Annotated in this window: 54 protein-coding genes and 5 pseudogenes (1 of these 59 running past the window's edge); 45 read left to right on the top strand and 14 right to left on the bottom strand. The window is 61.4% G+C overall.

Translation table 11 applies throughout. From position 1 onward, the window contains the following. The 19 genes and pseudogenes from JCM21793_RS01595 to JCM21793_RS01515 form a co-directional block, all read left to right on the top strand. Nucleotides 1–10, top strand: the 3' portion of a protein-coding gene (locus tag JCM21793_RS01595; protein ID WP_025029260.1) for an ABC transporter permease. The gene continues 1,733 nt to the left of window position 1, outside the view; the window shows 10 of its 1,743 coding nt (coding positions 1,734–1,743); its start codon lies off the left edge, out of view; its stop codon occupies nt 8–10. Further along, a pseudogene (locus JCM21793_RS29945) lies at nt 3–442 on the top strand (ABC transporter ATP-binding protein); the annotation flags it as partial. The gene JCM21793_RS01595 and the pseudogene JCM21793_RS29945, both read left to right, overlap by 8 nt. A gap of 18 nt (nt 443–460) precedes the next feature. Then, nucleotides 461–1,081 (top strand): ABC transporter ATP-binding protein, encoded by a 621-nt coding sequence (locus JCM21793_RS29935; RefSeq protein ID WP_244439624.1) that lies wholly within the window; start codon nt 461–463, stop codon nt 1,079–1,081. Between the two features lie 33 nt (nt 1,082–1,114). Continuing rightward, a complete protein-coding gene (locus JCM21793_RS01585; RefSeq protein ID WP_007009455.1) occupies nt 1,115–1,750 on the top strand; it encodes a GntR family transcriptional regulator in 636 nt (211 codons plus the stop codon). Between the two features lie 105 nt (nt 1,751–1,855). Beyond that, nucleotides 1,856–2,754: pseudogene (locus JCM21793_RS23490) on the top strand (proline iminopeptidase-family hydrolase). A gap of 14 nt (nt 2,755–2,768) precedes the next feature. Beyond that, a complete protein-coding gene (locus JCM21793_RS01575; protein WP_025029259.1) occupies nt 2,769–3,614 on the top strand; it encodes a carbon-nitrogen hydrolase family protein in 846 nt (281 codons plus the stop codon). A 106-nt stretch (nt 3,615–3,720) separates the two neighbouring features. Next, the gene (locus tag JCM21793_RS01570; RefSeq protein ID WP_244439612.1) at nt 3,721–4,488 is read left to right on the top strand and encodes a helix-turn-helix transcriptional regulator; all 768 of its coding nucleotides are present in this window, start codon (nt 3,721–3,723) and stop codon (nt 4,486–4,488) included. 55 nt (nt 4,489–4,543) lie between these two features. Further along, nucleotides 4,544–5,482: an ABC transporter permease gene (locus JCM21793_RS01565; protein ID WP_202901386.1), complete on the top strand. Its 939-nt coding sequence runs from the start codon at nt 4,544–4,546 to the stop codon at nt 5,480–5,482. Next, nucleotides 5,482–6,318, top strand: a complete 837-nt coding sequence (locus JCM21793_RS01560; protein ID WP_025029256.1) for an ABC transporter permease — start codon at nt 5,482–5,484, stop codon at nt 6,316–6,318. The genes JCM21793_RS01565 and JCM21793_RS01560 overlap by 1 nt, the downstream gene beginning before the upstream one ends. A gap of 24 nt (nt 6,319–6,342) precedes the next feature. After that, complete coding sequence (locus JCM21793_RS01555) at nt 6,343–7,911, top strand: ABC transporter substrate-binding protein (protein WP_025029255.1); 1,569 nt, start codon at nt 6,343–6,345, stop codon at nt 7,909–7,911. A gap of 86 nt (nt 7,912–7,997) precedes the next feature. Next, nucleotides 7,998–9,578 (top strand): ABC transporter ATP-binding protein, encoded by a 1,581-nt coding sequence (locus JCM21793_RS01550; protein WP_025029254.1) that lies wholly within the window; start codon nt 7,998–8,000, stop codon nt 9,576–9,578. Nucleotides 9,579–9,928: 350 nt separating this feature from the next. Continuing rightward, a complete protein-coding gene (locus tag JCM21793_RS01545; RefSeq protein WP_025029253.1) occupies nt 9,929–10,687 on the top strand; it encodes a gamma-glutamyl-gamma-aminobutyrate hydrolase family protein in 759 nt (252 codons plus the stop codon). A gap of 111 nt (nt 10,688–10,798) precedes the next feature. Next, nucleotides 10,799–11,275 (top strand): DUF3830 family protein, encoded by a 477-nt coding sequence (locus tag JCM21793_RS01540; protein ID WP_007009463.1) that lies wholly within the window; start codon nt 10,799–10,801, stop codon nt 11,273–11,275. 78 nt (nt 11,276–11,353) lie between these two features. Then, nucleotides 11,354–12,388 (top strand): ABC transporter substrate-binding protein, encoded by a 1,035-nt coding sequence (locus tag JCM21793_RS01535; protein ID WP_025029252.1) that lies wholly within the window; start codon nt 11,354–11,356, stop codon nt 12,386–12,388. Between the two features lie 120 nt (nt 12,389–12,508). Beyond that, nucleotides 12,509–13,330, top strand: a complete 822-nt coding sequence (locus tag JCM21793_RS01530) for an ABC transporter permease (protein WP_007009465.1) — start codon at nt 12,509–12,511, stop codon at nt 13,328–13,330. Then, nucleotides 13,323–14,126 (top strand): ABC transporter permease, encoded by an 804-nt coding sequence (locus JCM21793_RS01525; protein ID WP_025029251.1) that lies wholly within the window; start codon nt 13,323–13,325, stop codon nt 14,124–14,126. Before JCM21793_RS01530 ends, JCM21793_RS01525 begins: the two co-directional genes overlap by 8 nt. Nucleotides 14,127–14,129: 3 nt before the next feature. After that, nucleotides 14,130–14,366, top strand: coding sequence for an ATP-binding cassette domain-containing protein (locus JCM21793_RS30825; RefSeq protein WP_280113466.1), 237 nt, complete (start codon nt 14,130–14,132; stop codon nt 14,364–14,366). 46 nt (nt 14,367–14,412) lie between these two features. After that, a complete protein-coding gene (locus JCM21793_RS29925; protein WP_280113465.1) occupies nt 14,413–15,180 on the top strand; it encodes an ABC transporter ATP-binding protein in 768 nt (255 codons plus the stop codon). Between the two features lie 78 nt (nt 15,181–15,258). After that, the gene (locus JCM21793_RS01515; protein WP_025029250.1) at nt 15,259–16,689 is read left to right on the top strand and encodes an aminobutyraldehyde dehydrogenase; all 1,431 of its coding nucleotides are present in this window, start codon (nt 15,259–15,261) and stop codon (nt 16,687–16,689) included. Between the two features lie 68 nt (nt 16,690–16,757). On the opposite strand, the gene JCM21793_RS01510 is transcribed toward JCM21793_RS01515, so the two are convergent. From JCM21793_RS01510 to JCM21793_RS01490, 5 genes and pseudogenes are all read right to left on the bottom strand, one after another. Further along, nucleotides 16,758–17,678 carry a LysR family transcriptional regulator gene (locus JCM21793_RS01510; protein WP_007007803.1) on the bottom strand — a complete coding sequence of 307 codons (921 nt, stop codon included), beginning with the start codon at nt 17,676–17,678 and terminating at the stop codon, nt 16,758–16,760. A 176-nt stretch (nt 17,679–17,854) separates the two neighbouring features. Beyond that, a pseudogene (locus JCM21793_RS23480) lies at nt 17,855–18,819 on the bottom strand (AbrB family transcriptional regulator). A 97-nt stretch (nt 18,820–18,916) separates the two neighbouring features. Continuing rightward, complete coding sequence (locus tag JCM21793_RS01500; protein ID WP_025029249.1) at nt 18,917–20,431, bottom strand: tripartite tricarboxylate transporter permease; 1,515 nt, start codon at nt 20,429–20,431, stop codon at nt 18,917–18,919. Between the two features lies 1 nt (nt 20,432). Further along, a complete protein-coding gene (locus JCM21793_RS01495; protein ID WP_025029248.1) occupies nt 20,433–20,867 on the bottom strand; it encodes a tripartite tricarboxylate transporter TctB family protein in 435 nt (144 codons plus the stop codon). Between the two features lie 61 nt (nt 20,868–20,928). Then, nucleotides 20,929–21,918 (bottom strand): Bug family tripartite tricarboxylate transporter substrate binding protein, encoded by a 990-nt coding sequence (locus tag JCM21793_RS01490; protein WP_081784614.1) that lies wholly within the window; start codon nt 21,916–21,918, stop codon nt 20,929–20,931. 191 nt (nt 21,919–22,109) lie between these two features. Here JCM21793_RS01490 and JCM21793_RS01485 point away from each other — a divergent pair, with 191 nt between their 5' ends. The 3 genes from JCM21793_RS01485 to JCM21793_RS01475 are packed head-to-tail and all read left to right on the top strand — an operon-like array spanning nt 22,110 to nt 24,851. Beyond that, the gene (locus tag JCM21793_RS01485; RefSeq protein WP_100213146.1) at nt 22,110–22,796 is read left to right on the top strand and encodes a GntR family transcriptional regulator; all 687 of its coding nucleotides are present in this window, start codon (nt 22,110–22,112) and stop codon (nt 22,794–22,796) included. Beyond that, the gene (locus JCM21793_RS01480) at nt 22,793–23,929 is read left to right on the top strand and encodes a PrpF domain-containing protein (RefSeq protein WP_025029246.1); all 1,137 of its coding nucleotides are present in this window, start codon (nt 22,793–22,795) and stop codon (nt 23,927–23,929) included. Before JCM21793_RS01485 ends, JCM21793_RS01480 begins: the two co-directional genes overlap by 4 nt. A 49-nt stretch (nt 23,930–23,978) precedes the next feature. Continuing rightward, on the top strand, nt 23,979–24,851 hold the full coding sequence (locus tag JCM21793_RS01475; RefSeq protein WP_025029245.1) for an isocitrate lyase/PEP mutase family protein: 873 nt from the start codon (nt 23,979–23,981) through the stop codon (nt 24,849–24,851). A gap of 196 nt (nt 24,852–25,047) precedes the next feature. On the opposite strand, the gene JCM21793_RS01470 is transcribed toward JCM21793_RS01475, so the two are convergent. After that, the gene (locus tag JCM21793_RS01470; protein WP_025029244.1) at nt 25,048–25,776 is read right to left on the bottom strand and encodes a GntR family transcriptional regulator; all 729 of its coding nucleotides are present in this window, start codon (nt 25,774–25,776) and stop codon (nt 25,048–25,050) included. 158 nt (nt 25,777–25,934) lie between these two features. Here JCM21793_RS01470 and JCM21793_RS01465 point away from each other — a divergent pair, with 158 nt between their 5' ends. From JCM21793_RS01465 to JCM21793_RS01400, 14 genes and pseudogenes are all read left to right on the top strand, one after another. After that, nucleotides 25,935–26,510: a TRAP transporter small permease gene (locus tag JCM21793_RS01465; protein ID WP_051556091.1), complete on the top strand. Its 576-nt coding sequence runs from the start codon at nt 25,935–25,937 to the stop codon at nt 26,508–26,510. Then, nucleotides 26,507–27,778, top strand: coding sequence for a TRAP transporter large permease (locus tag JCM21793_RS01460; RefSeq protein ID WP_025029242.1), 1,272 nt, complete (start codon nt 26,507–26,509; stop codon nt 27,776–27,778). The genes JCM21793_RS01465 and JCM21793_RS01460 overlap by 4 nt, the downstream gene beginning before the upstream one ends. Continuing rightward, nucleotides 27,778–28,752 (top strand): 3-hydroxyacyl-CoA dehydrogenase family protein, encoded by a 975-nt coding sequence (locus JCM21793_RS01455; protein ID WP_025029241.1) that lies wholly within the window; start codon nt 27,778–27,780, stop codon nt 28,750–28,752. The genes JCM21793_RS01460 and JCM21793_RS01455 overlap by 1 nt, the downstream gene beginning before the upstream one ends. Then, nucleotides 28,746–29,714, top strand: a complete 969-nt coding sequence (locus tag JCM21793_RS01450) for a TRAP transporter substrate-binding protein (protein WP_025029240.1) — start codon at nt 28,746–28,748, stop codon at nt 29,712–29,714. The genes JCM21793_RS01455 and JCM21793_RS01450 overlap by 7 nt, the downstream gene beginning before the upstream one ends. A 61-nt stretch (nt 29,715–29,775) precedes the next feature. Then, nucleotides 29,776–30,630 carry a VOC family protein gene (locus tag JCM21793_RS01445; RefSeq protein ID WP_025029239.1) on the top strand — a complete coding sequence of 285 codons (855 nt, stop codon included), beginning with the start codon at nt 29,776–29,778 and terminating at the stop codon, nt 30,628–30,630. A gap of 17 nt (nt 30,631–30,647) precedes the next feature. Continuing rightward, nucleotides 30,648–31,505, top strand: coding sequence for a VOC family protein (locus JCM21793_RS01440; protein ID WP_025029238.1), 858 nt, complete (start codon nt 30,648–30,650; stop codon nt 31,503–31,505). A gap of 3 nt (nt 31,506–31,508) precedes the next feature. Then, entirely contained in the window at nt 31,509–32,192 is a 684-nt protein-coding gene (locus tag JCM21793_RS01435; protein WP_081784613.1) for a class II aldolase/adducin family protein, read from the top strand. Nucleotides 32,193–32,217: 25 nt separating this feature from the next. Then, a pseudogene (locus tag JCM21793_RS23475) lies at nt 32,218–33,671 on the top strand (2-hydroxymuconic semialdehyde dehydrogenase). A gap of 73 nt (nt 33,672–33,744) precedes the next feature. After that, nucleotides 33,745–34,527, top strand: a complete 783-nt coding sequence (hpaH, locus tag JCM21793_RS01425) for a 2-oxo-hept-4-ene-1,7-dioate hydratase (RefSeq protein ID WP_025029236.1) — start codon at nt 33,745–33,747, stop codon at nt 34,525–34,527. 8 nt (nt 34,528–34,535) lie between these two features. After that, nucleotides 34,536–35,296, top strand: a pseudogene (locus tag JCM21793_RS23470) (HpcH/HpaI aldolase family protein). A gap of 181 nt (nt 35,297–35,477) precedes the next feature. Beyond that, on the top strand, nt 35,478–35,843 hold the full coding sequence (locus tag JCM21793_RS01415) for an ArsC family reductase (protein WP_025029235.1): 366 nt from the start codon (nt 35,478–35,480) through the stop codon (nt 35,841–35,843). Nucleotides 35,844–35,960: 117 nt separating this feature from the next. Then, entirely contained in the window at nt 35,961–37,514 is a 1,554-nt protein-coding gene (locus tag JCM21793_RS01410; protein ID WP_244439610.1) for a phospholipase D family protein, read from the top strand. 41 nt (nt 37,515–37,555) lie between these two features. Continuing rightward, entirely contained in the window at nt 37,556–38,068 is a 513-nt protein-coding gene (locus JCM21793_RS01405; RefSeq protein ID WP_025029233.1) for an HdeD family acid-resistance protein, read from the top strand. Then, nucleotides 38,052–39,134, top strand: a complete 1,083-nt coding sequence (locus tag JCM21793_RS01400) for an AI-2E family transporter (RefSeq protein ID WP_025029232.1) — start codon at nt 38,052–38,054, stop codon at nt 39,132–39,134. Before JCM21793_RS01405 ends, JCM21793_RS01400 begins: the two co-directional genes overlap by 17 nt. An 84-nt stretch (nt 39,135–39,218) precedes the next feature. Here JCM21793_RS01400 and JCM21793_RS01395 read toward each other — a convergent pair whose 3' ends face one another. The 6 genes from JCM21793_RS01395 to JCM21793_RS23465 all read right to left on the bottom strand — a co-directional run bounded on the left by JCM21793_RS01395 (nt 39,219) and on the right by JCM21793_RS23465 (nt 44,480). Continuing rightward, nucleotides 39,219–39,461, bottom strand: a complete 243-nt coding sequence (locus JCM21793_RS01395) for a hypothetical protein (protein ID WP_025029231.1) — start codon at nt 39,459–39,461, stop codon at nt 39,219–39,221. Between the two features lie 208 nt (nt 39,462–39,669). Next, nucleotides 39,670–40,527: a pantoate--beta-alanine ligase gene (gene panC, locus JCM21793_RS01390; RefSeq protein WP_025029230.1), complete on the bottom strand. Its 858-nt coding sequence runs from the start codon at nt 40,525–40,527 to the stop codon at nt 39,670–39,672. After that, entirely contained in the window at nt 40,524–41,375 is an 852-nt protein-coding gene (panB, locus tag JCM21793_RS01385) for a 3-methyl-2-oxobutanoate hydroxymethyltransferase (protein WP_051556090.1), read from the bottom strand. The genes panC and panB overlap by 4 nt, the downstream gene beginning before the upstream one ends. A gap of 100 nt (nt 41,376–41,475) precedes the next feature. Beyond that, a complete protein-coding gene (locus JCM21793_RS01380) occupies nt 41,476–42,465 on the bottom strand; it encodes a hypothetical protein (RefSeq protein ID WP_025029228.1) in 990 nt (329 codons plus the stop codon). Nucleotides 42,466–42,934: 469 nt separating this feature from the next. Then, nucleotides 42,935–43,312 carry a hypothetical protein gene (locus tag JCM21793_RS01375; RefSeq protein ID WP_025029227.1) on the bottom strand — a complete coding sequence of 126 codons (378 nt, stop codon included), beginning with the start codon at nt 43,310–43,312 and terminating at the stop codon, nt 42,935–42,937. A 7-nt stretch (nt 43,313–43,319) separates the two neighbouring features. Further along, complete coding sequence (locus JCM21793_RS23465) at nt 43,320–44,480, bottom strand: glycosyltransferase (protein WP_306306718.1); 1,161 nt, start codon at nt 44,478–44,480, stop codon at nt 43,320–43,322. Between the two features lie 359 nt (nt 44,481–44,839). Between JCM21793_RS23465 and JCM21793_RS23460 the strand changes: the two genes are divergently transcribed. The 6 genes from JCM21793_RS23460 (at nt 44,840) to JCM21793_RS01340 (ending at nt 51,763) form a co-directional block, all read left to right on the top strand. Then, nucleotides 44,840–46,183, top strand: coding sequence for a polysaccharide biosynthesis/export family protein (locus JCM21793_RS23460; protein WP_081784617.1), 1,344 nt, complete (start codon nt 44,840–44,842; stop codon nt 46,181–46,183). Between the two features lie 215 nt (nt 46,184–46,398). Continuing rightward, nucleotides 46,399–48,666: a GumC family protein gene (locus JCM21793_RS01355; protein WP_025029224.1), complete on the top strand. Its 2,268-nt coding sequence runs from the start codon at nt 46,399–46,401 to the stop codon at nt 48,664–48,666. Beyond that, nucleotides 48,656–49,711 carry a glycosyltransferase family 2 protein gene (locus JCM21793_RS23455; RefSeq protein ID WP_244439609.1) on the top strand — a complete coding sequence of 352 codons (1,056 nt, stop codon included), beginning with the start codon at nt 48,656–48,658 and terminating at the stop codon, nt 49,709–49,711. The genes JCM21793_RS01355 and JCM21793_RS23455 overlap by 11 nt, the downstream gene beginning before the upstream one ends. Nucleotides 49,712–49,939: 228 nt before the next feature. Next, nucleotides 49,940–50,461, top strand: coding sequence for a glycosyltransferase family protein (locus JCM21793_RS29920; protein ID WP_244439608.1), 522 nt, complete (start codon nt 49,940–49,942; stop codon nt 50,459–50,461). Next, nucleotides 50,449–50,931, top strand: a complete 483-nt coding sequence (locus tag JCM21793_RS29915) for a glycosyltransferase (protein WP_306306722.1) — start codon at nt 50,449–50,451, stop codon at nt 50,929–50,931. Before JCM21793_RS29920 ends, JCM21793_RS29915 begins: the two co-directional genes overlap by 13 nt. A 154-nt stretch (nt 50,932–51,085) precedes the next feature. Further along, nucleotides 51,086–51,763 (top strand): sugar transferase, encoded by a 678-nt coding sequence (locus JCM21793_RS01340; RefSeq protein WP_025029223.1) that lies wholly within the window; start codon nt 51,086–51,088, stop codon nt 51,761–51,763. A gap of 48 nt (nt 51,764–51,811) precedes the next feature. On the opposite strand, the gene JCM21793_RS29075 is transcribed toward JCM21793_RS01340, so the two are convergent. Next, nucleotides 51,812–51,961, bottom strand: coding sequence for a hypothetical protein (locus tag JCM21793_RS29075; protein ID WP_155983355.1), 150 nt, complete (start codon nt 51,959–51,961; stop codon nt 51,812–51,814). Between the two features lie 262 nt (nt 51,962–52,223). Between JCM21793_RS29075 and JCM21793_RS01330 the strand changes: the two genes are divergently transcribed. After that, a complete protein-coding gene (locus JCM21793_RS01330; RefSeq protein WP_244423403.1) occupies nt 52,224–53,681 on the top strand; it encodes an oligosaccharide flippase family protein in 1,458 nt (485 codons plus the stop codon). An 18-nt stretch (nt 53,682–53,699) separates the two neighbouring features. On the opposite strand, the gene JCM21793_RS01325 is transcribed toward JCM21793_RS01330, so the two are convergent. Continuing rightward, entirely contained in the window at nt 53,700–55,355 is a 1,656-nt protein-coding gene (locus JCM21793_RS01325) for a GMC oxidoreductase (protein ID WP_025029221.1), read from the bottom strand. A 291-nt stretch (nt 55,356–55,646) separates the two neighbouring features. On the opposite strand from JCM21793_RS01325, the gene JCM21793_RS01320 reads away from it, so the two are divergent. Together JCM21793_RS01320 and JCM21793_RS01315 are read left to right on the top strand one after the other, a co-directional pair. Then, a complete protein-coding gene (locus tag JCM21793_RS01320) occupies nt 55,647–56,825 on the top strand; it encodes a DegT/DnrJ/EryC1/StrS family aminotransferase (protein WP_025029220.1) in 1,179 nt (392 codons plus the stop codon). Next, the coding region (locus tag JCM21793_RS01315; protein WP_025029219.1) for a 4'-phosphopantetheinyl transferase family protein at nt 56,815–57,470 on the top strand (656 nt) is incomplete at its 3' end. The genes JCM21793_RS01320 and JCM21793_RS01315, both read left to right, overlap by 11 nt.

Here is a 57,470-nt window from a genome sequence, read left to right as displayed (position 1 = left end):
CTATGAATAAGCTCGTTCTGGAAAATCTCAAAAAGAGCTATGGCGACGTTCACGCCGTAAACAACATCTCGCTGACGGTGGAGCAGGGTGAGTTCCTTACGCTTCTCGGGCCGAGCGGCTGCGGAAAGTCGACCACGCTTGCAGCGATTGCCGGTCTCGACCGGCCAACATCCGGTGTCATCCGCTTTGGCGACCACGTGCTTTTCGATGAGGCGAACGGTCAGTTTGCGCCGCCTGAGAAACGCGGCTTTGGGGTGGTGTTCCAGTCCTATGCGCTGTGGCCGCACCTGACGGTCGAGCGCAATGTCTCCATGCCTCTGGAGCTGCGCAAGGTGAACCGGCAGAACGCGCGCGACGCGTCGACGAGGCGCTGGATCTGGTCGGGCTTTCAGGCTACGGCAAGCGCTATCCGGGTGAATTGTCGGGAGGCCAGCAACAGCGTGTTGCGCTGGCGCGTGCGGTGGTGTTCCGGCCGCCGCTCCTGCTGCTTGACGAACCGCTCTCCAACCTCGATGCGCAGCTGCGCCAGAGTGCACGGGTGTGGCTGAAGGAAATTCAGCGCGAGCTTGGTCTGACCGCCATCTATGTGACCCACGATCAGGAAGAAGCGCTGGCAATGAGTGATCGCATCGCCGTCATGCGTGCGGGCAAGGTCGTTCAGCTTGGAACGCCGCAGGAAATTTACGAGCGTCCGCAGCATCCCTTTGCAGCAACCTTTATTGGCAGTGCCAATCTTATCGAAGGCATCGTTGAGGAAAGCGCCCGCAGGGGCGACACGGTCGTCACACGCCTGCGTCTGGCGGATGGTCAGAAGCTCGACGGTCACAGCGCGGTGCCGATGGCCGCCGGGGCCAAAGCCAGGCTGGCGGTACGTGGCGAGCGTATGCGGGTTGCAAAAGGAAGCGATGCGAACACGCTGGACGCCAACTTCACCACCGCCAGCTATCTGGGCAATCACTATGAGCAGAAGCTAACCCTGGCGGGGCAGGAAATTCGCATGCTTGTGAATGTTCCTGTGCCTGAAAGGGCGGGGAAAATACACATTGCGGAGGGAGATGCCCTTGTCTTTGCCGCAGAGTAGTGGGAACCCTCGAAAGGTTTGGGGAAGGCAGCGATGAGCAAGAGGGAGATCAGAAACGGGCTGAGCGAGCGCCTGCGCGCCGATATCGCGGCTGGTTTCTATCGGCCGGGCGAATGGCTGCGGCTCGTCGATCTTGAAGAACGCTATGGGGTAGGGCGGTTTGACGTGCGTCAGGCGCTCGCCCGGCTTGCATCGGGGCATATGGTCAGCCATGTACCCAATCGCGGCTATCGCGTGGCCGAAACCGATCGCAGGCAGCGCGATGAACTTACAGATGCGCGGCTGATGCTGGAGGTGCCGGCAGCGCTGCTGGTGATCGAGCAGGCGAGCGAAGAGGATGTGGCAAACATAGAAGCCGCTGCGCTCGCTTTCGATGATGCGCTCGAGGCCGTTCCCTATCCTGAAGCACAGAAGCTGAACCACGCTTTTCACCACGCCTTCTACGCCTGCTGTGGCAATCGCACGCTGATCGATCTCATCCATGAACTGCGCGAGCGCAATCTGCCTGGTGAGTGGAACCAGTGGGCAATGCCGGCAAAGGCGAGGTCCAGCAGTCTGGACCATCTCGAAATGGTTGAGGCGCTGAAGACGCATGACCGCGAGCGCATGACAGAAGTCGTTACCCGTCATCTGACACGCTGGCGCGAGGCGCCTTCAGAGCAGCGATGACGGCGCAGCTCCGCGCCCGTTATCCTTCTCTCCTGCTATTTATTACAGATTGCGCCGCTGCGGATGGCGGTGAAGGCTCTGCTAAAATCCCAAAGGAGTTTTCACATGCCAGCAGTCGATGTGGTTGAAGATTTTGCGTCCTTCCGAGAGTACAAGACCTGGTATCGGGTCATCGGAGATCTGAAATCCGTAAAGGTGCCGCTTGTGGCTGTTCACGGCGGCCCCGGGTGCACGCATGACTATCTTGAGAGCATCTCAGATATCGCAGCCACAGGCCGCGCAGTCGTTTTTTACGATCAGATCGGAAACGGGCGTTCGACGCATCTCCCGGAGGCCGGTCCCGATTTCTGGACCGTCGACCTGTTTCTTGAAGAGCTCGACAATCTGCTCGATCATCTGGCATTCGTCAGCGCTACAATCTTCTGGGCCAGTCCTGGGGCGGCATGCTTGGATCCGAGCACGCCGTGCGCCAGCCGGAAGGGCTGAACGGTCTCATCATCGCCAACTCACCCAGCTCCATGAAAGCATGGGTGGAGGGCTGTCTTGAGTTGCGCAAGAAACTGCCGCAGGAAACGCAGGATGCCCTGTCCCGTCACGAAGCGGACGGTACCTATGATCATCCCGACTATCAGGCGGCGTCGCAGGTTTTCTACGAGCGCCATGTCTGCCGTCTGCAGCCCATGCCGGATTTCGTAAAGCGCACCTTCGACTGGATCGACCGTGACCCGACCGTCTACCACACGATGAACGGTCCTACGGAGTTTCATGTGGTCGGTACGCTGAAGGACTGGACAGTGGTGGAACGTCTGCATCGGGTGCAGGCGCCGACGCTGGTTATCTCGGGAGCGTATGACGAGGCCTCACCTGCAACTGTGGGCGAGTTCGCTGACCGTATTCCGGGAGCTCGCTGGGAGATGTTCGAGGCGTCGAGCCACATGCCGCATGTCGAGGAACGCGGTTCTTACATGGCTGTCGTCGCCGATTTTCTGGCGCGGCTTGATTGAGAGGGAGGGGACCTGTGAGCAAGCTTCACGTTGCTGCGATCCAGTTGAACACGACGGGTGATGTGCAGGCCAACAATGCCCAGATCGAAGAGATGGTTCGTCAGGTGGCAGGTGAGGGCGTGTCCTTCGTCAGCCTTCCGGAGGCAGCCAACATACTTCTGCGCGACAATCTGCGTTACCCTTCGGTGTGTGTGCCCGAGGCGGAAGATACGACACTGGCGCTCTGTCGCCGCCTTGCCCGGGAACTCGGCATCTGGATACATGCCGGCTCGCTCCTCGTGCGTCATGAGAACGGGCAGCGAATCTGGAACAGAGCCTATCTCATCGCTCCATCGGGCGATGTTGTGGCAACCTACGACAAGCTGCACACATTCGACGTAAAGCTGGGGGGCGCGGCCGATTTCCAGGAATCCGCCGCCGTTGCCCCTGGTGAGGGTGGCGCCGTGGTCGTCGACATGGGCGATTTCCGGCTCGGTCTGTCGATCTGCTACGACATTCGCTTTTCCTATCTGTTCGATGCGCTGGCCGGGGTCGGTGCGAATGTGATGATGATCCCGGCTTCATTCTCCACGGCGACGGGGCCGCTGCACTGGGAAGCCCTGCTGAAAGCTCGTGCGATTGAAACCGGCTCCTATGTGATTGCTGCAGCGCAATGTGGTGAACGGGAGGGGGTGCGGGTTTACGGTCAATCCCGGATCATCTCGCCATTCGGCGAAGTCATCGCTGCGGCGGGCGACGATCCGTGTGTCATCATGGCTGAAGTCGACAGCGCGGTTGTTGCAGCGACCCGTCACCGCTTGCCAACGCTGTTGCAGCGCCGCGAAATCGGGACGCCCCGGGTCATCATGGCTCGGCCGTAGCGGTGCGCCGTATTCGGGATAATCGGGCTTGCCTCTACAAAAATCAGCGCTTAGCCTTTACGAGTGCTGGCCTGGGATGCCCGACAGATCCGAATAGATGAAGGTGATGAACACAAAGCCGAAAACGCCATCGAACGCTGAACTGGATCGAAAGCTCGATCGGGCTGCCCGCTCGGTGGCGAAGTTCGGAATGCAGGCATTGATTTATGACTTTTCTCCCGTGCCCTTCACACCTGAGGGGGAGTTGATCACTCCCACTGTCCTTGCCTCCCGGAACATTCCTGGAGAAATGGAGAGACTCTGGTGTAGCGGCGGCTTCTACCAGCTTGATCCGGTGCAGAAGATTGCGTTGGGTCGCGCACGCCCCGTCTACTGGTCCTATCATGCAGATGAGTCTTCGGAACTGAGCGAGCGCGGAAACATTCCCGCAGAGGTGGCCAGTTTCCTGCGCGAACGCAAGCTGGCGCGCGGTATCACCGTGGCCGTGCGCGGGGGCACGCGCGGCCTTGCGACGGTAACGGGCATCTGGAACGAACGCCCGCCGGAGAGGCGTCTCGACAATGAATTGGCCGCTGCATTCACGCTCATGGCGCATGAATTGCAGGACGAGATCATGGCTTCGATCAACGACGAAGCGATGATGACGACCGCGGTGCGCCTGACGCCGCGCGAGATGGAATGCCTGCGCCTTTGTGCGGAAGGCCGTCCCGACAAGCAGGTCGCCCATGCGCTCGACCGCTCGCTTTCGACCGTTATCATGCACATGCAGTCGGCGATGAAGAAGCTCGGCGCCCGCAATCGTGCCCAGACCCTCGCCCGCGCGGCCCATTACGGCCTGCTCGATCCGGTCCCCTCCTGCCGGCCGAACCTATAAGTTCTTCCAGCTAGGCTGTCTTCCGATCCCTTCCTAGGCTCCTTGAAGGAGAAGGATGAGGAGGGAGACTTTGGGACGACGCTTTTGGCTAAAGCGGCTATTGCGAACGCTGATCACGCTGTGGGCGGTGGTCACGTTCACATTCGTCGTTCTGCGCACATCCGGTGATCCGGTTGTCGCGCTGCTAAGCCCTGACGCCCTGCCGGCCGAGATCGAACAGTTTCGTCAGAAATGGAATCTCGATCGTTCGCTTTTCGAGCAATACCTCGCTTACATGCTCAATCTTTTCTCCGGAGATTTCGGGCATTCCTATCAGGATGGGCGTGCCGTCACGACGATAATAGCCGAGCGCCTGCCGAACACGCTGCAACTGGGCGCGGTCGCCTATCTCTGGGCGCTGGCCATCGGCATTCCCGCAGGCATTCTCGCCGCGCTGAAGCGCGACAGCCTGCTCGACCGGGGCGTCATGACCTTTGCCGTCGTGGGTTTCGCGCTGCCAAACTATTTCCTCGGCATTCTGATGATCCTGTTTTTCTCGTTCCATCTGCGCTGGCTTCCGAGCGCGGGAGCGGGCAGTGCGCTTCATCTCATCATGCCAGGCCTGACGCTGGGGTTCTACGTTGCGGGAACGCTCGCGCGGTTCACCCGCTCGGCCATGCTGGAGGTTCTGGAGCGCCCTTATATGCGCACGATCCGGGCCAAGGGCGCGCCCTTTCTTTACGGTGTGCTGCGCCATGCGCTGCCCAATGCGGCGATCCCGATCGTCACCATTCTAGGCCTCAATCTTGGGGCGCTGGTGGGTGGCACGGTGGTGGTAGAGGCGGTGTTCGGCTGGCCGGGCATCGGGCGCCTTCTGGTGCAGACGGTCGCCTCGCGTGATCTGGCGGTGGTGCAGGGGCTCGTCCTGATGATGGCCGCATTCATGGTTCTCGCAAACCTGTTGGCCGATCTCACCTATTCCCTGATCGATCCGCGAATTCGGGTGAGCAAATGATGCGCCATATTCCAACGATCGCATGGCTGTCGATCGCGACACTCCTCTGCGCCCTTCTTTTCGCACTGTTTGGCGGCTGGCTTTCGGACCATGCCGCCACCCAGCAAAACCTGCTTGCACGCATGCGGCCGCCGCTGCTCTTCGGAGGCGACTTCGAGTTTCCGCTGGGCACCGACAGGCTGGGCCGCGACCTGCTCGCGCGCATGGCCGAAGGGCTGCGCATATCTCTTCTGATTGCGCTTCTCGGTTCCGTTCTGGGTGCGCTCTTCGGCTGCACGCTCGGCTTTGTCGCCGCGCATTTCAGAGGCTGGGTCGAAGAGACGATCATGATGGTCGTGGACATTCAGGCGTCCCTGCCATTCATCCTGATCGCCCTGACGCTGCTCGCCTTCTTCGGCAATTCGTTCGGGCTCTTGATCTTTCTCATGGCGATGTTCGGCTGGGACTCTTACGCCCGCCTTTCGCGTGGTGTGGTCCTGTCTGCCAAGAGCCAGCCCTGGGCGGAAGCGGTCCGCACGCTCGGTGTGCCGCCAGTGGCGCTTTACCTGCGGCATGTGCTGCCCAATGTGGCGGGCATTCTCATCGTCCAGCTTACGTTGAACTTTCCGCAGATCATCCTGCTTGAGAGCGCCCTCAGCTTTCTCGGTCTCGGCATTCAGCCACCCATGACCAGCCTTGGTCAGATCATGGGAGACGGGCGCGATTACCTGTCCACGTCTTGGTGGATATCCGTGTTGCCGGGCCTGACGATCTTTCTCGTTTCTCTGGCGATGTGCGTGCTTGGGGACTGGCTGCGCGATCGTCTCGATCCGGCACTGCAACGTGTGCGGCAATAACACAAAACCAATGGGAGAACCGACATGAACAGACGTGAATTCGGAAAACTGATCGCCGGCACAAGCCTTATGGCGGGCATGATGCCAGGCCTTGCTCTGGCATCGGACACCACCGAGCTGAACGTTGCCGTCGAAGCGCTCTGGCACAACATCGCGCCGATCAACGGAATATCGAACGCTTCGATCCGCATCTTCCCGAACATCTATGACCGGCTTGTCGAGATCGACTATCTCAACGACCCGTCGGGCCAGACGCTGATACCGCGCCTTGCAACCGGCTGGGAGCGTGACGGGAAGGTCTGGACGATCACCTTGCGCGAGGGCGTGAAATTCCACAACGGCGAGACGATGACCGCCGAAGACGTTGCCTTCACCCTTTCTGCCGAACGCCTTTGGGGCGACGAGCCCTATGAGCCGCGTGGCCGCACCTATACCGCAGGCTTCGTGCGGGTCGAGGCCACGGGGCCGCTGACCGTCGAGATCGAAACGGCGGATGAGGACATCAACATTCCCGGAAAGCTCTCGGGCTTCATCGGCTATGTGGTTCCCAAGGCTTACTATCTTGAAACCGGCGTGGAAGGTTTCGGCCAGGCCCCCGTCGGGACCGGCCCTTACAGGGTGGTGAACTATCGCGGCAACGAGGCGGCCAGACTGGAAGCGTTTGCCGATCACTGGGACGGCGCGCCGCCGGTTGAGCGGCTGAACTTCCTGCTGGTTCCGGAATATGCGGGGCGTCTGGCGGGGCTTGCGACCGGCGAGTTCGACATCATCGCATCCATACCGATCGATCAGGAAAACCAGATCGAGACGATGGAAGGCGCGATGCTGATCCGCAAGCAGGTCAACAACTACACCGCCGTGCTTTTCAACACGCGCAACGACCCCGAAGGCAATCCGCTGCAAGATCAGAACCTGCGTTATGCGATGATCCAGGCGATCGACATGGACGCCATCGTGCAGGCGCTCTTCAGTGGCAATACCTTCTTCCCCGCTGTGCCGTTCAATTTCCCGGAATACGGCAATTTCTACGATGCGGCGGCAAAGCCCCGCCTGCCATACGATCTGGAGGCGGCGCGCGCGCTGGTCGCAAAGTCGGGATACAAGGGCGAAACGCTTATCTGGCACATCACGCGCGGTTTCTGGACGAACTACGATGCCGCAGCCGAGATCATGGTGGAGATGTGGCGGGAAGCCGGGATCAATGTCGAGGCGCAGTTTCTCGACAATTTCCAGCTTGCCTATGAGCGGCCGTTTCACATGCTCGCCGTTTCCGGCGGAACCAGCTTCATTCCCGGCGATCCCTATCAGCCGCTCTGGCTCGACTGGAGCCCGACCGGCGTTATCTCGTCGGCTTCGTGGAAGACGTGGGATCCAACGGAACGGTTCGTCGAGATCGGCACGGCCTATGCCAAGTCCACCGACCCGGATAAGCGAAAGGCGCTGTTCCTTGAACTTTCCGAAGAGTGGCAGCGCGTGACTCCGGGGCAGTATATGTGGAAGTCGCTCGCCAACTGGGCGGTTCGTGACGGCATTTCCTTCGTGCCGGTGCCGGAGTTCGAAATGCGGCTGCACGCCGGTTACCTGAAGCTCTGACGCTCAAATACACCCGGCTCATCCGATCGGCGGAGAGTCCGGGCGATCCCGCGTTCACGCATTCGACAGGCATCTGAGGAAACATCATGGCCCGATCCGCACCGCTGCTTTCCGTCGAGAATCTATCGATTGCACTGCCGGGCGTCGCCGACCGCACGCATGCTGTTGCCGGTGTTTCGTTCTCCGTGGCACCAGGTGAAATCCTGTGTATCGTTGGCGAGTCCGGCTCCGGCAAATCGGTCATGTCGCTGGCCATTATGGGCCTGCTTTCGCGCGGCCTTTCGGTGGAGGGTGGGAAGATCCTGTTTGAAGGGCAGGATTTGCTCACCATGCCGTCAAAGGCCCGCCGCGATCTGGCCGGGCGGCGCATCGCCATGGTGTTTCAGGAGCCGATCGCCTCGCTCAACCCGTTTTATCGGGTCGGCGAGCAGGTGGCGGAAGTGTTTCGGCTGCACACCGACATGTCGAACGCGCAAATCCGCGAGCGTGTGCTCGAACTTTTCTCCGAGGTTCTTCTGCCGGAACCCGAACTGATTTATCAGCGGTATCCGCATCAGCTTTCCGGCGGGCAGTGCCAGCGCGTGATGATCGCCATGGCGCTGGCGCTGGAACCCGCCGTTCTGATAGCCGATGAACCCACCACCGCGCTCGATGTGACGACGCAGGCGCAGATACTGGACCTGATCCGGGATTTGCGCGACCGGCACGGCACGGCGGTCGTGTTCATCACCCACGATTTCGGTGTCGTCGAGGAAATTGCCGACCGGGTTGCCGTCATGCAGTCGGGGCATCTTGTCGAAGAGGGCACGAAAGAGCGCATCATGAATGCGCCGGCGCATCCATACACCCGCGCCCTGCTTGCTGCGGTTCCAAGGCTGGCACCCCGCGATGTTCAGGCGAACGAAAAACCGCCCTTTCTCGTTGCGGAAAATCTGCAAAAGAGATGGCCTGAGCGCGAGATTCCGGCGCTCGAAGATGTGTCGCTGTCCATCCGACCCGGTGAGACCATCGGCCTCGTGGGCGAGTCCGGTTCCGGTAAATCGACGCTCGCGCGCGCGATCATACGCCTTGGAACCGTCGATGGCGGCAGCATCAAGCTGAACGGCGAAGATCTGGTCGGCAAGGAAGGTGCCCCCTTGCGTGCGCTTCGCCGGCATATCCAGATGGTGTTTCAGGATCCCTATTCCGCACTCGACCCACGCCAGAAAATCGGCTCTGCATTGACGGAGGGTCCGATGGCCAATGGCCTCTCCCGCCGGGAAGCCGAAGAGCGTGTGCGCGAGTTGATCTCTGCCGTCGGGTTGCAGCCCTCGGCGCTGGATCGGTTTCCCCATGAGTTCTCCGGCGGCCAGCGTCAGCGCATCTGCATAGCACGGGCGCTTGCCCTTCGCCCCGATCTGCTTATTGCCGACGAGGCGCTTTCAGCACTTGACGTGACGATGCAGGCGCAGGTGCTTGAGCTTCTGGGTGACATGCAGGCGCGTCTGGGTTTTGCGATGCTCTTCATCACCCACGATTTGCGCATTGCCAGTTCGCTCTGCGACCGCATTTGCGTGATGCAGCGCGGCCGCATCATCGAGGAGGCGGAGCCGCGTGAGCTGTTCACCCATTCCCGGCACCCCTACACGCAGGCGCTCTTGCAGGCGATTCCGGGTGGCAGCGTGTAGGTGGCGAGAGGCCGGTCGACGGCAACGCCCCGAGGCTTGAGCTTTTCAACCATCTTCCTGACCGGCTCGAATTCGGCGCGCCGTTCCTAGGCTCTTTCATCATCTCGGACAACCTGACCGTTCGCGTGCGGTGCAGCGGCCACAGGTGAACCGCAGAACTGGGTCACCCCGCCTGAAGACTGTGCTGTTGGGCCAGTCTCTTTCCCGGCGTGCCGCATTTTCGTGGCATTGTGCCAGACACTACAGCGTCCTTCATGCGTCCCTCTGGGCGCGTGAAGGACACTGCATCTCTTTGCCGGTCCGCATAATGCTCTATATGCCTCAGGCCTGAACTCAAAAGGAACACGAAAATGCCCGCACTGCCCGTCGTTGGCGTCATTGCCTGCAGGCGCTCCGTGGAAGGAGAGGACGCCCAGATCGTCAAGGAACGCTACCTGGATGCAGTCCGCCAGAACGCCGATGCGCTGCCTCTCATCGTGCCGAACAATCTTGACGCAGACGATGTAATCAACCTCCTGCCGCGGATGGATGCGCTGCTTCTGACGGGTAGCAATTCCAACATAGCCCCCTCGCGCTACGGCTCAACGCAAGCACAGCGCGGAATGCTCGACGTGACGCGCGACAACGCTACCGCCCGGCTCATTGACGCGGCGGTCGAACGCGGGACGCCGCTCTTCGGAATCTGCCGCGGCCTTCAGGAGATCAATGTCGCATTCGGCGGATCGCTCGCCGATGAACGCGACATCGGCACACAGGAATTCTCCCATCATGCTCCAGACGACGCTTCTCTCGATGCCATGTTTGCCTACGCGCACGGGGCGACAGTCGTGCCGGGTGCCGCTTTCGAAAAGTTGCTGGGCGTGTCAGGCCCGATCGCGGTCAACAGCGTCCATTATCAGCGGATCGACCGGCTGGGTCACGGGCTTGCCGCCACGGTTCACGCCGATGACGGGGTGATCGAAGCGGTCGCGGCCTCGGGAACAAGAGCTCCGGTTTTTGCCGTGCAGTGGCATCCGGAATGGCCGGTGAATCAGCATCAGCACGACATCGCCTTCTGGCGCTATGTTGGTGAGCAGGCACGCCTTGGGGCGAGATCAAACGGAGCGTGACGAAACGAAGTCAGGGCAATAGAATTTTTTTATAGACCGAATTCCGCATTGCGATTGGACACAACCCACTACTTGCCTTGAAATATAGGCTTCTCTAATGGGTTTAGGTTCATGACTGACAAGAATATCTATCTGAAGTTCGTCGAAGCGGACGTGAAAGGCATCATTTCTCTTTATTGGGATACCGCACCGAAAACCTGTGAGGCGATCTGGGGCGCCCTGGAGAAGCCGATTCAGGTTCCCGCCAGCCATGCCATCTTCTCTGGCCCTGAGATCATGATGGGTCTGCCGGAAGAGGCCCGCAACTTCGATCCCACAAGCCTGCCGCCGGAAAACCAGACGGTTCTCCCGCAGCCCGGTGATATGCTCTGGTTCTACCAGCCGAAGAACTTCTTCAAGATTGACCCCGACGAGTTCTGGGAGATCGGTATGTTCTACGGCGAGGGCGGCCGCACATTCGGCCCCACGGGCTGGATTTCCTGCACCTACTTCGGAAACATGTCCGAAGGGCTCGATGCGATTGCCGAGCAGTGCCGCCTGATCCGCAGGGAAGGCATTAAGACGGTCGAGATCGGCCGCAACGTTTGACGATCCGGCGGCCCGCCCATCTCGATGCGGGCCGTCCAGCCTCCAGATATCAAATATAAAGAAAGCAAGGGAACAGCCATGAAGACGATTTCGAAATTCACCGTTGCCGGCGTTAGCGCACTGATGGCCGGCACCGCACTTGCACAGGCCGAAACGATCACGATCAACTCTTTCGGCGGGGCTTATGAAGAAGCGCACCGCGAGTGCATTCTGACGCCGTTCGAGGAGAAGACCGGCGCTGAAGTGCGAGTTGTCACGGCGTACTCCGCTGATGCGTTCGCCCAGTTGCGGGCTCAGAAGGATGCGCCGCAGTTCGATGTCATCCATTTTTCCGGTGGTCAGGAAATCGTGGCTGCGCAGGAAGGTCTCCTCTCGCCGATCGACGAAGCCAAACTGTCCAATGCCGGCGATGTTTATGATTTTGCCCGGGCCAATCTTGCCAAGGGCGAAGGCCCCGCCTATTCGATTGCGGCGATCGGTCTCCTCTACAACAATGAAGCGGCCGACCCGAAGCCCACCGCCTGGAAGGATCTCGCCAACGAGGCCTATGCTGATCACATCGTCCTGACCGACATTTCCAACGGCTATGGAATGCTCGGCTTCCTGATGATCAATCAGGTCAACGGTGGCGATCTCGACAACATCCAGCCGGGCCTTGATGCGGTAAGCAAACTTCTCGACAACGGCGCGATCGTTGTTTCCACCTCGCCGGAGATCCAGCAGGAATTCGCGCAGAACGATGCATGGATTGCCGCCTACGCGTCCGACTACGCCTACACGCTGCGAAAGGCCGGTCTGCCGACGGCTTTCACCCAGGGTGCTGAAGGAACACCGGCCAGCCTCATCACGGCCAATCTCGTGGCCGGCAGGCCGAACCAGGATCTCGCTCTCCAGCTGATCGACATGTCGATCTCGCCTGAGGCGCAGTCCTGCTTCGCAGAGAAGCTTCGTTATTCGCCCACCAATGCGAAGACCGAGCTCGCCGACGAAGTTGCCGCCGACGTTGCCTATGGCGAGGAAGGGGTGAAAGGCCTCATCCGCTTCGACCCGGTCAAGATCGAGGCCAACCGCTCGGCCTGGGTCGATGCGTGGAACCGCACCATCGCCCGATAGGTCCAGACCTGATTGCGGCATCGCGAGTGATTTGCGATGCCGCGCCCTGCGCGTGCGCCTGCGCGCAGTCGCCCGTTCCGGGGCAATGCAAGCTTAAAAAGAGACGACACAAGGATCGCCATGACAGACCGCGCGGAAAACTCGCTTCTGATCCTGCCGGGCCTCCTGCTTCTGGTGCTCGCCTTCTTCGTGCCGATTGCACAGATGCTGATGCTGTCTGTCTCGGGCGAGAACGGGCTGACGCTGGCCCATTTCACGCGCTTCCTGAGCGATCCCTATTATCTCAATGTGCTGTGGCGCACCGTGCGTCTGTCGGCGATCATCACGCTCATCTGCGCGCTGATCGGTTTCCCGATGGCCTATATCATGGCCCATGTCAGCCCGCGTCTGAGGCTCTGGCTGGTCATCATGGTGATCCTGCCGCTGATGACCTCCGTGGTCGTGCGTACCTTCGGCTGGATGGTGCTTCTGAGCCGCAGCGGCCTCGTGCCCGAGGTCCTGCGTGATCTCGGCCTCGTCGGGCGCAATTTCAGCCTGATGCAGACCGAGACCGCCATCGTCATCGGCATGGTCCAGGTGCTTCTGCCCTTCATGACCCTGTCGATCCTTGGCGTCATCACCCGCATCGACAGCCGACTCGAAGAGGCGGCGCGCACCATGGGCTGTACCTTTCTGCAGACGCTGCGCACGGTCGTGCTGCCGCTGTCCGTGCCGGGCATCGTCGCCGGCTCGCTGCTGGTCTTCACGCTTTCGGCAAGCTCGTTCGTCACGCCGAACCTTCTGGGCGGCGCCCGCATTCAGGTTCTGGCCGCGTCCATCTACCGTTCGGTCACGCAGACGCTCGACTGGCCCTTCGCCGCAGCCCAGGCTGTCATCCTGTTCCTGGGCATCATCGTTCTCCTGATGCCCTACGCCAGACTTTCGGGGCGCTCCAATGGTTAGAGCCGTTTCCACTCCGCTGCGCATCGGCGCTGTCGCCTTCGTCGTCCTGACGGGCATCTTCCTCCTCGCGCCGCTGGTCGTGATCGTCGGCGTGTCCGTTTCGGAAAGCCAGTTCATCTCGTTCCCGCCAACGGGCTTCTCGCTGCGCTGGTACGAGGCGGTTCTGTCGTCCGACGCCTATCTCAATGCGGCCTGGATCAGCATCCAGGTGGCGCTTCTGGTCACCGTCACCTCCTGTTTCGTCGGCGGTGCGGCGGCCATAGCGCTCCACCGGCGCAAGCTGCCCTTCTCGGGCCTGCTTTCGACGCTGTTCCTGTCGCCGCTGGTTCTGCCCACCATCATCTACGCCATCGGAATGCTGATGCTATGGAGCGCAATCTTCGGGCCGGTCTCCGTGGTCACCCTGTGGGTCAGCCACACGATCATCACCACACCTTATGTGATCCGCACCACGCTGGCGGTCCTTTCGGAATCTGACCCCTTCCTTGAGGAAGCGGCGCAGACCATGGGCGCGAGCCGCTTTCAGCGGCTGCGGCTGGTGGTTCTTCCGCAGTGCCTTCCCGGCCTTGCGGCGGGCACCTTCTTCGCCTTCAACATCTCCTTCGATGAGGCCGTTCTGGCGCTATTCCTGCGCAAGCCCGGCATGACCACGCTGCCCGTGCAGATCTACGGCCAGCTCGAATTCAGCCCCGACCCGTCGGTGGCTGCCGTTTCCTCCATCATGATCGGCCTGACCGTCCTTCTGATCTTCGTGATCGACCGGATGCTTGGCCTGCACCGTTTCGCGAGCACCTGATCCATGGCTGAAGTCCGTCTCAACGCCATCAAGAAAGCCTTCGGTCCCGTCGAGGTTCTTCACGGCATCTCCATCGATATCGCATCCGGCGAGTTCGTCAGCCTTCTGGGCTCTTCCGGCTGCGGCAAGACCACGCTTCTGCGCATCGTTGCGGGTCTCGAAAGCGTCACCTCCGGCTCCGTCGAGATCGGCGGGCGCAACGTCACCGACCTGCCGCCCGAGAAGCGCGACATCGCATGATGTTCCAGTCCTATGCGCTTCTGCCGCATCTGAGCGTTGCGAGAATGTGCGCTTCCCGCTGCGCATGCGCCGCATCGGCACGCTCGACGAGCAGCGCGACAAGGTGCGCGATGCGCTCGAGACCGTGCAACTCGGCCATCTGGCCGACCGCCAGCCCAACCAGCTTTCCGGCGGCCAGCAGCAGCGCGTGGCGCTTGCCCGCGCCATCGTTTCGCGTCCGCAGATACTGCTTCTCGACGAGCCGCTGTCCAATCTCGACGCGCGGCTTCGCGAAGACATGCAGGTCGAGCTCATCGAGATCCACAAGCGTCTTGGCCTCACCACCCTGTTCGTCACGCACGATCAGGAAGAAGCGCTCAGCCTTTCGGACCGCATCATTCTTTTGAACAAGGGCAAGATCGAGCAGGAGGGGGCTCCCCGCGAGATCTACGCCCAACCTGCCACCGGTTACGCTTCGAGCTTCCTCGGTGCGGCCAACCTCGTGTCGGCCAACATCACCGAAGAAGCTGGCGGGCCGGTGGCAACACTTGCCGACGGGCAGACCCTGCCGGTCGGCAAGGACGAGACGCGTCGTGGCCCGGCGGTCGTCGCACTGCGTCAGGAAGATGTGGCCATCAAGCCGAAGGGCGAGGGCGTCATCGAGGGCAAGGTGCGCACCCGCGTCTATCTTGGCGCGCGCAATCGCTACGTGATCCAGATCGGCAAGGAAGAAATCCGCGTTCTGGCCCCGCACGATCTCGATTTCGAGCGTGGCGAGACGGTTGGCCTCGCCATCGATCCGGCGCGCCTGCGCGTTCTGTCCGAAGGGGAATAGCGGCTTCGGCCGCGTTCTGCCGGACGCATTCCCATACAGTTTTGAAAACCGATCGCCCTTGAGCGAATGGAGACACGCATGAGCAGCCTTGAAACACGTCTTTTCATTGATGGTGAGTTCGTCGCCGGTGAGGGCGCGGCGGAACCCGCATTCGATCCCGCACGCGGGACCGAGCTCGCCCGTGTCGCCTCGGCCAGCGAAGGCCAGATCGACACCGCCGTGCAGTCCGCCTATCGCGCGTTCCAGCGCTGGCGCCGCACGACGCCGAAGGAACGCAGCCGAATGCTGTGGGCTGTCGCCGACAAGATCGAGGAAAACGCAGCCCGTCTCGCCGAGGTTGAATCGCTGAATGCCGGCAAGCCGCGACGCTTCGTCGAAGCCGGTGAGCTTGCCAATGTGGCCGACGTCTTCCGCTTCTACGCGACCGCCGTGCGCAACATGCCGGGCGTCGCCGCAGACGGCTACCGCGCCCACACCATGACGAGTATGCTGCGTCGTGATCCGCTTGGCGTCATCGCGTCCATCGCGCCGTGGAACTATCCGCTGCTCATGGCCGCGTGGAAGCTTGCCCCGGCCATCGGCGCGGGCAACACCGTGGTCATCAAGCCATCGGAAAACACGCCGCTCAGCCTTCTGCGTCTGGCCGCCATCCTCAACGAGGTCCTGCCTGCCGGCGTCGTCAATGTCATCTGCGGCAACGGCCCGGATGTCGGCCAGCCGCTCATCACCCATCCGCTCGTGCGCATGATCTCGCTGACCGGCGACGTGCGCACCGGCCGCGCCATCCTCAAGGCGGCTGCCGGAGAGCAGATCAAGCGCACCCATCTCGAGCTCGGCGGCAAGGCCCCGGTCATCGTGATGAAGGACGCCGATCTCGACAGCGTTGTCGATACGATGCGCGAGGCCAGCTTCTACAATGCCGGTCAGGATTGCACCGCAGCCTGCCGCGTCTTCGCCGACAAGGCGATTGCCGATGAACTGACGGACAAGCTCTCCGCCATGATCGGCAGCCTCGTTTACGGCGCGCCGGAGCGTGAGGATGTGGAATTCGGTCCGCTGATCAGCGCCGCCCAGCAGGAGCGCGTTGCCGGCTTCATCGAGCGCGCCCGCGCATCGGGTGCAGACATCGTCGCTGGCGGCAACAAGCCGGATGGTGCTGGCTTCTTCCACGAGCCGACGCTGGTGCGTGCGCCCATCGGCGCCGAGATCGTCCAGAAAGAGGTGTTCGGCCCCGTCGTCACGCTCACCGAGTTCGATGAACCCGACACGGCGCTCAGCTGGGCGAACGCTTCGGAATACGGCCTTGCCTCGTCGGTCTGGTCGCGTGACACCAGCGCTGCGCTGCGTCTTGCCAACGATCTCGAATACGGCGTCACCTGGGTCAACACCCATGGCGTCTTCGCCACCGAGATGCCGCATGGCGGCATGAAGAACTCCGGCTATGGCTCGGATCTCTCTATGCAGTCGCTACTGGAATACACGCAGGCCCGCCACATCATGGTGGCCTGAACCACAACGGCAAGGATATGAAAAAGCCCGGCAGAGATGCCGGGCTTTTTTTGTGTTCCCTGCCGGGATCAGTCGATCCAGGCCATGTCGGGTTCCACGCTGGCGCAGAACCGCGCGGCGCTGATGCGCGCCTGGCTGATGACCTTGCGGATGAAGTCTTGATGGGTCGAGGCCTGATAGCTGGCCACGATGTGCATGGGCGGAAAACGCTTCGACACCTGCACCTGATGCAGGAGCCCCATGCTCAACTCACGCCTTATGGTCACGGCGGGGATCGCGCCCACGCCGAACCCGTCAATGATCAGGTTGATGATCGCGTAGAGGGAGTTGCAGCTTGTCAGCTTCGAGGCCAGCGCCTGCTCGTCGTGAAAATAGGGCGCGATCATCTGGTAGGGCGGCGAATTTTTTGGAAAGCTGATGATCGGCAGGCTCGCCAGTTCCGCCACGCTGTAGGTTCTGTCCGGGTCGATCAGCTTGGGTGAGCCAGCCCACACCATCTGCAGCACGCAGGAGGTGAAGCTGCGGAAACCGTCGTCCAGCACCGGGTGCAGCGAGAAGATCACGTCGAACTCGCCCTTGGTCATGCCCTGGATGAGATGTTTCGTGCCGTCGACAGTCAGCTCAATCTTCAGGTTCGGAAAGCTGCGGTGCAGCGAGTCGATCAGATGCGGCATCCAGGTGGATGAAACGGAATCGATCGCCCCGATCCGCAGCGGCTCCAGCGCCGGCACGGCGTCCCCCTGAAGCGTGCCCCGCAACTGGTCGATATCGCCGAGGATCGCCTCAAAGCTCTGCAGCACGCGCTCGCCATCGGCGGTCAGCGCAAAGCTACCATCGCCGCGGTTGATCAACCGGCTTTCCAGTTCGGCTTCAATGGCCGCAAGCCGGCTCGAAATCGCCGGCTGTGTCGTGTTCAGCTCTTCCGCCGTGCGGCCGAAATGCCGGTTGCGGGCGAGTGCCACGAATGTCTTGATATCGAGAATGCGCATGTGGCCATTCTATAAACGGCTTCGGCAGCGACCGCATCCGCAATCATCGCGCCGCTGCCAAACTTGCTGATCCATGGATGTGATTTTAGACGAAACGTTCGCCGGATTGGCGCCGGAATGACGACTTTTTCTTCAGTATTTCCCAGGCCGATCCCGGATATCGGAGTGTTTTTCCGTCACGGGGAGCCGGTTCGCGGTGTCCCCACACGATGCGCTGCATAGGGCAGTATCGCGACGATGAGGCATACCCTCAACACGTGATGCGCGGCGACCATTGCGGGATCGATCATGAGGGCCAGCGCGACGACGCCGAGTTCCGGCGCGCCTCCGGGCAGATAGGCAAGGAACAGCGGAGCACATCGCCACCGGCGAAGGGGGCGACGAGAAAAGCCGCCACGAGAGAGCCGGCGGCCAGAACCACTCCCACCAGTGCCGCCAGCCAGCCATCGCGGACGATCTGGCGCAGGGTGTAGCTGGCAAATCGCGCGCCGACACCGGACCCGATGACGATCTGCGCAAGAATGGAGAGAGGCGCGGGCACGTGGACCGTGACCAGACCGGTCGCGTGAAGAACCGCAGAACTCAAAAGCGGCAGGAGAAGCATGACCGAGGGAAAGCGGATACGCGTGGCAGCGTACCAACTGGCGATGGCGATGAGTGCGAGCTTGCCGTGTTCGGTGAGGTCGAACGCTTCGGGGGTTGAGAAGGCCGTACGGTTTGCAGCGGAGAGGTCGATGCCGGCTATCCACTGGATGAGGAGCGGTGCGGATATGAGCAACACCACCAGACGCGCCGTGTGGCAGAGGACCACACGGTTCGTCTCGGTTTCGTATTGCTCTGCCAGCATCGTAACCACGGAGAGACCGCCAGGCATCGCCGCAAAAAGAGCTGTCTCGCGGTTCATGTCTCCCCAGCGCCGGAAAACCATATAGGCAAAAAGGCCGAAGCAGAGCGACAGAAGCGCCATGGCAAGGAGGCTGACAGCCCATGTTCCGGCCCGGGCGATCACGTCGGGTGTGAACCCGGTGCCGAGCATTGTGCCGATGGCAACCATCGCATAGCTGCGCCATGTCGCCGGCAGCTCAGGACGAAATGGTGAAAGCTGTGTGATCAGCGCGGAGGCCGCAACACTGCCGAGCACCCAAGGCAGTGGGAGATTGAGCAGAAAGAATGTCAGGCCACCTGCGCACCGACACCGATGGTTACAGCGCCGCGGGTGACGGCGGAAGCCAGCATGGTCAATTTTCGACCTGCTGAACCTTGCGCTGGCGCAATGTTTTGAGAAGCGGCGCGCCAACCAGCACAATCACCATGAACACGAAAAGACCAAGCGCCATGGGCCGTTCAAGCAGATAGTTCAGCGGCTGCCCGTTGGAGATCTGGAGGGTGCGCACCAGCTCGCCCTCCATCATGCGGCCGAGGAGCAGACCGATGACGGCGGCGGCGACCGGATAGTCGTTGCGCCGCATGAGCCAGCCAACAGCGGCGAATGCGGCAACGGTCAGCGGGCCCGCGATCGTGCCCGTGATGCCGTACCCGCCCCAGGCGCACATGGCCAGAACGCTGGGTACGAGGTAGGCAAGCGGCACCCGCACCACCATGCCCAGAACCCGAAGCATCATGAGGCCGATTACGGCCAGAAGCACGACCTGTCCCAGATTGCCCAGAATGATTGAGTACACGACATCAGTCTGATTGCGGATGAAGGAGGGGCCGCCGATGATGTTGTGAAAGGAGAAGGCTGCGAGGAGAACAGCCGTTGCAGCGCCACCGGGAATGCCGAGCGCCAGAAGCGCGGTCATGGAGCCGCCCTCGGAACTGCTGTTGGCGGATTCTGCCGCGATAACGCCCTCCGGCGCACCCTTGCCGAAGGTTTCCGGCGTCCGGGATGTTCTCTTGGCTTCGCCGTAAGACACCAGATTGGCGACCGACGAGCCGACGCCGGGGATTGCCCCGATCACCGCTCCGATAAGGCTGCCGCGGATGAGGACGCCCGGATAGCGGAAGGTTTCGCCCACGCCGCGCAATATGCGACCAAACGAAATGTCGCGCTGCGCTTCGTCCTGCACAAGATAGGAGCTGCCCCTTAGTCGCAGAAGCTCCGAGGCGGCGAAGATGCCGATCATGGCCGGGACAACGGGAATGCCGTCGAGCAAATGCGGGTTGCCGACGGTGGTGCGCATGACGCCTGTGGTCGACATGCCGATTTGGCTGAGCATCAGTCCGAAAAAGCCAGCAAGCAGACCCTTCGAAAGGCTGCCGTCGTTGAGTGTTGCAATCAGGGTCAGGCCCCACAGCACCACCACGACCATCTCCATGGGACCGATTTTCAGCACCAGTGTGGCCAGGGGATTGATGAGTAGCAGCAGGAGAATATAGCCGACGAATGCACCGATGACCGAAGCGGCAAGCCCGAGGCCCAGCGCCTCGTTGTGCTTTCCCTGTCTCGCCATGGGGTAGCCATCGAAGGCGGTGGCGATGGAGGAGGAAGAGCCTGGAATGTTCATCAGGATCGCGGTCACCCCGCCGCCATAGGCGCCGCCGGTGAAGATTGCGGTGAGAAACAGCATGGCCTGCAGAAAATCCATGCCGAATGTGACCGGCAGGAAAACAGCCATGGCCATCGATATCTGAAGGCCGGGAATGGAGCCGAAAATCAGGCCGATCAGCAGGCCGGGAATGACCCAAAGCCAGGGCTCGATGCTGGTGAAGAGCAGGCCGAAGGCCTGTGAAAGGGCGAAATGGTCGATCATTTCAGAGCACCAGCGTCAGCATCGGGTATGGGAAGAGTGAGCCGAACCCCTTGACCAGAAGCACGGTGAAGAGCGCCGCATAAAGGGGTGGTTGCCAAAGACCACGCCCGCCGCTCATCACCACGCCGGCCCAGACAAAGACGAAGGTCGCGACATCGAAGCCGATATGGGTAAGCGCGAAACAGAAGGCGGCAAAGCCAGCGAGCAAAAGCAGGTCGCCCCAGACGCCGGTTTTTGCGCTTTCGTCCACCGGCTTGCGGAATGTGCCGGCAATGACGAGCAGCACGAGAATACCAAGCACGGCGGCCACCGGAACAGCCACCACCAGATTGTTGAGGGAAGCGGAGGCGGAGACGGCACTCCAGAGTATGAAGCCTGATGCGGCAAACACGATGCCGAGCAGGGCGGCATGTGTGGCCGGGAATCTCGTGGTCATGTCCATCCCTCGCCTATGCTGGATCGAAAGAAGCGGGAGCTGTGCCCCCGCGTTCTCGTCACTATTCCTCGGTGTCGAAGCGTTTCAGGACTTCGAAATTCGAGTTGATGATCTCGGTCGTGCGCTCCGGCCCGAGCCATTCCGCGCCGATCTTCTGTTTCTTGAGGCTTTTTACAAACGCCTCATCTTCAAGAACGGCCTTGTAGGCATCGACCATCTTCTGGAAAGCCTCGGGATGGTCCTTCTTGAATTCCGCATGCGCTGCAAGCCCGCGCATGGAGCCGGCAAGAACGGGGACGGCTTCGAGGCCGTTCTTTTCCAGGGCCTGGTTGAGCGTTGGGGCATCCCAGTCTTCGCTCGGCTCATCAGCGGCCAGCGCAAGCGGGCGCACATATTCTGCGATGGAGAGCGTGCCATCTGCTGCCAGAACGGTCATGTCGACCTGTCCGCCGGCCACGGCCGTGCGTGCCTTGCCACCGGACTGATAGGTCACGATGTTGACGGCGGATTTGTCGACGCCGAAGGCTTCAAGGGCAAGTTCCAGATTGATGGCGCCGGTAGAACCGGGAACCACGGAGACTTTGAGCTTGCCGGGCTCTGCCTTGGCCGCTTCCATGAATTCTGCGAGCGTCTTGTAGGGCGTCTCGGCATTGACCGCGAAGAGATCGTGATCGTTCCACTGGCCGTTGATGAAGGCGAAGTCGTCAAGCGTGTAATCAGCGTCGAAACGCAGCATCGCATTGGAAATATACGGGTGGATCGAAGTGGCCAGGAAATAGCTGCCGTCTTTTGGCATCTGGGAGAAATAGGTGTGGCCGACATGGCCGCCGCCGCCTTCCTGATTGATCACGGAGATCGGTGTTTCAAGTTCGTCCTGAAGGCGCTGAGCGAGCGCACGGGCGGTGCGGTCCGCCGAGCCACCTGGCCCAAGCGCGACGACGAAGGTGATCTTGCGAGGGGGCCAGCTCTCTTCGGCTTTAGCGGTGGCTGGCTGCAAGGCAGCGGCCAGCGACATACCGAGCGCAGCTGCTGCAATAGCGAATGTTTTCATGGTCAGACTTTCCTCCCCTGACGCGGTTGGTTGTAAGATTGTAGTGCAATCTTTCGATCCAGACAGTTATCGCTCGTCAGCTCTTCGTGTCAAGAGAGGGAATAAATGTTGACATAAACGTTGTTTTCCGTGATTTCTTGGGAAGAAGTTTCAGTTCTGCAATTCCGGTCGCGTGTTCAGTGGAGAAAGAATTGTCAACAATCTTGATGAAATCTCGCGGACTGGCTGCCGAGCGGCTGGCCGATGTTCTGCGCGAAGATATTCTGTCTGGCCGGATCGCTTCCGGTGAACGGCTGGGAGAGGTGGCGCTGGCGGAACGGTTTGAAGTGAGCCGGGGGCCTGTGCGTGCGGCGCTCAATCTTCTCAATGAAGCCGGCATTGTGACCATCGTTCCCAACAGTGGTGCGCGGGTGCGCGAGCTGGGCCGTGCGGATGCGCGTGCGCTTTATGAGGTGCGCGCAGCGCTTGAAGCAGAAGCGGCCATGCTTGCTGCCGCCAGGGCCGGGCCGGAAACCGCCGCCCTGTTTGGCGATCTCCTGGACCAGCATGCCGGGGAGATCGCGGCGCATCCCGAGGGTGCCTATCTGCAGGGGGCGGGGGATCGCGATTTCCATATGGTCATCGCGCGCATGGCCGACAATCCGATCATTCTGCGCTATCTGGCGCGCGAGCTTTATCCGCAGCTTTCGCTTTTGCGCGTCAAGCACCGCAATGTGACGGGGCGTGGCGCAAAGGCGCTGAACGAACACAAACGGATCGCAGCGGCGATTGCCGATGGCGATGCGGAAGTCGCCGGCCTCCTCATGCGCCGTCATATTCGCAACAGCTGGACTGCGCTTGAAGCGCAGCTTTCCGAGACCGCCAAGGAGATGGAATGAGCCAGAGACGCATTCCCGCAGCTTTCATTCGCGGGGGCACCTCCAAGGCCGTGGTGCTGAAACACGCGGACCTGCCTGAAGACGAAGCCGCATGGCCGCAGCTTTTTGCGCGGCTGATGGGCAGTCCCGATCCCGGCAAACGGCAGCTTGACGGCATGGGCGGCGGGATTTCCTCCCTGAGCAAGGTGTGTGTTGTCGGTCCTGCGACCCGCGATGACGCCGATATCGACTATACCTTTGCCCAGATTGGCGTGGACAGTGACAGCGTCGACTTCAGCGGCAATTGCGGCAATATGAGCTCTGCCATGGGGCCCTTTGCCTATGATGAAGGGTTGGTCGAGGGGCCGCGCGATGGCGAAGCCGTCGTGCGCATCCACAACACGAATTCGGGCAAAGTGATTGTTGCCCGCTTCGCCGTATCCGAAGGCCATGCGGTGGTGGCGGGCGATACGGTCATTCCCGGTGTGCATGGCACCGGCGCACCGGTCACGCTGGATTTTCTCGATCCTTCCGACACATTCGGCCGGGGCACGCTGCCGGGTGGCAGCGCACGTCGCGAACTTACGCTCGCCGATGGCCGCGGGGTTCGCGTCACGATGATCGATGCAGCCGTTCCCACGGTCTTCGTGGTGGCAGGGGATGTCGCTGGCGACACGCGCAGCCACCCCGGTGCGATCGATGAGGATGTTGCGCTGATGGATCGCCTTGAAGACATCCGCCGGCAGGCTTCCGTGATGATGGGCTTGAGCTCTGATCTCCAGGCTGCAGAACAGCGCATCGCCACACCGAAAGTCGCCATGGTGGGGCCCGCTGCCGAATACAGGGATATCGCGGGCATCACGCATTCGGCTGAAGCACAGGATCTGCAGATCCGCATGATTTCCGCAGGGCAGGCGCATCGTGCGGTTCCGGTCACCGGTGCGCTGGCACTCGCATGCGCTGCGGTGGTCAACGGCTCGGTCGTGAGCGCCTGCCTCTCGCAGGCAGCAGACCCGCTGAATCTGCGCATCGCTACGCCGAGCGGCATCGTCACGGTGGGCGCGACACGTGATGGTGAAAGCGGCGTGATCAGCGCCGCACGCATCGTTCGCACCCAGCGGCGTCTGATGGACGGGCATGTCTACATACCCTGACCGGAACACAAACCCTCGCCCAACAGGACTGAAGAAAGAGACACGTTTCATGCTCAACCACGAAATCAACCGCGCCTTCAAACAGCGTATTCTGAAGGGCGGTCCCGTACTCATGCCCGGTGCGGCCAATGCGCTTGCGGCGCGGGTCATCGAAGATCAGGGGTTCGAGGCGATTTACCTGTCGGGGGCAGGCCTTACAAACACTTATCTCGGCATGCCGGACATGGGTTTCGTCGGGCTGAACGAGATTGCGCAGCACACCTCCACCATTCGTGACGCGACCGAACTTCCCATCGTGGTGGATGCCGATAACGGTTTTGGCAATGCGCTCAATGTGCGCCACACCATTCGCACTCTGGAGCGCGCAGGCGCGAGCGCCGTGCAGCTCGAAGACCAGAAGACACCCAAACGCTGCGGGCACTTTTCGGGCAAGGAAGTGGTGCCGCTGGACGAGGCCCGTTCGCGCATTCGCGCAGCGGTCGATGCCCGCCAGGATGAGAACACACTCATCGTTGCGCGCACCGATGCCCGCGCCACGGACGGGTACGATGAAGCGCTGGAGCGCGCCGCTGCCTTCATCGAGGACGGCGCCGACATCACTTTCGTTGAAGCGCCGCAGTCAAAAGAAGAGATGCGCGGCATTCCCGCAGCTCTCAAAGGCACGCCGCAGCTCGTGAATCTGGTCGTAGGCGGCAAGACGCCGATCCTCGATCTTGATGAGCTGGGCGACATGGGCTTCTCGCTTGTGCTTTACGCCAATGTCGCCCTGCAGTCAGCCGTTTACGGCATGCAGATGGCGCTGGGCCAGCTCCGGGAAACGGGTCGAATGGACGAGGGCGGGCCCGTGGCAAGCTTTGTTGAACGCCAGAGAATGGTTCGAAAGGATCTGTTCGACGAACTCGAAAAGCGTTACGCGATTTAGAGTGGTTTTCAATCAGCGCGCAACGACCTGACTGGACAGTTGATGCGAAGGGCGGACATGCAGTCCGCCCGATTTAGATCAGCTTCATGAAAAATGGGCGCGGCGTTCCGGCCGGAATTGCGTAAAACCGGCGAGATAGAGCGCTTTTACAATTCAATGAAAAGTGGAAGCGCTCTAAATCCGCCGACCAGACTGCTCACGCCTCCTTGTGCCGGAGAGCCTCCTCCGCCAGCTCATGCCGCGCGAATGTGTGCACAACCGCGTCCGTGGTTCGTCCTATATGCGTTTCCATGACGGTGACAGCCTTTTCCGCATCGCGGTCAAGTGCGGCCTCGAAGAGGGCGCGGTGTTCAAGGCTGATGTCACGGGTCGCGACGGTCTTGACGCGGGAGAGGCGCCGATATCGCTCATGCTGATCGAACATGAGCTGGCGCATGCGAAGGAGCCATGCGGAATCGCAAGCCGCGACCAACGCCTTGTGAAACTGGTGGTTGAGGGTCTCCCACTCGGCCAGATCGTCAATGCCCTGATCGATGGTTCGCTCCAGCCGCTCCAGTCGATGGAACGCGGCGGCAAGCGCGTTCTCCCATTCTTCATCGCCATTGCCGATTGAAATGCGCAGGGCTTCCACCTCAAGCAGCTTGCGCATGTTGCCGATGTCGCGCGCATCAGCGACGGACATGGGGACGACCTCGCAGCCGCGCTGCCCCTCCAGCTTGACCAGATGGTCGCTGGAGAGCCGGGCAAGCGCCTCGCGGATCGGCGCGGCACCCAGACCATAGCGCGTGCGCAGCATTTCGATCTTGAGTTTCAGGCCGGGCGCAAGCGCGCCTGAGATGATGTCTTCCCGCAGCAGCCTGTAGGCGCGCTCGGCTATCGTTCGTTCCGGTCCATCATACCGCATATTGACGAGGATCTCTGACATTGCACTCGTTTCCCTCAGATAACCGGCCCGCGCCGCCTTCGACAAGCGCTGCGATCCGAGAAATAAAATATCGATATTTTTGTTGACTTGCAAATAATATCGATATTTTATTCGAGGCATTGGAGGACGGAACCTGGAGGAGGCGGCGGATTCTGCCGATGTCGAGCGTATTGTCTGAAGAACGAACCGAACGGGCTGGTGTGCTGGAACGTGCCAGCGCCCGCCTTGCGACGGTTGAATGGTATTGCGCCGGCCTGCTGCTCTGCGTCGTCTTTCTGCTGCTGCTTTTGAACGTGGTGACGCGCAGTTTCGGCACGCCTCTGATCTGGGTGGATGAGTTGGCGATTTATGTCATGATCTGGGCCGCGCTCATCGGCGCGTCCATCGGCATTCGCAACCGCGATCACATCGCCATGACGCTTCTCACCGACATGCTGCCGGCGGCGAAACGCAGGGCGCTTCTCATCGGCGTGGATGCCGCACTGCTGGTCTTCTTCGCCATTATTGGCGTCATTCTGTGGAACTGGTTCGATCCGGTGGGTGTGTTTGCCGCTGAAACGCTCGCCGAGTTCAGCCAGAAGAGCTTCAACTTCATTTATGAAGAGCCGACCACGACCATCGGCATGCGCAAAGTCTGGTTCTGGCTGATTCTGCCCGTCTTCTTCCTAAGCGGGGCGCTTCACGCATCGGCCAATCTGGCGACACGCCTGCGGGGCGGGGAGGGCAAGCGATGACGATTGCCAGCTCATTCCTCGCGTTTCTGCTCGTCGGCCTGCCCATCGCCTTCGTTCTTGCCGCGACTGCGCTGGTGTTCATCGCCGTCAGCGGCAACACGGTGCTGCTCCAGTCCTACGCCCAGCAGCTTTTCGGCGGGCTCGAAAACTACGGGCTTCTGGCCCTGCCCATGTTCATCCTGCTCGGTGAGTTCATGAATGCGGGCGGCATTGGCCGGCGTCTCATGAGCCTTTCTCTCGCATTGCTGGGCTCGGTGCGCGGTGGCCTCGCTTATGTCAATCTCGTTGCCAACATGCTGATGGCTTCGATCCTCGGTTCTACCGTGGCGCAGATCACCATCATGTCGAAGATCGCCGTCCCGGAGATGGAGAAGGCCGGTTATCCGCGCGATGTGTCGGTGGGCATCACGGCAGCGGGCGGTCTTCTGGCTCCGATCATCCCTCCGTCCATGCTGTTCATCATTTTCGGCGTTGTCGCACAGATGCCGATCGGCGACCTGTTCATTTCGGGCATCGTACCGGGCGCGATGATGTTCGTTTCCTTCATTGTGGTGATAGCCGTTTTTGCCAGGCTCCACGCCTTCCCGCGCTCGGAGCGCCTTTCGATCCGGAAGCGTTTAGCGGCGTTGCTCGATGCACTGCCGGCGCTGGCCATTCCCGCCGTCATCATCGGTAGCATCCTGGGCGGACTGGCAACGCCGACGGAAGCCGCCGCCATTGCCACATTGGCGGCGATGCTGACCGGTCTCTTCGTCTATCGAGAGATGAGCGTCAAAGATATTTTCCCGGCTTTTGCCAATGCCGCGCGCAGTGCTGCCGTGGTGCTGTTCCTGATCGCGGCGGCGCAGGTGTTCAGTTGGGTCATCACCTTCGAAAACCTGCCGGCGCGGGTGGCGGAAGGGCTGCAACTCATCACCACATCGCCCATCGTCTTCCTACTGCTTCTCAACCTCCTTCTCTTGATGCTCGGCATGGTCACGGATCCGATCCCGGCCATCATCCTCGTGGTCCCGGTTCTGCTGCCGGTGGCGACCGATGTCTACGGCATCGATCCGTTCCAGTTCGGCGTCATCGTCTGCCTGAACCTGACACTGGGTCTGCTGACGCCTCCCGTGGGAACAGGGCTTTTCGCTGCTGCACTAATGGGAGGGGTGAAGGCGGAACGCATCGCATGGCTGGTCACGCCGTTCTTTCTGGCCGTCGCCGCGGTGCTGGTTCTTCTGGCCTTTTTCCCATGGCTGGCAACGGGCCTGAAGGAGCTTTTGTGATGGTTGAAACGAAGGCACCCGTCCTGATTGTGGGTGGCGGAACCATCGGCTGCGGATGGGCGGCTGCGTTTGCGGTCGCGGGGCACCCGACGCAGGTCTTCGACCCGGCGCCCGAAACGGCCGCGCGCGTCGACCTGGTCTGGCGGAAGGCATTGCCCGTACTGGAACGGCTTGGGGGCGGCTGTACCGAAGCGCCACCGCCGTCGCACATTGCGCGGCTCGATCGTGTTGAGAGGGGCGTGGCCTTCGTGCAGGAGGCTTTGCCGGAGCGTCTGGAACTCAAGAGGGACGTGCTTGCCGAGGTGGAGCGGTATGTGCCAGTCGATGCGGTGATCGCGTCGAGCACATCGGGCCTGTCGCCGAGCGATATACAGGATACTCTTGTGCATCCCGAACGCCTTGTGATCGGGCATCCCTGCAACCCGCCATACCTTATGCCGGTGGTGGAAATCTGCGCCGGCGCAAAGACCGGCACTCTGGCGATGGATCGGGCCGATGCCTTTTATTCCGGCATTGGCAAGACGGTGCTGCGGTTGCGGCGCGAGATGCCCGGCCATCTGGTGAACCGGCTGCAGGCGGCGCTGTGGCGCGAGGCGGTTCATCTGGCGGCGGAGGGTGTGGCTTCGGTCGACGACATTGAAAAGGCGGTTACGAAGGGGCTTGCCGCCCGTTGGTGTGTGACCGGCCCGACGGCGATCTTTCATCTGGCCGGCGGCGATGCCGGTCTGGCGAAGTTTTTCGACGATCTGGGGCCGGAAGTGGAAAAGTGGTGGGCTTCACTCGGCGCGCCGCGCCTCGATGCGAAAACCCGCGCGGCCCTTATCGATGGTGTCGCGCAAAGCCCCGATCTGGCGGATGCCGAAGCGCTTGCCAGCCTGCGGGACGCGCGGGTGCCTGACATTCTCAATCTGCTGTCCGGCCCGGAAGGCCGGAATGGATCGATAAGTTACAAACGGGAGGAAGAAACATGCTGAAACAGATAGCGGGTGCGCTCGCCGTTACCGGCGTCATGCTGGCGACACAGATTGCCAGTGCCGCAGAATACCGTCTCGGGCTCATCACGCCGCCGCCGCATCAATGGACGGTGACGGCCAACACAATCGCCGGGGAACTCAAGGAAAAGACCGACGGACGCGTCGAGCTTCTGATTTTCCCGAGCGGTCAGCTTGGAAACGAAGCGCAGATGCTCCAGCAATTGCAGACGGGTGCGCTGGATTTCGCATTCCTCACGCTGGGAGAGTTTGCCAACCGCGATCCGAACTACGGCATTTTCCTCGCGCCCTACATCGTCAAGGATGTCGCCGGTGCCCGGAAGCTCCTGAAGGGCGAGACCGCCGGCGAGCTTCTCGACGGGGTCAGCAAGTTCGGGCTGAAGGGCTTCGGCTACGCGATGGCCGGCCTGCGCCAGATCGTCATGCGCGGCGAGGTGAAGGATGTCGGCGGCCTTTCGGGCAAGAAGATCCGCACCGTGCCTTTCGCGCCGGAACTCGACTTCTGGGTCAAGGTGGGGGCGGCGCCGACCCCGATGCCTCTGCCTGCCCTCTATGACGCCTTTGCCAATGGTCAGGTCGACGGCATGCAGATCGACTTCGAAGGCACCTGGAACAGCAAATATTACGAGCACGCGGGCACGATCATCGAATCCAACCACATGATGTTCCCAATGATCGCGGTCGGCTCCGGACGCAAATGGGGTGCGGTTCCCGCCGAGGATCAGGCGATCATCGAGGAAGTGCTCCGTGCGCATCTCGACACGCTGGTGGGCTCCTATGCGAAAATCGACGCGGACTATCTCGAAAAGCTGAAAGGCACCGAAGTGCCGGTCATCACGATCGATCGCGCATTCTTCGGTGAGGCCATCGACAACTGGTACAAGGAATGGCGCACCAAGGCGCCGATGCTCGAAAAGCTGGAAGCGGAAGCATCGGGGCTCTGAGCTCATCGACGTGCAACGGCGGGGCGTGTGAAGCGCTCCGCATGGAAATGTGGAGGATATTGTGAGCGGACCCTATCGTGATCTTCGCTATGTGCGGCTTGGAACCAATGACCTGAAGAAGGCGGCGGATTTTGCCACCGATCTCGTCGGGTTGCAGGAGTTTGCGCGCGACGAGCAGCGCGCGTATTTCCGCTCCGACGCGCGCGCCTATTCGCTCTGCTTCAGCGCTGCCGAGAAGGGAGACGCGGTTGCTCTGACCGTCGCGCGCGACGAAGACCTGACAGCAATGGCCGAACGGCTGCGCGACGAAGGGTTCTCCGTCTCCGAATTCGATCAGGCGGCTTGCGCCGCGCGGAAGATCAAGAAGGGCATCGCGACCAGTGCGCCCAACGGCGTGATGGTTGAATTCGTCTGGCGTCCGCTCACATCCGGCTGGCGCTATCACGGACCGCGCGATGCAGGCATCACCGAAATTTCCTCCGTGTCGCTGGCCTGCACCGATATTGCCGCCAATGAGGATTTCTGGACGCGTGTGCTTGGCGGTGCCGTTTCCGACTGGGCCGGCGATGCCGCCTATATCCGCATTGATGGCGCTCATCACCGTATCGCGCTCTATCCTTCCGCGCGCGACGGCATTCTGGGCGTCGACTTCGCCGTGGAGTCGATCAACAACGTGATGCAGAACCACTATTTTTTGCAGGCGCGGCAGATGCCGATTGTCCAGGGGCCGGGTCGCCAGCCGGCCTCGGAGAAGATTTTCGTTGCCACCCGTGGGCCGGGAGACGTGCTGTTCAGCTATTCGACGGGCATGTGCGCGGCCGAGCCTGAACGCACGCCGCGCCAGTTTCCCGACACGGCCCTTTCCCATTGCGCGTGGGGTTCCCCCACGAACGCGCCCGAGTTTCAGGGCGCGTAACCAAGAGGAGAAGCGAGATGATCGAGTTGAAGGACGTGGTCTATTGCCGTCTCGGCACGCGCGATCTGGAAGGAGCGGTTTGGTTTGCGCAGAACATTCTCGGACTGGAAGTGTCCGAGCACCGCAAGGGTGCGGTGCATTTCAAATCCGACAGCCGCGACCACACACTGTGTTACTTCGAAGGCGATCCCGAAGATCAGGTGACTGCGTTTGAACTTGGTTCTTCGGCAGACCTGCATGCAGCGGCGGCCACGCTCGAAGGGCTGAAGCAGGAGGTCTATTACGGCACCCGCGAGGAATGCGAAGCGCGCCATGTGCGAGAGTTCATCCGTTTTCGCGATCCGACTGGCAACAACATCGAATTTGTCGTGCGCCCGGCCTTTTCCGGCCAACGCTACCACGGCACCCGCGATGCGGGGATCACCGGATTCAGCCATGTAGGGCTGTGTTCCAGCGATGTGGAGCGCGACGAGAAGTTCTGGACCACGGTTTGCAACGCGCGCGTTTCCGACCGCATTGGAGACGCGCCGCTGATGCGGCTTGGCTCGATACACCACACGATTGCGCTGTTCCCTTATCACAAGGCCGGCATCCAGCACATCAACCATCAGGTGGAATCGACCGACGATATCCAGCGCTCGACGAATTTCATTCGCGACCGGCAGATCAACATCACTTTCGGTCCCGGACGTCATCCCACGTCCTCGGCGCAGTTCCTCTACTTCAGCGGCCCGGACGGCATGACTTTCGAATACTCGACCGGTGTCTGCGAAATCCACGACGAACCGCTGTGGCGCGACCGGCAATTCGCTTTCGAGCCGGTTGGTTTCTGCCACTGGGGCGCGAAGCCCAACATTGCCGCTTTCGAGGACTGAGCCGTGACACAGACCGATATGGACGATCTGGCGCGTAAGGTGCGCATGGCGGCGCGGGCGCTTGGCAGGCATGGGCTTGCTCATGCCTATGGCCATTGCTCGGCGCGGATCGATGCGGAACGTTTTCTCGTCTGTCCACCACAGCCCATGGGGCTGGTGGAGCGGGGCGAAGCTTGCACCGTTGTGCCGGTCAGCGGCCCGCTGCCGGAGGGCGTTCTGGGTGAGGTGCGCATCCATCAGGAAATCTATCGCAACCGGCCGGCGGTCGGCGGCGTGGCGCGCTTCATGTCGCCGAAGATGATGGCGCTTGCAGCACTCGGCAGATCGCCGAAGGCGCGTCACGGATTCGGGACCTATTTTGCGCCGGAGCCGCCGCTCTGGGACGACCCACAACTGGTGCGCGACGATGAAAAGACCAAGGGTGTCTTCGCCGCCATGGGCGATGCGCGCGCCGTTCTGATGCGCGGCAACGGCGCGGTGACGGCGGGCGATACGCTGGAAGAGGCCATCGTGCTTGCCTGGTATCTGGAAGATGCCTGCCGCATCGAGATGGAAGCGCTGGCAGCCGGGCTTGGCGACGAGCCGCCGACATTTTCCGCCGAAGGGGCGAACGAGCGGGCCACGAAGGCCGGCCGCATCTTTGAGCGCATGTGGGATTTCCTCACCGCAGGCGATCCCGAACTCTGAGTTTCCGCAAGAAGGACGAGATTACGTGAAGCGTATTCAGAATTTCATCAATGGCCGCTTTGTCGATGGCACCGGCGAACTGTTCGAAAACCGTTTCCCGGCCACGGGCGAGGTGCAGTCGCTTGTCTCCGCTGCGGGCGAACAGGATGTGGACGCCGCGGTTTCGGCGGCGAAAAAGGCGCTCAGGGGGCCATGGGCGCGGCTGAGCGTGCAGGAACGCATCGCGCTTCTGCGAAAAGTGGCCGACGGTATCAATGCGCGCTTCGACGAGTTTCTGCGCGCCGAGATCATGGATACGGGAAAGCCCGTCTCCATTGCCAGCCATATCGACATTCCGCGCGGTGCTGCCAATTTCAACGTTTTCGCCGACCAGATCGCGAGTGTCGCGACCGAGGCGTTCGAGATGGCGACGCCGGATGGCGCGGGTGCGCTCAACTATGCGATCCGCATGCCGCGGGGCGTCATTGGCGTTGTCTGCCCGTGGAACCTGCCGCTGCTTTTGATGACATGGAAAGTCGCGCCGGCGCTGGCCTGCGGCAACACGGTGGTGGTGAAGCCATCGGAGGAAACGCCTGCCACGGCTACGCTGTTGGGCGAGGTGATGAATGACGCCGGCATTCCAGAAGGCGTCTACAATGTCGTGCATGGTTTCGGTGGCGGCAGCACGGGGGAGTTCCTCTCGAGCCACCCGGACGTGGACGCGATCACCTTTACGGGTGAAACGACGACGGGTGAGGCCATCATGGCGGCGGCCTCGCGCGGCGTCCGCCCCGTTTCGCTGGAGCTTGGCGGCAAGAATCCGGGCATCGTGTTCGACGATGCGGATATCGATACGACGATTGAAGGGCTTGGCCGGTCCTGCTTCGCCAATACGGGGCAGGTGTGCCTCGGCACCGAACGGCTTTACGTGCAGCGCGGCATCTTCGATCAGGTGGCGGAAAAACTCGCGGCGAGAGCGAGAGCCTATGCCTATGGCGATCCGTTCGACCAGAAAACGACCATGGGGCCGCTCATCAGCGAAGAGCATCGCCGCAAGGTGCTTTCCTATTATGAAAAGGCGAAGGCCGGTGGTGCGGAGATCCTCGCCGGCGGCGGTGCGCCGTCCATTCAGGGCTATGAAGGTGGAAGCTGGGTCGAGCCGACGGTGTGGACCGGCCTCCCGGAGGATTCACCCGTTGTGCGCGACGAGATATTCGGCCCCTGCACGCACATCACGCCCTTCGACGATGAGGAAGAGGCGATCCAGCTTGCCAACAACAGCCCCTACGGGCTGGCAACATCGATCTGGACGACCAATCTGTCGCGCGGGCATCGGGTGGCCGGGCAGATCGACGCCGGCATCACCTGGTCAATTGCTGGTTCCTGCGCGACCTGCGCACCGCCTTTGGCGGCTCCAAACGCTCGGGCATTGGCCGCGAGGGCGGCGTCCACTCGCTCGAATTCTACACCGAACTGCGCAATGTCTGCGTAAAACTCTGACTTTCGCTTTGCGCAACGTCGGACCGAAGTCCGGTCCCCACTTTTTCTGAACTTGCTTTGAAGGACACCCACCATGCTTAGCGAAGAACAGCGCGCGGAAGCCGTGCGCTCCCTGCTTGAAAGCCATCGCACGAAGGTGCAGGGCCGCCGCCCCTCGGAGATGTTCCCGGATATAGAGATCGAAGATTCCTATGCGATTTCCTCCGCGGTCGCCGAGGAACGGGTGAAGGCCGGGGCGAAGATCATCGGCCACAAGATCGGCCTTACCTCCAAGGCGATGCAGGCCAGCTCGAAGATCGATGAGCCGGATTACGGCTATCTGTTCGACGACCTGATCCTCAATGACGGCGCGAAGGTTCCTTTCGAGAATTTCTGCGTGCCGCGTGTCGAGCCGGAGCTGACATTCATCCTGAAGGAACCGCTCAAGGGACCGAATGTGGGCCTGATCGACGTGTTGCGCGCCACCGAATATGTGGTGCCGTCCATCGAGATCATCGATGCGCGCGTTACCGAACCGCGCAAGATTTTCGACACGGTGGCCGACAATGGCGCCGCCGCCGGCATCGTGCTCGGTGGCCGGCCGGTTCGTCCGGACGAGGTGGATCTGCGCTGGGTCGGGGCGGTCTTCTACCGCAATTCAGAGATCGAGGAGACCGGGCTTGCCGCCGGTGTGCTCGGCCATCCGGCCATGGCGATTGCCTGGCTTGCCAACAAGCTCGCGCCCTTCGACATCACACTGGAGCCGGGACACATGATGCTGTCGGGCTCCTTCACGCGGCCCGTCTGGGCGCAGAAGGGCGATACGCTGCATGCGGATTTCGGTCCGCTCGGCAGCGTTGCCGTTCAATTCGTTTGAGGTCTGCCGTGAAGAGCCTGGAAAACACGTTCAAGAAGCGGCTTCTGGCCGGCGAAACGCTGATCGGTCTTTGGAGCAGCCTCTGCAGCCCCATTGCCGCCGAGGCGCTGGCGGATGCCGGCTTCGACTGGCTTCTCTTCGACAGCGAGCATTCGCCGGTGGAAGTCGCGGGGCTTTATCCGTTGTTGCAGGCGACGTCCAGCGGCTCTGCCGAGGCCATCGTGCGCCCGGCCTGGAACGACAAGGTGCTGATCAAGCGCGTTCTCGACATCGGCGCGCAGACCATTCTCGTTCCCTTCGTCCAGAACGCCGCCGAAGCGCGCACCGCCGTTGCGGCCACACGCTATCTGCCGGAAGGCATTCGCGGCGTTGCCGGCAGCACGCGCGCCAGCCGTTATGGTCGCGCGAAGGACTATTTCAAGGTCGCCAATCGCGAGGTCTGCCTGCTCGTGCAGATCGAGACGGGCGAGGCGCTGGAAGCGCTGGGTGAAATCGCCGCTGTCGACGGGGTTGATGGCGTTTTCATCGGCCCGTCCGATCTCGCGGCATCGCTCGGTCATCTGGCAATCCCGGCCATGAAGACGTGCAGAAGGCTCTGCGGCGGGCGGCGGATCAGCTCAGGCTGCTTGATAAGCCAGCCGGCATCCTTGCAACCAGTCCCGAAGATGCGAGGCGCTACCGCGACTGGGGCTATCAGTTCGTTGCCGCCGGCGTGGATCTGGGACTGTTGGTGAAGGCTGCAGATCGTCTTTCCGAACAAATGGCCTGAAGAGGCCACTTGAGCCCCGTGTCCGGCAAATTGCACAACCCGCGGAAGTGTGGGAAGGACAGCGCTTTCAAGAGCCTGCGTACTGAGGCTATTTTGTCGATACGTGATTCCCGCCATCTGAAAACCATGAGCGAAATCAGGTGGCTGTGCGGTCATGGCATAATGGAATGGGAGCGAACCGGTGGTGACAGAAACAACGACCCCCGTGATCTACGGCATCAAGAACTGCGACACGATGAAGAAGGCGCGGGCCTGGCTTGAGGCGCATGACATCGCCTATGCGTTTCACGATTACAGGGCCACCGGCATTGAGCGCGCGCGGTTGGAGGCGTGGGTGGAGGAGGTCGGCTGGGAGAAGCTTCTCAACCGCGCCGGCACCACTTTCCGCAAGCTTTCCGACGCTGATAAGGCCGATATGGACGCCGGGAAGGCGGTGCGCCTGATGGAAGAGCAGCCAGCCATGATCAAGCGCCCGGTGCTTGATCTCGGAGACCGGCGGGTGGTCGGTTTCAAGCCGGAAATCTACGAAGCCGCGTTCGCTGCGTGAGCGCAGGCCGAGACCAGTGCCGTCGGTGCGCGATGCCTGGCCAGTGAAACCCTTCCTTGCCTTGCTTTCCCACAGTTGGGATAAATTGGCATTCCATCCGTGCGGGAAGGGGGCTTCGTGCGTATAAAGCAGGTTATGTTCGGTCTGATCTCCATAGCCCTTGCGGTTGTGCTGGCGGTTGTCGTTCTCCGGTTTGTTTTTCCATTGCCCGATATCTCGGACCGGGAACCGCAGAACGCGATCGCCGCCGACCCTGCGACGCAACTTGGCCGGCTGCTGCAGGCGGGCGAGGCGGCGCATCCAGGCAAGACAGGCGTTCTGCCGCTTGCCGATGGCAAAGACGCGCTGGCGAGCCGGCTGGCCCTGATCGAGCACGCGCAAAGCTCCATCGATGCGCAGTACTACATCTGGCACGACGATACGTCGGGTATCCTTCTGCTGGCTGCGCTGCGCGAAGCCGCGGCGCGCGGTGTGCGGGTGCGGCTTCTGCTTGATGACAACGGGGTGCCGGGGCTCGATGCCCACATGGCTGCCCTCAACGGCCTACCGAATTTCCACATTCGCCTGTTCAATCCGTCGACGGTCCGCCAGCCGAAGCTTCTAGGCTATGCATTCGATTTCTTCCGCATGAACCGGCGTATGCACAACAAGTCGTTTATCGTCGACGGTGCTGCGGCGATCGTCGGCGGCCGCAACATCGGCGACGAGTATTTCCAGATCGGCGAGGCGTTCTACGTCGACATGGATGTGCTGGCGACAGGCGCGATTCTTCCCGAAACAGCTGCGGTGTTCGACGAATACTGGAACAGCGCCTCGGTCTATGGCGTCGAGACGATCATCCCCGGTTCGGGAGATTTGCAGGCATTTGAGGCCCGTGTCGCACAGGTGCGCTCGAGCGATGAAGCGCACGCGGTTCTGGCCGAGCTGGAAAGCAGTGCCGAACGCTATGCCGGGGGTGGTGAGGCGCTGGAATGGACGGATGTCCAGCTCGTTGCCGATGACCCGGTAAAGGGAGAGGGGATCGCCACGCGCGATCAGCTAATGATCATGCGGCTCGGCGCGATCCTTGGTGAGGCGCAGGAACGGCTCGATCTGATCTCGGCCTACTTCGTTCCTGGCAAGATCGGAAGCAGCTATTTCAGCGATCTGGCAAAGGCCGGCAGGCAGGTCCGCATTTTGACCAACGCACTTAACACGACGGATGTGCTTCTGGTGCACAGCGGCTACGCCAAATATCGGCGAGGGCTCCTCGAGGCAGGGGTAAAGCTCTACGAGCTGAAACTGCGTGGCGGCGTGACGCAGGGCTCCGAGATTCAGCTAAGGCCATTCGGTCTTTCAGGCGCCAGCCTGCACGCAAAGACCTTCGCCGTTGACGGCGAACGCATTTTCATCGGTTCATTCAATTTCGACCCACGATCCGCGATCCTGAACTGCGAGATGGGCTTCCTGATTGACAGCGAGAGCATGGCCCGGAAGATCAGCGAGGGATTCGACGAAAGGCTGGGGCTGGTCAGCTATCAACCTCGATTGACCCCCGAGAGCAAAATGGTTTGGGTGGAGGAACGGCGACAGCAGGATCCGGTCATTTATCAGGAAGAGCCCGGAGCAACCTGGTTCCGGCAGATCGCAACGGTGGTGGTCGGCTGGCTTCCGGTGGAATGGTTGCTCTAGCGAGGATCCCAATTGGCATTTGAGACCGAACGGAGGGGAAGATGAAGCACTGGATGTTGTGGCTGCTTGCCGGGATTGTTGCTCTGCTCGGTGGTCTTGCCTCTCTTTTCAACCTCGGCTCTGCTTCCAGTCTGACACTGACATTGGGCGGCTGGGCTTTGATCATCGTCGGCGCTTTGCAGGGATGGGCAGCCTATAAGGCGCCCAGTGCCCCCACGATGATCGGTGCCGGACTGCTGGCGCTCGCCGGCATCTTTCTCGGCCTGTCTCTTCTGTTCGGTCCATTCGGTGATGGTCGCGTGTTGCAGTTTCTCCTTGGAGCACTCTTGATAGCATCGGGTGCGGCAAAACTCTGGGTGGGACGCAGCCTGCGCGGCGATCGTGTGTTTCCCGTACTTCTCGGCGCAGGTGGCGTTTCCGCAATCCTCGGCGTGATGGTCCTTCTCGGCGTGACGATCAATTTCGGCCTGGTTGTGGCTCTGGAACTGTTGGCCAGCGGCGTCGCGCTGGTGCTCCTGTCATTGCGATTGAAGAGACATGCTGGAGAAAACTGACCCGCTGCGCGCATTTATCACCCTGGTTCTTGCCGTCATTCTCACGGTCCTGATCGGGTGGATACTGGTGGTCGGGCGCTCGGTCCTGATGCCGATCTTCATTGCGGTGATCTCGGTCTATGTTCTCTTGACCGCGTCTGAAGCTTTGGGGCGTCTGCCCGTGCTCGGCCGTCTTCCCGAGTGGATGCGGCGCGGCCTCGTTCTGGCGATATTCGTTCTGGCCCTGGTCATGCTGGCCAGTGTGATGGTCGGCACCGCCGAACAGGTGATCGCGCGTTTGCCGGTGTATCAGAAGAACCTGACGGACATGCTCACTGGCATCCTTTCCCAATTTGATATCGAAGAGATCCCCAATCTCTCAACCCTCATTGAAACACTATGGGGACGCATCAACCTTCAGCGCCTTGCCGCTGTCGGGCTTGGCTCTGTCGGTTCTCTGGCCGGCGTCATCTTCATGGCGGTGGTTTATTCGACATTTTTGATGGCCGAGCGCGGCGGCTTTGCAAGAAAGATTGCGGCTGCCCTTCCAAGAGACAGGGCAAGTCAGACCCACACGATTGTGCGCGACATCAACCGCAGCATTGGAGAGTATCTGGCCGTCAAGACGTTCGTGAACATCATTCTTGGCCTCCTTTCCTTTGTCGTGCTCAAGCTCTTCGGCGTCGATTTCGCGCTTTTCTGGGCGGTTCTGATCGGACTCTTGAACTACATTCCCTATGTCGGATCACTCATGGGGGTGATGTTTCCCGTGCTGCTCACACTGGCGCAGTACGGCTCGCTCCAGACCACGCTTCTGGTCGCGGTCTTGCTGACCTCGGCACAGATGTGGGTGGGCAATGCCCTTGAGCCGCGCATGATCGGCCGCAGGATCAACATGTCACCATTCGTCGTTCTTGTGTCTCTGGCGGTCTGGTCGTCGCTATGGGGCATTCCCGGGGCCATCCTTGCCATCCCCCTGACCTCGATCATCGCAATCATCATGGCCAACTTCGAGAGCACGCGGCCGATTGCGCTGCTTCTTGCAGACGATGTGCAGGCTGTTTTTCGCAATGGTGATGATGAGTGAAGGTGCTCCTGAATCCCTTCTTGCTGCCGAAAACGAAAAACGGCCCCGCAAACCGGGGCCGTTTGAACGCGATTGGGACTGGATTTAGGAGTTGTCGACCACAGAGCGGTTGACGATTTTCAACCGACGATCGGTATCGACCACATAGACCTCACGGTAGCGGTTGCCGCCGTTGTGGAATTCGTTGAAGGTTACCGAACCGACGGGCGTCTTGCTCAGAGCGGTCTGATCGGCATTGTAGTTTAGGCTCCCTTTGATCGGCTCGAGCGCCGCTGCCGGCGCGGCGAGGATGAGTGTGGCGAGTGCTGCAAGAACTGCGGTTTTCATGATGATCTCCGTGTAGCATCTGGTTTGCTTTGTAGTCTCGGCGAGACATTGCAAGCGCCGATGCCGGGACCATCGCAGGATAGGCGATCACCGAGAAATCAAGTGCTGGCGAAAATCGCGGCCACTTTCGATCAAGCCATTGGGAAGAATACTCACGCGGGCGTTACGCGATTCTCATTGAAAACCTCGAAGGGAACACCCATGGGGTTCAGAGGTTGGCGGGAACTACAGGCACATTATCGATCAGCCGTGTTTCTCCGAGCCAGGCCGCGGCAAGAAGCCTTGCAGGACGGTCGGCGTGCTGGAGAGGCTCGAGGGATTCTGCATCCCGCAGTTCGAAATACTCCACCCGGTCAAACCCTGCTTTTTGCAGGGCGTTCCGCGCCGCTTCCAGAACGGAAGCAGCGTCACCACCGGTGGCAAGGTGCGCCGCACTTTTCAGCAACACATCTGCAATGGTGGGTGCAATGCGCCGCTGCGCGGTCGTGAGGCGCATATTGCGGGATGAGAGCGCCAGATTGTCGGCCTCTCGCACTGTCGGACAGCCGACGATTTCGACCGGAATGTTCAGGTCGGCAGCAAGCCGGCGCACCACCAGAAGCTGCTGGAAATCTTTCTCACCAAAGCAGGCTATATCGGCTTCGCTCTGCAGTAGGAGCTTGCTGACGACGGTCGCAACGCCGTCGAAATGGCCGGGCCGGTGCGCTCCGCACAGCCCATCGCTCACACCCGTGACGGAAACGGTGGTCGAGAAACCGGGGCCGTACATCTCCTCTACCGCAGGGGCGTACAGAACATCGACAGCCAATGGCGCGAGTTTGGCCGCATCGTCTGCTTCCGTGCGTGGATAGGCGGCGAGATCGGACGCGTTGTTGAACTGTCTGGGATTGACGAACAGTGTGACGATCACCCGCTCGGCGCGCGCCTTTGCTGCTTCCACGAGGCTCAGATGCCCTTCGTGGAGCGCGCCCATGGTGGGCACGACGGCGACGCGCTCGCCGGCGCGCCGCCATGTGCGAACACGCTCACGCAGTTCCGCAACCGTGCGGAGGATGCTGGGGCTCATTCGGTCTTTCCCTTCCTGCCATCGGTGAAGACATGGGCGTCGCTCGGAAATTTCCGGGAGCGGACTTCCTGCGCATAGGCTGCGATGGCCGCATCCGCGGCCTCGCCAAGCTCGGCGAAGCGCTTGACGAATTTCGGCCTGAACGCGTCGAACATGCCCAGCATGTCATCAACCACGAGTATCTGCCCGTCGCAGGCCGGCGATGCGCCGATGCCGATGGTGGGAATGACAACTGTCTCGGTGATGCGATCGGCGAGCGTGGCCGGAACCTTCTCGAGCACGATGGAGAATGCACCTGCATCGGCCACCGCTTCCGCATCCCGCAGGATGTGGAATGCGTCGTCGCCGCGCCCCTGCACCTTGTAGCCGCCAAAACTGTTGACCGCCTGGGGCGTGAGGCCGATATGCGCCATGACCGGAATGCCGTGCCGGGTTAGAAAGCGGATGGTCTTTTCCATCGTCTCGCCACCTTCGAGCTTGACGGCCGCACATCCGGTCTCGGCCATGATGCGGGCGGCATTGCGAAAAGCTTGCTCCGGCGTTTCCTCATAGCTTCCAAAGGGCATGTCGACGACGAGCAGGGCGCGTTCCACGCCACGCCGAACAGCCTGACCATGCATGATCATCATGTCGAGCGAAACGCCGAGTGTGCTCGGCAGGCCATGCAGAACCATACCGACACTGTCGCCGACGAGGATTATGTCGCAGTGCCGGTCGACGAGGCGGGCAAGCGGGGTGGTGTAGGCGGTCAGGCAGACGAGCGGATCGCCGCCCTTCCGCGCCAGGATGTCGGGCGGCGTCAGTGCCGTAATCCGTGCGTTTGCGCTCAAACTGTCCTCCCTTCGCATATCGCCACTGATGCAGAGCGTGCCGCGCCGGAACGATTGCGACAGGGATATGACACAGTTTTTTGCAGATGCGAAGACTCACGGCGCAGATTGCCGAATGTCAATCGCCGTTGAAAATGTCAGTGGATGTAAGGGTTTGCGCCAGGCTGTCGGGTGCGGTCGGCGTTCCGGCAAGCACGGACTGCGCGGCCTTGAGGCCGCCCGTGATGCGCTGCAATATCGGGCCGGGCCCCAGCGTATCCAGCGGTATTCCCCACTGGCCCTTGCCGGGTGTGCGCTGCGGCCACACCTTCAGTTCGAAATACCGTGCCGCCTTCCGGTCCACATCTCCCCAGTACTGAACCACCGTCGCGTCAGGCGCGCTCTTGGCGATCCAGCCGAGATCCTGAATCCCGAGGCGTGGCTCCTCGCGGGGACGCTTGGCGAGAAGGATGGCGCGCCAGTCGTGCTCGAAAATCTGATTGGCGTGCGCGACGACGGCCACCTGCGCACCGGCTCGTCTCAGGCCCCTTTCCAGTGTGTCAGAGAGGGGATTGTCGCAGATCAGCGCGATATCTGCCCCATCCACCGGGATTTCTGCATCCTTGAGCAACTCGAGGCAGAGAGCCGGGTGATAGTCTCTCGCACCCACCAGCGGATGGGATTCGTTGACGGCGGAGATCGGGATGTCGTGCTCAAGGCAGGCCTCAATGTCCACCTCTCCCGTCAGTGTCATCCAGGCTTCGTGCATCAGTGCCACGACCGAATGGTCGGGCAGGCGCTCGATCAGCGAGCGCGTGATCGGACGGATGGAAGGACCGTTGAGAAGAACATTGGTCGCCCGGCAGGTTTCGTGGTCGATTCGTTCGTCGATCGACAGATTTTCCAGGAGCCCGGCGGCCCCGACCAGTTTACGCGTCGCCTCTGCTGCTTCTTCGGCTGACTGGAACCGGGTGGCCGTCGGTGTGACGGCCGTCACGGCAGCGGCACCCGCCATGAGGGCGGTCGCTGCGGTCGCGGCCAGAAATCGGCTGTCGACGGGGACCACGACGCGCAAACCCGAAAGGCTCAGGTCGAAGGCTCGAATGTTCTCTTCGATGAGCGCGAGCATCCCGGTTGTGTCTGTGTGTTGAAGTGCTCGTTCTGAACTGCCACTGCTTGCCATCAGAGTTCTGCCCGGTTCGCCGACCTTTCCTGGTCTACCGCCCGGTGCGAAGCCTCTCCGCACAAGACGTGTCCATCGTTCGCGTGTCCTCCCCCGCTCCCGGTTCGCTCCTCTCCGTTTGAACCGGGAGACATCCCTCGCCATGGCTTTAGCGCTGGCGATCCGGAGCCTCGTTTCTGCGCTGCGCCAAGTTCCGAAACCTCAATAAAGGCGGTAACTTAGCGTTTCATATTCGACGATTCTCAATCTTCTCAACTGCCGGAAATCATAAAAGCCCAGGCGCGTCGTGCAGATAGAACGTTGGTGCAAATCCCCTGCGCTTAGGTGTTACGGCGTTCATCTTGTCAGCGTATCGGCGGGTCTCCTCTAATCATTTTGAAAGTCATCGATCCCACGCTTCCCGTTCCGATGCGGGTTAGTGCCGCAAGCTGGCAGCCTCCCGTGGCTCCGGGGGCGGACGGTGGTCCGCCGTGAAGGTTGAAGCGGTTGCACGCAGCTGACCAACAAGGTCGATCTGGCGCTGAAGTGCATTCATCCGTCGCGTGTAGTTCTTCATCGAGCGGGTCATCTCGTCGATCCGCGTCGAGAGCGCGTTCTCATGGTCGTTGCTTTCAAAGCGCTCCTGCGCGAAGGCGGCGGTTGCCGCGATCCGCTCGCAGCGCTCCTTCAGGCCCCGTCGTTCAGCCCGCAACTCCCTGTCGAGAAGGTCGAGCGTGTGCAGAAGCGTGTTGAAACGCAGTGTATCGGTTTCCTGGTCACGTGCCGTGCTCCTTATACGCAGGACTGAAAACATGGCTCTGTCACGCTCCGTTTCTCAAATGTGTGTCGGGGAGCTTTACCCTGGCGACCCGGGCGCGCAGGGATGGTTGCTTGCGCACCGTCTGCGAGAGCGAAACCGGCATCGGCTTTCGCCTGGCAATCTCGTCATCGATGATCTGCTGCATGCGCTGCCTGAAGTGAACATCGCTGAACTGCTGCGCATGCTGGCGGATAATCTCGGGATGGAAGGTTCCTTCCATGGTCTCGAAGCGGCGCACGGCATCAATCAGGCCTGCTTCCGACTGCTCGTCGAAGAGGAGCCCCGTCTGGTCGGGAACGACCGAATCGAGCACGCCACCGCTCGCATGGGCGATGACCGGCCGCCCGCTCGCCATCGCCTCCACCGGCACGATTCCGAAGTCCTCGGTGCCGGGAAAAATGAGTGCCCGGCAGCGGGCAAGCATGTCTTTGAGCTGCGGGAAGGGGGTTCGGCCCAGAAACGTCACGCTGGGCCCGGCGAGCCGCTTCAGCGTCGCCATCTCCGGTCCTTCGCCGATTACGACGAGCTTGCGGTCCATACGTGTGAACGCGCGCACGGCCAGGTCGACCCGCTTGTAGCCGACCAGTTGACCGGCCACGAGATAATGGTCGCCCAGATCGGTGACGGGCGCGAAATCATCGACGCTCACCGGAGGATTGAGCACGGTCGCACGGCGGCGGTAATACTTGCCAATGCGGTCCGCCACATGGCGCGAATTGGCGACAAACGCGTCGACACGCGCAGCGGTGGTCACGTCCCATGTGCGCAGCGCCGGCGCGATCCACGGCATGAGCAGCCGCGCCGGCAGGCCGGCATTGGCCCGGTAGAAGTGATAGTGGTCCCACACATAGCGCATGGGTGAGTGACAATAACAGACATGGGTGGCCTGCGGACCGGGCGTAATGCCCTTGGCAGGCCCGGATTCACTGGAAATGATCAGGTCGTAGCCCGAAACATCCAGGCTCTCCAGCGCGAAGGGCATCAGCGGCAGGAGCGACTGATAGTGCCGTTTCGCACCTGGTATCTTCTGTAGAAAAGAGGGGGTGACACGGTGCCGGCGGATTTTCTCCGAAACCCGTTTTTCATCATAAACCAGCGTGAAGATATCGGCGTCCGGATACATGTCGCACAGGGCTTCGACGACCTTTTCGCCCCCACGCATGGAGACCAGCAGTAGTGAACGATGGCGACACGCAAGATGGTTCTCCCGGATTTGCCCTCCGGGATATTGCTTTGAAACGGCACGTGGGGGCACGCCGACAATACGGTTGAACGCGTGTCTGAACGATGGAGCGGCGCGCTCAAACGGGCTAGGTCATCATCCGATCGGACGTTGAGGCTCCGCGTGGGGTGTCTGTTCTGCGTCAAAAGCCCAATGGGCTTAGGCGCCCTAGCCGAAAGGAACTAGCCGCACACCATTTCAACCGAATTTACCTCGCGCCGTTTCGCCCGATGATCGACGGTGGGGGAGGCGGTTCTGCGTCCTTCCCGAACGCCATGGATATCTCCGGAACGGGCAGGATGAAGCAGGGTACAACTGATCCCACCATTTCTTTACGCAGCGCAGGATCGTTCGTCCTCACGGCGGCCTTTACGGCGCTTGTGTTCATCCTGAGCATCCTCGCCGGCAATGATGCCGCGCGCGCCCAGGGCGATTTTCAGCTCCTGCCGCAGACGCGGGTGAAGATCGCCGTGGTCGAATGGGTGGAGGCCCAGGGCGAATACCGGGAATGGACGGCCTTGAACGGCGAATATACCGTTTCTCCCGCAGGTATGATCGCCCTCCCGCTGGTGGGGCAAATCGCGGCTGATGGCAGGACCAGCCAGGCGCTGGCCGGCGAAATAGCCGCGGCACTTCAAAAGAAGACAGGCCTCATCTCGCCGCCCGCTACCACGGTGGAGGTGGTGCGTTACCCGTCCGTATTTGTCACCGGCAGCGTGGAGCGTCCGGGTGAGTTCGAGTTCAAACCAGGGCTCAGCGTCCTGCAGGCGCTCGCCATGGCCGGCGGGCGTGTGCGCCGGTCCGATCAGGCGGGCGGTTATTCCGAGCTCGAACAGATCCGCTATGCGGGCGAGATCGGCCGTATTGATCTCCAGCTTCTGCAGCTTGCGACCCGGCGGGCGCGGCTCGAAGCGGAGCTTGTCGAGGGCGAGAGTGTTGATTTCGATGCCGCTCTTCAGGGACGACCTCTGGCCGGGCACGCAGCCCAGTTCGTGCGGGACGAGAAGGCCATATTCGAAGCTCGCCGCAACGCCTATCAGCGCCAGCGCAGTGCGCTCGATGAACTCGGCACACTGTTCCGCGAGGAAATCAGGATTCTCGGCGAAAAGATGGTGGCACAGGACCGTCAGATCAAAATCGCCGAGGAAGAGCTCGGCAATGTCGCGCAGCTGGTCAAAAAGGGCACGGTCACAAAATCGCGCGAGACAGGGCTCGAGCGCATTGTTGCCGACCTCCAGTCGAGTCGTCTCGATCTTGCGGTTGCCTCCATGCGCGCCCGGCAGCGGCTGAGTGAGACCGAGCGCGATGCGCTCAGCCTCGAGGGCACAAGGCGCACGGAAATCGGCGCCGAACTGCAAAGGGTCAATCTGGAAATCGACGACCTGGAACTGCGCCGTGGAATGACGGAGCAGCTTCTTCAGGCGACCGGGGCGTCGATCCTGCGTCGTGAGGACAGGGCGTTCGAGCAGCAGCCGCTGCGGTTCAGCATCCTGCGCGGCGGTGATGAGAAACAGCGTGTGGACGCCGTTGAAACGACCGGGCTGGAACCGGGCGACGTTCTGGACGTGCAGCTCGATCTGCTGCGCGCCTCAATGCCCCGCGCTTCCCTCGAGAACGGGGTCATGCAGGCGCAGTCGCGCTAGATCGCCGTGCGTCCATCCGGACGCACAAAGGACGATCTAGACTGATGATGGAGCATCGGAATGACCCGAAAACCGGATTCTATTTTTCGGTCCGATGCTTAGAAAATTCTGCAGCCAGGTGGGCTCACCTGGCGTCCGCGTCAATGCGGAAAACAATGAGATGGAGCGCTTGCGTTCGGAAGGACGCGTAGCCTGCAAGACGGGTGGGGCCGAACATGGTGGTGCAGGAAATCAGGAAGCTGACCGGAACGGAGATGGCGTCGAAGGAAAGCGGGCGGCAGCAGGACTACATCTCCTTCCGCGACATATGGGCCTTCCTGCAAAGGCATTTTCTGATTCTTGCCCTGGCTTCCGCTGCGGGCGTGGCGCTCGGCGCGCTCTATATCGCCAATACGGAACCCACCTACACCTCCATCGCACGCATCGTCATCGACCGTGAACAGGCGCGCATCGCCTCGCAGGACGCTTCCACCGGCACCATCATCATCGAGACCGCGGAAATTGCGAGCGAGGTGGAGATCGTCAAATCCGAGGCGATTGCCCGTTCCGTCATCAAGCAGCTCAATCTGACTGAAGACCCGGAAATCCAGACGAGCAGTTCATGGAGATCGGCCGTGCGTGGTGCGGTCGTTACGATGCTCTCCGTGTTCGACCCAGCGACCGGGGAGAATGCCGAAGCAGCCGGCAAGCCGAATGAAGAAGAGATCATGCGCCGCACCATGGCGGGCTTTCTCGGCCGTGTGTCGGTTCGCCGCGTGGGCCAGTCCTATGTTCTGGAGATCGGCTACACGTCCACGGACCCCGTCAAGGCGGCGCGGGCCGCCAATGCCATCGCCAACACCTACATGCAGTCGAGCCTCGATGCGAAATCGCAGATCATCGCGCGTGGCGCGCAGTGGATCGAAGACCGGCTGGTGGAGATTGGCCGGCAGGCGCAGGAAGCCGCTTTGAGTGCGGAGGAATACCGGAACAGCAATGATATCGCGCAGGTTGGCCCCTCCGGACTGGACCAGCAGCAGCTTGCCGAGATCAGCAGCCAGTTGCTGTCAGCGCAGGCGGCGACCGCAGGCGAGGCAGCGCGGCTGGCGACCATCAACCGCATGCTGGCTGGGGAACTGCCCGACAGCTATGTCGGCGAGGCGCTGAGCAACACCGAGATCAACCGTCTGAGAGCGGATCTTGGAGCGGCCCGCACACGGCTCGAGGCGTTGCAGACCCGCTATGGAGCCGACAGCGAGCCGACTTTGGCTGCAAAGTCCGAGATTGCGCGGCTTGAAACGCAGATCAACACCGAGCTCGTGCGCATTCAGGGTGTCTACAGATCAAATCTCGACACTGCGCAGGCCCGCGAAGAATTGCTCAAGGAGCAGCTCGACGCGATCAAGGGCAGTGTTACGGAGAAAAATCTGGCGCGTGTCCAGCTGACCGAGCTTGAAAGCCGGGCGACCACCTATCGGCGCATGTATGAAAGCGTCTTGCAGCAATTGATCACGACGCTGCAGAAGCAGTCCTTCCCCATCGGCGATGCGCGTATGGTGACGGCGGCAACCCCGCCGCTTGCAAAGAACTGGCCGAAAACGACACTCATCATTCCCATGGCCCTGATGCTCGGCTTTGCCGGCGGTCTGGGGCTTGCAGGCCTGCGCGATGTGCTCGACCGCCGCATCAGCTCCGGCGAGCGCCTCAGCCGTGAGCTCGGCCTGCCCACACTCGGCCACGTTCCCTTTACGCGTTTTCAGGCACCGGGTGCCAAGGGTGCACTCCGTTTCGTTCTGGATGCGCCTTACTCCGGCTTCTCCGAAGCGCTCCGTGGCGTGAAAAGTTCCATTGACGCCGCGTTCCCTTCGGGCGGGCCGATTGTTGTGGGATTGACCTCGGTCGGCGGAGGCGAAGGAAAAAGCACCATCGCAGCCAATCTGGGACAGCTCTACGCCAATGAAGGCCTGCGGGTGGTGCTGGTCGATGCCAACTTCAAGAACCCGTTTCTCAGCATTCAGGCGGTCAACACAGGACCGAAAGCGGGCCTTTCCGTCTATCGTGGCACTGTGGGCGCCGATGATGCGACTGAGGAAAAGCATAAGGGCGAAAAGCGCGCCCAACTGGAGGAAGTGCCGATCCTCCCCGTGCTCACCGTCGAGCAGATTCGAAAGGCGGCGCATCCGGGTCACCGCTTCGGGCACCTGCCCGCACTCAAGAAGAAGCTCGAAGAGCTCCGTCAGGACTACGATGTGATCATCGTGGACCTCTCCACCTTTGCGTCCTCGGCGGACACGCGTGCGGCCAGCGCCTATCTCGACGGCATCCTCCTCATGCTCGGGAACCGACGCAAGATGACCGTCGAATGGCTGGCCAGCGCACTGGCCACATTCGGCAAGTCCCGCGTCGGCATTCTGGGTGTCGTCTTCAACAAGCGCAAAACCCGGCAATGGTGGCGCCCGATCGCCAGAAACACACTCGATACGGGAGGCCGCCATGCAGTTTGAACGCTACCCCGGACGGATGGGGCTTCGGATCGCTGTCGGCATCGCCACCACCGGACGCAGGAAAATTCTCCACGCCGTCGTGCCGCATCTGCTGGAGCAGTCGCGGTCGGTGGACCGGATCGTCATATGTGCGGCAGAGAAGGATGATGTGGATGCCGATGCCATGGCCGCACTCTTTCAACGGACCAGTGTCGTGTTTGCCGAACGGGGGCTCTGCCGGCAGCGAAACCGCATTCTGGAGAGTGTGGAAGATGCCGACATCCTCCTGTTCCTTGACGACGATTTCCTTGTCACGCCGTCCTATTTGGAAGAGACGGTGCGAATCTTCCAGCGCTACCCCGACGTGGTCATGAGCACGGGAACGGTGGACGCGGACGGCATTCTCGGGCCGGGAATTCCACTTGAAGATGGTTTGCGCATCATCCGCTCGCAGTCGGATGCGGAGCCGGCCGGTGGCGAACACCCCGTCTACAGCGGCTATGGGTGCAACATGGCGGTCCGCATGTCGACCGTCCGCGGGTATGGCCTCCGCTTTGACGAAAATCTCCCGCTTTATGGCTGGCTCGAGGATGTGGATTTCAGCCGGCAGCTGGCACGGCACGGGCGCATAGTGAGTTCAACGCGTCTCCATGGCGTGCATCTCGGCACCAAGACAGGACGCACTTCGGGCCTCCGGCTGGGATATTCGCAGATTGCCAATCCGGTCTATCTCATGGGCAAAAAGACCATGAGCCCCGCGTCATGCGGCGCCGCAGATCATGCGCAACCTTGCCGCCAATGCGGTGAAGGTTTTCCGGCCCGAGCCATGGGTGGACCGGCGCGGCCGGCTGCTGGGCAATATGCGCGCCATGGCGGATCTGGTGCGCGGCCGGCTCTCCCCCCGGAACGTGACAGTTCTGGAATAGGGGGCGATCATGCGTCCGGGGCGGGTTGTCATCATCAACGATCGGTCGGCGGAGATCGGCGGCGCCTCGAACCTGTCCTGCCTGGCTGCCCGGCTCCTGCGAGAGGCAGGCGTGCCCGTGACCTTTTTTGCCGGCGATGAACCCGCCCGGACGGCGCAGCCTGAGACCGTTCACGTCAACGGAAAGCCGCTTGTCGAGCGCGGGCGTCTTTCTGCCTTGGCCGGCGGCTCTACAATCGGAACGCCTACAGCGCCCTGAGTGGCTGGATTGCCAGGCACGACAGGCCCTCGACAATCTATCATGTCCATGGATGGTCAAAGATTCTGTCCCCGTCCATCTTCCGGGCACTCGCACCGGTACGCGAGCGGGTGGTCCTGCATGCACACGACTATTTTCTCGCCTGCCCCAATGGCGGCTTTATCAACTACCCGACAGCATCCATATGCGGCCTCGATCCCATGTCGCTGCGCTGCCTCGCAACGCAGTGCGACAAGCGGGGCTTTCACCAGAAGGCCTGGCGTTCCACGCGACACCTTCTGATGCAGCGTTTCTCTGCCTTGCAAAGACAGCCTGCCAACATCGTGCTCGTGCACGAGGGGATGCGGCGCTTTTTCAACCGTGCCGGCATCGATGACAGCCGGATGGTGACCATTCGCAACCCCGTTGCGCCATTTCTGCCTTCCGGGGCCCGTCCGCAGGAGAAGTGCGATTTCTTTTTCATAGGACGTCTGGAGCCTGAAAAGGGGTTTGAAGACGCAGCACGGGCAGCACATCTTGCCGGTGTTCCCCTGCATGTCATTGGCGAGGGTGCCGGGCGCGCGCTCCTTGAGGCTCGCTACCCGCAGGTGACCCTTCATGCTGGTGCGATCGCGCGCAGATTGCCGGCCTGATCGGCAATGCACGCTGTGTCGTCATCTCCTCGAGGGTTCCTGAACCGTTCGGCCTCGCCGCCCTTGAGGCCGTGGGAAGCGGCATCCCCGTCGTGCTTCCATCACATGCATTGCTGGGCGGCGAGCTGACGGAGGCCGGCGCGGCTTTCACCTTCCCCACCGGCGGCATTGAGGCGCTTGCCGCTACTCTGCGCCGGCTGGCCGATGACGATGACCTGATTTCGGCGATGAGCGAAAACGCCCTTCAATGCGCGCCGCAGTTCTCCAACACGACGGAAAGCTGGCTGGCGGCGCTCCTTGCTCTCTATGCAGGCATCCTGGACCGCGTGATCAGGGGGCGGGCACCAGGGAGAGGGCGGGCGAACCAGCGAACGGGAATCACGGCGGGGCAAGCTGTCGGCACCCGCGGAAATGCACCGGGAGCTAATGCTTTTGGCCACGCAGCCAGCCAGTCAAATGAAGCCGATTAGTCCGGTGGTGCTGCAGGGGTAGGGATGGTTCGATTGTGCGGTGGATTGCACCTAAATTGCCCCGCCCAATACCCCGATGGAGTTATATCACGGGGTCTGCAGGGCCTTATAATGATCGACGGCGAGGCAAACAAAAACACCCAGGGGCGGGTTCATGCTGTACGCATATGATGATTCCGTAAAGCAGGGATTGGAGCTGCGGAAAGTCAGGCATCTCCGCTCGTATTTCGTTGTGAAGAGACTGTTCGATGTCACTTTCAGCGTTCTCGTCATTGTTTTTCTTCTCCCTGCCATCACATTGATTTCTCTTTGTATTCTGATCAGCGACGGGCGGCCTGTCTTTTACAGACAGAAGCGGATCGGTCGGGATGGCCGAGTGTTCGACTGCCTGAAATTCCGCACGATGCGCCGCGACGCCGACCGTCTGCTCAAGGAGCTTCTGGACCAGAATCCCGTCCTCCTGCAGGAGTGGCGCGCCTGCCAGAAGCTGCGCAACGATCCACGCATTCATTCCATCGGACATTTTCTTCGCGTGTCGAGCCTGGATGAGTTGCCGCAGTTCCTGAATGTGCTGCGCGGTGAGATGAGTGTTGTCGGTCCCCGCCCGATCGTTGAGGACGAGATGGCGCGCTATGGCGAGCGCATAAACGACTATCTCATGATGAAGCCGGGCATTACCGGTCTGTGGCAGGTGTCAGGCCGCAGCGATACGTCCTATGCCGAGCGGGTCGATCTTGACGTTCAATATTTCCAGAACCGTACGATCAGGCTCGATCTGAAGATCGTCTGGCGCACGGTCGGCGTCTTCCTGTTCGATCACAATGGCTGCTAGCGGCAGAGAAGTTACCTCTCCGGAGAAACTCCAGGAAAGGGAAGCGCTCTAGAGGAGGAAGAGAAACAGAACGGCCAGCCAGACGATGAGGCATAAACCGACAACGAGCCAGCGAATGGTGACCTTGGCGCTGATGGCCTTGAACGGCCGCGCCAGGAAGCCGTGGTTCAGCTGGTCTTCTTTACTTGCATCTCGCACTGGCTGCTCATTGTCCGCCGCAAAGCATCAAAACTGGAAACCACACATGGGGAACCGCAAACGCTCCGGTTCCCATACTGAACGCCAGGCCGCATCGAACATCGAAACCCATGCGGCTGCACGTCTGAAAATTTCATCGCCAGGGACGACGAATCATCAGTGTTCCCACGGAAATCGTAGCGGAAGCGCTTGCACAGGTGAATAGCGGCAGGGGGAATGCGACGTGAAACCGGATCACAAACCACGGCAGGATGATACACAGGTGAGCGGATTCCTTGGCTTGTCCGTCTCGACTATCCTCGGTGGCGGCGTGTGGGTCATGGTCGCGCGACTGTTCTCGCAGGTCGCGCAACTGGTCGCCTTCGTCGCTGCCGCGCGGGTTCTCTCTCCCGCCGAGTTCGGCTTCTTCGCATTCGTCTCCGCCATCGCCTTCCTTTTTGTCGTGGTCAGCGAAGGAGGGTGGGCGGAGTACATCATGCGCGCCGACCACGGCGAAGAGCATTTGCCGCAGCTCGCTTCCATCGCGCTGGTGAGCGGCTGCTGTTTCACCCTGATGGGCTTCCTGGTTTCACTGTTGATCGGCGGGCTGTGGTTCTCAGCCTGGCAGACCTGGCTTTTCCTGCTGTTTTCCCTGTGGTTCATCCCGGCTGCACTCAACACGGTCTATGACGGAACGCTGGTACATCGGAACCGGCTCAACAGGCAGGCGGTCATCCGGATCGTCGCCGAGGCGGCAGGACTGGCTGTAACGCTGTTTGGTCTCTGGGCCGGATGGAATATCGTCGCGCTGGTGCTTGGACGTCTCGTCACGAACTTTCTGGCAGTGGCTGGCGGCGTTCTCGTTCTCGGCTGGATCGTGCCCGCCTGGCCCGACCGCTCGGTGCTGGGCGAGGTACTTCATTTCGCGCGCTATATCGTCAGCGTCCGCATCATCGTTTTCGGGCGCTCCTATTCGGGCACGCTGGCCGTGGGTGGCCTGCTGGGGCTGGCGGATGCCGGCTATTACCGGGCCGCCGAACGCATTGTAGCTGCTTTTTCGGAGCTGGTCGGGGAGCCCGCGCGGATGCTGGCCTGGGTGATTTTCCGTCGGGCAGGCGGCCAGTCCGCCGATGATCAGACGGCAGACCCGATCAGTCGCGCCGGAAACCTGTTTCTGCCGGCGCTGTTTGCCGTCGCCGCGCCCGTCTATGTCGGTCTCATACTCGTGGCACCCAATCTGGTGGACATCGCGCTTGGCGCCACCTGGGCTCCCGTGGCTCTGGTCGTAAAAATCCTCGCCGTGCGGCAGCTTCTGTCCTTCCAGGGATATGTGACCGAGCCGCTGCTTTCGGTTCGCGGTGAGGTGCGACGCCTATGGCCGCTCTCGCTCATGATCAGCATCGCATCCATTGGCATGATGGTGGTTCTGGCACCGTTCGGCCTCGTCTATGCAGCCATTGGACAATGCGTTGCAGCGGGCTTCGCGGGCGTTCTCGCCATCTGGTTCCAGTCCCGCTACGGAAAGCTTGACTGGCCACGCATCACCGCCAATAGCGGGCTGATAGCGCTCGCCGCTGCGGTGATGTTCGTTGGCGTGTCGTCGCTTGCCCACTGGCCCGCCGAAACCCACATGCCGCCCTATTCGCAAATGGCAATGCAGGTTCTGGTGGGGGCCACCATCTATCTGGCCGTTCTCTATGCAAGCTGGAAATGGACAGGCTGGCTGAAATCCGGGCACTGACCCTGTGTGTCCGTGTGTTCAGGAAAGAAGCCGCGTCTTGAGATGGTCGGCAAGGCGCAGGGTCATGGCGATGATCATCAGCGTCGGATTGGCATGGCCTGCCGTTGGAAACACCGAACTGCCCGCCACGTAAAGGCCCTCGACATCATGAACCCTGGCGTTCCGGTCGACAACACTTGTCGCCGGATCATCGCCCATGCGCGTGGTGCAGGCCGGGTGGGCCATGTCGCTAAAGGGTGCGTTCCTGAAATCCTCATCGAGAATCCAGGGTTCGAGTTTGGGCTGAGGCAGGCCGACCCGCCAGAATTCGGCCGAGATGAGTTCGGCAAGCCGCGCGACACTGGCGGTTTCCGCCCAGCCGATCTTCCAGTCCACACGAGCGAGCGGGATGCCAAGCTGATCGCGGAGGGAGGAGAGCGTCACGCGGCTGTCGCGGTTGGGCCTCTGTTCGGCCATGGCGTCGAAGCGCAGTTCGGTGAGCTGGCGCGGCAGGCCCCGTTTCATGATGAGCCGCCGGTGCAGGCCGGCTGCCAGCCCGCCGGGGGCCGCAAGCGCCGTCCTCAGATCGTCGAGCCGGAACCGCCGGTTGCCGGAGTAGAACCGTTTGAGCGCCAGCCACGGGTCGTTCGGCGCCAGTATCTGCACCGGATAGGTGGCGCAGTTGAGCAGCCCCTCGCGCGCCTGCAGGCGAGGGCTGAGCGCCAGCCCTCGCAGATAAAAATGCGTGCGGCGGTTGTGGCTGAGCCCGTAAAAGCCGAAATGCTCGGCAACGTCCTGCAGCGTCTCCTTCCCGAACCGTGCGATCACCGTGCGCGGATGGTCGGCCAGGTAGCGGCCGACGCAGTCATGATCGTTGCCGATGCCCTTTGCCGCTACATCGCTGGAGGCCAGAAGCATGCGTGCGTTCTCAATCCCCCCGCCGCACAGCACGATCACTGGCGCCTGGATCACCGCTTCCTTCCCCGACAGGCTTTTGACATCGAGTGCTTCGACCCTTCTTCCATTCTCGGAGAGCCCAATGCGGGTGACGGTCGCATGGGTCAGAATGTCGATGTTCCCTGCCGTCAGTCCCCTCGCAATGTCTGCAAACCTTAGCGGCTCGCTGCCTTTGATCCTGTGGCTGAACTGCCAGAAGAAGGTGCGCATCAGATCGTCATTCAGGTCGATATCGGCGGGCGGTGAGGCAAGCCGGTGATAGAGCGCCCTGTCGTAGATGTTGGGGCCGAGATTGAGCAGCGCCGCTGCGCGGTCGAGCGCATCTGTGAGATCGCGCCGCTGCAGCGGCCAGCCGGAATCAGGAACCCATTTGCGGGCGTCGAAGTCGATATCGTCGAACGCTGCACATTTGCCGACCCATGTGTGCGTGCTGCCGCCGACCATGCGGTTGCGAAGCTCGAAGGCGGGGATGTCGTTGAGCCAGGTGAGATCGCCCGTATAGCCTCGCTGGAGGGGCATGGCGTCACGCGCGTTGGGATCGCCGATATTCTCCACCCGATTGAGGGTCTGGACCTCGGGATCGAAATCCACGCCGCCGCTTTCGACCAGAAGAAGCTTGAGGCGCGCACCGGAAAACTCCCGCGCCAGCGCCAGCCCGGCGGGTCCCGCCCCGACAAGGGCGAGATCGGCGTCAAACTGTGTGCCCGAAGGCACGTTGCGCAAGTCTAGAGTGGACACGTCGCCCCCTGAGCAGGTCATCGGAGCAGCACGCCAGCCGCCCATGAAAAGCGGTTCGCCGCATCGTGATTGACCCTTAAGCAGGCTAGCAAAATCCCGGGCTCGGCCGAACTCATCCAAATTGCATAGAAGGGGCGACTTGCTAAGGGTTTTGGCCACTGTGAGGTAGTGCGCAACGCCGCGTCGCTACATTATTGGATTATTTGAAAACCCCATGGCCCGGGCATACGCTTGAAGAACAATTGGGGCGCCGCGGGCATGGTTCGCCCGTCGGCCAAGCGGGAAAACACCATGGCAAAGGTTGGTTTGCGTGAGTGGCTGGCGATCGGCGGGGTCATCGCCTCGGGGCGTCTTGCCCGATATGGCGGTCCCGGCGAGGGGCCGCTCGACCGGTTCGAAAAGGCATTTTCCGAAAAGTTCGGCGTCAAACATGTGTTGACAGTCAGCAGCGGCACAGGCGCGTTGATCAGTGCGCTGGCAGCATCGGGTGTGGGGCCCGGCGACGAGGTGCTTGTGCCTGCCTATACATGGATTGCAACGGCCGCTTCCGTGCTCGCCGTGGGGGCTGTTCCCGTCATCGTCGATATCGACGAAACGCTGACCATGGATCCCGAGGACATTGCGCGCAGGATCACGCCGCGCACTCGTGCGATCCTGCCGGTGCATATGGCCAATATGGTCTGCGACATGGAGGCGATCACGACGCTCGCCCGTCAGAACGGCCTCATGGTGATCGAGGATGCCTGCCAGGCGGTGGGCGTGCGTTATCGGGAGCAGCGTGTCGGCACCATTGGCGACATTGGCGCGTTCAGCTTCAATCAGTTCAAGAACATGAACATCGGCGAGGGTGGCGCGGTGGCCTCGCAAAGCGACCGCTTCTTCGCCCGCGCGCGCATGTATCATGATGTGGGCGAACTCTTTCGCGGGCATCTCGACAATTACAACGAGCCGAGTTTTTTCGGCGTGAACTTCAAGGCAAGCCAGATCCAGGGCGCGATGCTCAATGTGCAGCTTGGAAAGCTGGATCCAATGCTGCGCCGCATGCGCAGGCGTCATCAGGTCATGTCGCACATCCTGTCGGGCAGCGACGCCTTCCGGCTGGGGTCGCACAACGACCCGCAAAACGCCGTCGGTCTCCATGTGCTGTTCGAGACGGAAGGCGAGGCCAAGGCCTTTGCCGCCCGGAACAGGCGCGGCGTCTACCGTGTTTTCGATTCAAGCCGCCATGTGTGCACTCACTGGACTCCGATCCTTGAGAAGCGGGCATTCCATCCCGCCATGAACCCCTATGGCTGGGCTTCGGTCGATGTGGAGTATGGGCCCGACATGTGTGCCCGCTCGTTGGATATTCTCAAGCGCACCTGCCGTATCAGCCTTGGCGAAAACTATCCGACGGCACTCATGGCCTATCTTGCCCGCCGCATGGCAGGTCGCAAGACGCCGGAAAGGCGGTTTTCCTATGCAGCTTAAACCCGTAAGCATCGGTGCCGGCACGATCGATGTCTGGCAGTGGTCCCTCGATGTACCCCTGGAGGCGCTTCCGCCGCTCGTCTCGGCACTCAACGAGGCGGAGTTCGCACGTGCCTCTCGCTTCGTGCATGAGCAGCATCGGCTGCGTTTCATCGCCGGGCGGGGCCGGCTGAGGGCGATCCTCGGATCCTATCTCGACGTCGCGGCAAACCGTCTCGCTTTTTCATACAATGCCTTTGGCAAACCCCGGCTTGCCGGGCGCGGTGAACCGCCGCTTCATTTCAATCTCAGTCACAGCGGCCCGACGGCGGTTCTCGCCGTTTCCGACCGCTATCAGCTCGGCATAGATATCGAGCGCGTTCTTCCGTTCCGGGAAAATCTCGCAGAACACTTTTTCTCCGGGGCTGAGAACGAAGCGCTGAAGGTGGTGCCGGCGCAGGATTATCTTGGAGCGTTTTTCCGCTGCTGGACACGCAAGGAAGCGTTCGTGAAGGCGCATGGAGCGGGGCTTTCGCTGCCGCTTGAATCCTTTGATGTCACCATCGATCCCGTCGGTGAGCCGCGACTGCTGCGGCTCGATGGCGTGGACGATGCGCCGGCCCAGTGGCAGTTTTTGAATCTGACCCTGCCGCGCGGCTATGTCGG

The organism is Nitratireductor aquibiodomus NL21 = JCM 21793, assembly GCF_000615975.1.
GTDB classification, from domain to species: domain Bacteria; phylum Pseudomonadota; class Alphaproteobacteria; order Rhizobiales; family Rhizobiaceae; genus Nitratireductor; species Nitratireductor aquibiodomus.
Note: the sequence above shows the minus strand (reverse complement) of the source record. Positions and strands in the feature narration are given on the sequence as shown.

Coding starts and splice junctions, on each gene's coding strand:
- JCM21793_RS01585 (WP_007009455.1), top strand. CDS start 1,115: ATGAGCAAGAGGGAGATCAGAAACGGGCTGAGCGAGCGCCTGCGCGCC.
- JCM21793_RS01570 (WP_244439612.1), top strand. CDS start 3,721: ATGAACACAAAGCCGAAAACGCCATCGAACGCTGAACTGGATCGAAAG.
- JCM21793_RS01565 (WP_202901386.1), top strand. CDS start 4,544: ATGAGGAGGGAGACTTTGGGACGACGCTTTTGGCTAAAGCGGCTATTG.
- JCM21793_RS01560 (WP_025029256.1), top strand. CDS start 5,482: ATGCGCCATATTCCAACGATCGCATGGCTGTCGATCGCGACACTCCTC.
- JCM21793_RS01555 (WP_025029255.1), top strand. CDS start 6,343: ATGAACAGACGTGAATTCGGAAAACTGATCGCCGGCACAAGCCTTATG.
- JCM21793_RS01550 (WP_025029254.1), top strand. CDS start 7,998: ATGGCCCGATCCGCACCGCTGCTTTCCGTCGAGAATCTATCGATTGCA.
- JCM21793_RS01545 (WP_025029253.1), top strand. CDS start 9,929: ATGCCCGCACTGCCCGTCGTTGGCGTCATTGCCTGCAGGCGCTCCGTG.
- JCM21793_RS01540 (WP_007009463.1), top strand. CDS start 10,799: ATGACTGACAAGAATATCTATCTGAAGTTCGTCGAAGCGGACGTGAAA.
- JCM21793_RS01535 (WP_025029252.1), top strand. CDS start 11,354: ATGAAGACGATTTCGAAATTCACCGTTGCCGGCGTTAGCGCACTGATG.
- JCM21793_RS01530 (WP_007009465.1), top strand. CDS start 12,509: ATGACAGACCGCGCGGAAAACTCGCTTCTGATCCTGCCGGGCCTCCTG.
- JCM21793_RS01525 (WP_025029251.1), top strand. CDS start 13,323: ATGGTTAGAGCCGTTTCCACTCCGCTGCGCATCGGCGCTGTCGCCTTC.
- JCM21793_RS30825 (WP_280113466.1), top strand. CDS start 14,130: ATGGCTGAAGTCCGTCTCAACGCCATCAAGAAAGCCTTCGGTCCCGTC.
- JCM21793_RS01515 (WP_025029250.1), top strand. CDS start 15,259: ATGAGCAGCCTTGAAACACGTCTTTTCATTGATGGTGAGTTCGTCGCC.
- JCM21793_RS01510 (WP_007007803.1), bottom strand. CDS start 17,678: ATGCGCATTCTCGATATCAAGACATTCGTGGCACTCGCCCGCAACCGG.
- JCM21793_RS01500 (WP_025029249.1), bottom strand. CDS start 20,431: ATGATCGACCATTTCGCCCTTTCACAGGCCTTCGGCCTGCTCTTCACC.
- JCM21793_RS01495 (WP_025029248.1), bottom strand. CDS start 20,867: ATGACCACGAGATTCCCGGCCACACATGCCGCCCTGCTCGGCATCGTG.
- JCM21793_RS01490 (WP_081784614.1), bottom strand. CDS start 21,918: ATGAAAACATTCGCTATTGCAGCAGCTGCGCTCGGTATGTCGCTGGCC.
- JCM21793_RS01480 (WP_025029246.1), top strand. CDS start 22,793: ATGAGCCAGAGACGCATTCCCGCAGCTTTCATTCGCGGGGGCACCTCC.
- JCM21793_RS01475 (WP_025029245.1), top strand. CDS start 23,979: ATGCTCAACCACGAAATCAACCGCGCCTTCAAACAGCGTATTCTGAAG.
- JCM21793_RS01470 (WP_025029244.1), bottom strand. CDS start 25,776: ATGTCAGAGATCCTCGTCAATATGCGGTATGATGGACCGGAACGAACG.
- JCM21793_RS01465 (WP_051556091.1), top strand. CDS start 25,935: ATGTCGAGCGTATTGTCTGAAGAACGAACCGAACGGGCTGGTGTGCTG.
- JCM21793_RS01460 (WP_025029242.1), top strand. CDS start 26,507: ATGACGATTGCCAGCTCATTCCTCGCGTTTCTGCTCGTCGGCCTGCCC.
- JCM21793_RS01455 (WP_025029241.1), top strand. CDS start 27,778: ATGGTTGAAACGAAGGCACCCGTCCTGATTGTGGGTGGCGGAACCATC.
- JCM21793_RS01450 (WP_025029240.1), top strand. CDS start 28,746: ATGCTGAAACAGATAGCGGGTGCGCTCGCCGTTACCGGCGTCATGCTG.
- JCM21793_RS01440 (WP_025029238.1), top strand. CDS start 30,648: ATGATCGAGTTGAAGGACGTGGTCTATTGCCGTCTCGGCACGCGCGAT.
- hpaH (WP_025029236.1), top strand. CDS start 33,745: ATGCTTAGCGAAGAACAGCGCGCGGAAGCCGTGCGCTCCCTGCTTGAA.
- JCM21793_RS01405 (WP_025029233.1), top strand. CDS start 37,556: ATGAAGCACTGGATGTTGTGGCTGCTTGCCGGGATTGTTGCTCTGCTC.
- JCM21793_RS01400 (WP_025029232.1), top strand. CDS start 38,052: ATGCTGGAGAAAACTGACCCGCTGCGCGCATTTATCACCCTGGTTCTT.
- JCM21793_RS01395 (WP_025029231.1), bottom strand. CDS start 39,461: ATGAAAACCGCAGTTCTTGCAGCACTCGCCACACTCATCCTCGCCGCG.
- panC (WP_025029230.1), bottom strand. CDS start 40,527: ATGAGCCCCAGCATCCTCCGCACGGTTGCGGAACTGCGTGAGCGTGTT.
- panB (WP_051556090.1), bottom strand. CDS start 41,375: ATGCGAAGGGAGGACAGTTTGAGCGCAAACGCACGGATTACGGCACTG.
- JCM21793_RS01380 (WP_025029228.1), bottom strand. CDS start 42,465: ATGCTCGCGCTCATCGAAGAGAACATTCGAGCCTTCGACCTGAGCCTT.
- JCM21793_RS01375 (WP_025029227.1), bottom strand. CDS start 43,312: ATGTTTTCAGTCCTGCGTATAAGGAGCACGGCACGTGACCAGGAAACC.
- JCM21793_RS23465 (WP_306306718.1), bottom strand. CDS start 44,480: ATGCGTGGGGGCGAAAAGGTCGTCGAAGCCCTGTGCGACATGTATCCG.
- JCM21793_RS23460 (WP_081784617.1), top strand. CDS start 44,840: ATGAAGCAGGGTACAACTGATCCCACCATTTCTTTACGCAGCGCAGGA.
- JCM21793_RS01355 (WP_025029224.1), top strand. CDS start 46,399: ATGGTGGTGCAGGAAATCAGGAAGCTGACCGGAACGGAGATGGCGTCG.
- JCM21793_RS23455 (WP_244439609.1), top strand. CDS start 48,656: ATGCAGTTTGAACGCTACCCCGGACGGATGGGGCTTCGGATCGCTGTC.
- JCM21793_RS01340 (WP_025029223.1), top strand. CDS start 51,086: ATGCTGTACGCATATGATGATTCCGTAAAGCAGGGATTGGAGCTGCGG.
- JCM21793_RS01320 (WP_025029220.1), top strand. CDS start 55,647: ATGGCAAAGGTTGGTTTGCGTGAGTGGCTGGCGATCGGCGGGGTCATC.